This is a genomic window from Thalassoglobus neptunius, assembly GCF_007859735.1.
Taxonomy (GTDB): domain Bacteria; phylum Planctomycetota; class Planctomycetia; order Planctomycetales; family Planctomycetaceae; genus Thalassoglobus; species Thalassoglobus neptunius.
Map to the genome: position 1 here is coordinate 1 of NZ_SIHI01000015.1, position 57671 is coordinate 57671.

Sequence of the window (57671 nt, forward strand, 5' to 3'; positions counted from 1 at the left end):
GAATCATTTCGATCATCTCCCACTGAAGGTCAGTCAGGTCACTTGGGTACGCTTTTCGAATCGCCTCGGACACCGTGCACTCCTTTGCGTTGATGAACCGCAAAGTGTGAACAAAACCAGACTTTCAAAAAACCTCAGTTTCCGGATAGCCTCTTAGAAGCTGTTGGTGCCTCCGGGTTGGATGATTCTCCGAAAGCTGTCTGAGAATCGCTTCGCGATCAGCCGGACTTTCAGTCGAATGGTCGACTTTTTGTCTTAATTGCGATGCACGACATGGCTCACTTCGGTCAGTTGGCAGATGTTCGTCGTTCATTAGGACGAAAACCGTTCGCGTAATTATCTGTGTGTGGTCTAATAATTTGGAAATTAGCTAAAATAGAGGTTCGCTATGAATATTTTAGATGTTCGGTCATATTTATTCTTCGGCGGTCGTTGCGAAGAAGCACTGGAGTTTTATCAGTCGGCGATTGGGGCGAAGCCGGGGATGGTCCTTCGCTTCAATGAAAGCCCCGATCCGGTTCCTGAAGGAATGATTCCTCCGGGATTCGAAAACAAGATCATGCATGCAGAGATGCAGGTCGGGAACGTTTGGATCATGATGTCGGATGGATGCGATGTTGCTGAGAAATTTCAGGGTTTCCGATTGGCGTTGACCGTAACGAAACAAGAAGAAGCAGAGAAACTCTATAACGCACTCGCGGAGGAAGGCAACGAAGATATGCCGCTAACACCGACATTCTGGTCACCGTGTTACGGTCAGGTTACTGACAAATTCGGGTTGGGATGGATGGTCATGGTGCCGGGCGAAGAGTAAATCGCAACAGAGAATTCTGCTGGAGGATTGACTCTTCGAAGTGAGTGATTCAACAACGGGGATTAAAGATGAAATACATGTTGCTCATATACAGCGACGAGGCATGCTGGACCGAAGACGAACGTACCGCGTGCATGTTAAAGTCGATGGAAACCTGCGATGAGTTGTCGGCGGAGGGGAAGTTAATTGATTCTGCTCCGCTGTATTCGGTTAAAGCAGCGACGAGTGTCCGACTGCGAAGTGGCCAACGGCAAATCACAGACGGGCCATTTGCGGAAACAACGGAACAGCTTGGGGGATATTATCTCATCGATGTTGAGCACCTCGACGAAGCGATTGCGATCGCAAGTCGACTGCCGCCGGTCGAGAAAGGAACGGTTGAGATTCGACCGCTGTTCCCACTTCCCGAACGTCCAGTTGATTGACTTCGATTGGCTGATTGAGTGAATTCGAAGTCAGCTGTTTCGTTCCCCGAGAAATCACAGAAGGATGATTCCCGATGCAGTTTGAGCAAAAGATTACCCCATTTCTGTCGTTCGAAAGTGAAGCTGAAGATGCTGCGAATTTTTATGTTTCTGTCTTCCCGGATTCAGAGATTCTGCGGGTGCTTAAGAATCCCATGAACGGGGCTGTGATGACGGTCGAGTTTCGGCTGGCTGATCTCACATTCGTCGCTTTGAATGTTGGACAGAAGTGGGAATACACGAACTCAATCTCTTTGGCGATTCGTTGTGAGTCGCAAGATGAGATTGATCACTACTGGGAGAAATTCCTCGATGGAGGGAAGGAGATGGCTTGCGGGTGGCTTACCGATCGGTATGGCGTGGCTTGGCAGGTAGTGCCTGCTCCCATGGGTGAGTATCTCGGAGACCCGGACACGGAGCGGGCCACACGCGTGATGAACGCAATGATGACGATGATTAAGTTGGATTTTGCTGCTTTGAAGAACGCTTACGAAAACGAAGATGAGTGACTTAGCGATTCAATTCGTTGTCGGGCGGCAGTAACAAATAGAGGCAATTCTCTTTCGGAACATTTTAAGGAGTTTGTATAATGAAAGTCATGGTGATCGTGAAAGCGACTCAGAAGTCGGAAGCTGGCGTGATGCCATCCACCGATGAACTGGCAGAGATGGGCCGGTTCAATCAGGAGCTTCTGGATGCTGGTGTGATGTTATCTGGAGATGGTTTGCATCCGACTTCGAAGGGAGTTCGCATCTCTTTCAATGGACAGAATCAGACCGTTACAGACGGACCATTCGCTGAGACGAAAGAGCTCATTGCGGGTTTCTGGATGTGGGAAGTCGACTCGATGGAGTCAGCGATCGAGTGGGCGCGGAAGAGTCCGTTCCAGGAAGGGGAACTCGAACTGCGTCGCGTCTTCGAGGCCGATGACTTCGGTGAAGAGTTCACTCCGGAACTTCGCGAGCAGGAACAAAAATTGGCAGAGGAGCTTTCCAAGCGGCAAGAGTCGTCATCTTAGTGGGATGACGATCGTGTCCAGGAGATGTTGTTGAGATGTGTTGACGGACGTCTCGTACTTTAGTTGACCCAAACAGATTGCCCTCAGTAGCGAGAGAATTCATGTTTACGAAATCGTTTTCCGTGGTCTTGTTGATGTCGATCTGTGTCGGGGCGGCGGCCCAGGAGACTCCCGAGTTTCCGTCACCCGAGCCGGAACATCAGTGGCTTCAAAAATTCGTTGGCAACTGGTCACTCACTTCGAAAGCAAAGATGGGACCCGATCAGCCGGATGTGGAATGTTCCGGGAGAATGCAGTGTCAGATGCTGGGCGAGTTCTGGCTCATCAACAAGATGGACAGCGAGATGATGGACTCGACGATGAAAGGGGTGCAGTCAATTGGATATGACCCGGTGAAGGAAAAGTACATCGGGACGTGGGTTGATTCGATGACCAGCACGCTTTGGGTGTACGAGGGAACGGTCAATGAGGCCGGGACCAAGCTGACTCTCGAAGCGGATGGACCCAACTTTACGACTCCGGGGAAAACGGCGAAGTTTCGCGACGCCTACGAATTTCGATCACCCGATCATTTGGTTGTGACTTCGTCGATGCAGGGGGACGATGGGGAATGGATCACATTCATGAGCGGAGATGCCAAGCGGATTCGAGACAGGGAATAGTCCGCGGAGAGCTGGAAAGCTTCTGAAATGGAGACGGGGTGAACGTCTGGGGAGGAGCGAATTCTCAGAGCTGGCGGGGAATTCTTACAGCAATGCGACGCGGAACGAGGAGTTCGCGTCGCATTTTCTTCAATTGGGCTGAGATTGCTGCTGATTGTTTGTTGCTGCTTCGCTAACTTACGGACCGACGCTGGTGTCGCGTGGCAATTCGTCCATCGGGATTGCTTCCCATTGCACTTTTTGATCGAGTCCGAGTCCATTCATGTCTTTCCCACCCGTTTCCGAACAACTCAAAGTCATTCGACGTGGAGTCGAGAAGATCGTTCCCGAAGAGGAACTGGAATCGAAGCTTAAGAAAAGCCTTGAAACGCAAACTCCATTGCGGGTGAAGTACGGAATTGATCCGACGGCAGCGGATGTTCATCTCGGGCACACTGTTCCGCTTCGAAAGATGCGCCAATTTCAGGAACTGGGGCATCAGGCGGTCATCATCATCGGAAATGCAACAGCGATGGTGGGTGATCCGAGCGGACGTGATGAAGCTCGTTCGAAGCGGCTTTCTGAAGCCGACGTCGAAGCCAATGCTCAATACTATCTGGAACAAGTCGGAAAGGTGATCGATCTGGAGAAGGCGGAAGTTCACCGGAACGGCGACTGGTTCGGGAAGATGAGCCTGGTCGACATTCTCAACCTTTGCGGCAAGGTTACGGTCGCTCAACTTCTCAGCCGCGATGATTTTGCGAAGAGGATGAAGGCTGAAGTTCCGATTTTTCTGCACGAGTGTTTGTACCCAATCATGCAAGCCTGGGATTCGGTCATGATTCGGGCGGATATCGAACTTGGTGGAACCGAACAACTTTACAGCTTCATGCTTGCTCGCGATTTGCAGAAGGATCAGGAGCTTCAGCAGCAGATTGGCGTTATGTCTCCGATCCTCGTCGGGACCGACGGAACTCGCCGGATGGGGAAGAGTCTCGGAAATTACATCGGGATTTCCGAAGAGCCTTACGAGATGATGAAGAAGTTCATGCAGCTGCCTGATGATGTGATGAAGATGTACTTCGAGCTGCTTACAGACATCGATCTCGACGAGGTCAAAGACATTCTCGCGGGGCATCCCAAGGACGCCAAGATTCGACTGGCTCAGACAGTCATCGGTCAGTATTGGGACAATGATTCCGGAGTTCAGGCTGCGAGTCGTTGGCAGAAAGAAATCGGTGAGGGAGGTCTTCCAACGGACATTCCGGAAAAGGCAATTTCTCGCCAACAGTTGAATGAAGACGGTTGCATGCAGGCTGCTCAATTGCTGAAACAATTGGGGTTGGTCCCTTCGACAAGTCAGGCAAACCAGCGAATTCAGGGTGGAGCTGTGTTCACGCTTGTCGACGGTGAAAAAACTGCCGTCGCCGACCGCAGCGAGTGGATCGCCCTTGCTGATGGAATGATTGTTCGCGCTGGTAAGAAAGCTTGGGCGAAGGTTCGACTCGAAGAGTCATCGTAACGTTCATCGCTGGGCTCAGTCGGTTTCAGCGGATGTCCATCGGCCATCTCGATGAAAGAGTCGCGGTTGTTTTCGTGCCATTCAAAGATTGTGGCGTCGCGTATTTGATGCTGCATCAAACGGTTCATGGTCGTTGGTGTCTGCTTTCTTCGCGAATTTGGCTGTCGTGACGAATGGGGCGGTGCGGGCAATTCGTGGAGTCTTTCCGGATGTAACGAATGATTGCATGTGCTGACCTGTGACGTATTTGTGGGAATCGCGTCGCTGTTGCTGGGCGATTGTTGTAAACCGAGACGGGTGAGGAATCGAATTTCGCGAATGTTCTTTTCGAAGTGTATGAGATAGTATCCGTCTGTCGGTTCCGGCGCGTCGTCGACGTTTCATCCCATTCATTTTCTAAAGATGTTCCCGTCTTATGATTCGAGTCCAGGATCTCACGAAAGAGTTTTTTGATCTCAAAAGGGGGCCAGTCGCCGCACTGAACGAAGTCTCTTTCGAGGTGAAACCGGGGGAGATCTTTGGTCTTCTGGGTCCCAACGGGGCTGGGAAAACGACGTGTTTGAGAATACTGAGTACCGTTCTCAAACCGACTTCGGGGCTGGCACTGGTCGCTGGGTTCGATGTGGCCCGGTCACCGGAATCGGTTCGGGCGAATATTGGATTCATGTCGGGGAATACGGGAATTTACGACCGTATGACCGCTTGGGAAATGGTCGAGTATTATGGCCGGTTGTACGGAATCGAAGAAGAACAGCTGCAAAACCGTCTGCATGAGATTTTCGACCAGTTGCAGATGAACGAAATCCGTGATCTGCTGGGCTCAAAGATGTCTACGGGAATGAAACAGAAAGTTTCGATTGCCCGGACGATTGTTCACGACCCGCCAGTGCTCATCTTCGATGAACCGACCTCTGGGCTGGATGTTCTTGTGGCTCGAGCGGTTTTGGAAGCGGTCGATTCTTTGCGTGATGCTGGGAAATGCATCATTTTTTCGACGCACATCATGCGAGAAGTCGAAAAGCTGTGCGACAGAGTTGCGATTATCCATAAGGGAGAAATCCTCGATGTCGGCACAGTTGATGAACTCATTCAGAAGTACGTTCAACCCGACATCGAAGAAGTGTTCTTCCATCTGATCGGTTCACGGGATCCCCTGATGAACGCGATTTGATTGTCAAGGATGTTTGGCTGCGAAAGAGACTCACAGAGAGCACTATGAGTTGGAAAAATATCAAGCTGATCTTCCTCCGAGAGGTGCGCGACCAATTGCGTGATCGCCGGACCTTGTTCATGGTGGCGGTCTTACCGTTGTTGCTGTATCCCGCTCTCGGAATCGGCATGGTGCAGATGACCGTGACCTTCGAGGAACAGACTCGCAGCGTTGTTGTGCTCGGCGTTGATGAAATTCCTTCGCCCAATCTGATCGACGGGACGAAATTCCGATCGGACTTATTTAAGGATCCGGGCGGGGCGGACAAGCTTCGCGTGATCTCTGATGCCACTGGAAACCTCGAAGAGCACGAAATCGAAGAAGAACTCCGCCAGGAGTTCACACAGTTTCTGGAGTCACTCAGAGCGAACGAGAAAAAGCTTCAGCGGCTTGCAGTGCTCGAACGCGATTTTCGACGTGATGAAACGTACGAACAGTCCGATCCGGAACTTGCGGAACTGATCAAAGAGCAACAGGCCCTTCGCAAAGAAGCGATTGCACTTCTTGCTGATTCTCCGGCTGAAGTCGTGATCCTGTTTCCTGCCGGGTTCAAGCAGGCTTATGCCGACCTGACGAATTCCATCGCGGGCGGCACAGTGACCGAAGAGATGCTGGATCATCTGCCTCGTCCATTTATCATTCATAACAGTGCCAACGAACGTTCGGAGATTGCATTTAGTCGAGCCAGTAAAGCATTGGCCGCCTGGGAAGATGAAGTTCTCTCGGACCGATTGAGTCACGCGAATCTGCCAGTTGCGTTTACCGATGCGATTCCGATCACGGACATTGATCTGGCCGAAGCCGATGAAATCGCTGCGAATGTCTGGAGCAAGATCTTTCCCGCGCTGCTGGTCATCATGTCAGTGACGGGTGCGTTCTATCCGGCGATCGATTTAGGGGCTGGTGAAAAAGAACGTGGCACCATGGAAACCCTGCTGATTTCGCCAGCAACCCGCGCTGAGATTGTCTTCGGAAAGTTTCTGACAGTGATGTTGTTCAGCATCTCGACGGCTTTACTCAACCTGGCAAGTATGGGGTTCACCGGAAAACATATGCTGACTGCGGTCAGTCAGGGAGCTGCGACTCCGCTGGGTGATCTCTCGTTTCCTCCACTGCTTTCACTGCTCTGGGTGGTCCTTCTCGCGATTCCCCTGTCAGCCTTGTTCAGCGCGTTGAGCCTGTCGCTCGCGATGTTCGCGAAGAGCAGCAAGGAAGGGCAGTATTATCTGACACCTCTGTTGATGGTGACGATGGGGCTGACGATGTTCTGTCTCAATCCATCGATCGAATTAACCCCTTATTACAGCGTGTTGCCCGTTGTGGGGCCCGCGTTGTTGCTGAAGTCACTTCTCCTCGAAGGGGCCACGTCATCCTCGGTGGTGACGTACGTACTGCCGGTGCTGATCACCAGTATTACTTACAGCGGAATCGCTTTGTGGTGGGCAATCGATCAGTTTCAAAGTGAAGGAATTCTGTTCCGAGAGGCGGAGCGATTCGATCTCGGGCTGTGGTTTCGGCATTTGCTTCGGGACAAAGAAGAGACGCCCAGCTTCTCGGAAGCAACGGTTTGTTTTGTCTTGATCGCGATGCTTCAATTCCTGTTCCTGACATCCATGCAAAGCTCTCCAGAAGCGTTGAACGGACCGGTTCGAATGGTGCAGGTGCAGCTGATTTACCTGATCGCCACTGTTGGAGTTCCTCCAGTGCTGATGGGGCTGTTGCTGACGACGAATCTCTGGAAGACTTTAAAGCTACATCTTCCGAACTGGAAGTACCTGGTGGCCGCCTGTTTGTTGCCACTCAGTCTTCAGCCATTAACGCTGGAATTGATGTCCGCTCTCGATCCCTTCTTCCCGCCGCTTCCTCCCGGAGCGGAGCAGATGATGCAGGCGATGGCGACAGACACTGTCCCGCTCTGGTTAACGCTTGCGACGTTTGCCCTGGCACCAGCTGTTTGTGAAGAGCTTGCATTCCGTGGATTCATTCTGAGTGGATTGCAGCGATCAAAACGTGAATGGCTGCCGATTATCATTTCCGCGATGTTGTTCGGGGTGATTCATATGATTCCGAAACAGCAATTCAACGCTGCTTTGCTCGGTATGGTGTTGGGACTTCTCGCGGTTCGAAGTCAAAGCTTGTGGCCGGGAGTGGTGTTCCACTTCGTGTTTAACGGTGTTCAGGTTCTGGCCGCCCGATTGACTCCTGAGTCTCTGACGGAAGGTCCCGCACAGTACGTCTTTCGGGTCGGCGAGTCGGGGACGATTGAGTCGGTGAGTTTTCAACCAGCTTTTCTGGTGGCGTGTGCAGTCGTGTCCGCTGGGCTGCTTTATTGGTTGTTTAACTCTGGAAAAACATCAGAGCATTTGGATTCAAAATCAAATCTGAATGGCTCCTTCGCTGCTGAGTGAACGGTTCGATGGAATTGTGAAGTGATTGCGAGCCCGGTTCGACGAATTGCTCTTGTCAGTAGTGGGGCGGATGCCAATGATACGATGTTGGAGGCTCCCATTTACGAGAGGAGCAAAAGAACTCAGGAACCGCGAGAGTGTCTGTTGCGAGGACGTGTATTGCTGGTCTGCTGATTTCGCTGTTAGCTTGCGATAACTTATATTGCGCCCAGCAACCGGTCGAAGACTCGTCAGCTTCAGAGAGTACGGCGTCTCTCGTTCGGCAACTCGGAAGCCGTTCTTTTCAAGTTCGCTCTGACGCTGAACGGAAGCTTCTTGAGAGTGGGTTTGAGTCTTTGGGGGCGATCAATCAGGGGATCAATTCCGACGACCCTGAAGTTCGCACGCGGTCTCTTCGAGTCATGCAGTTGCTGGAGCGGTCGATTTTCGTCCGTTACCGCGACAAAATTCGTGACAATCCGTGGCTCTTTCCCCAACAACTGACACCGGGTTGGGAAACCTTCTTCGAACTTGTCGGGGAATCACCCGAAGCAAGAGCTCTATACGTTCAGCTTCTGCAGAGTGAAACCGCCATCATGCTCTCCCTGAATCGGCCGGGATGGCAAGCCCGATTCGAACAGCGATGCGGGGAGATTCTGTCGTTTCCACAAGGTCCCTTTCAGGCGAAAACTTCGCTCGCGACGATGACCGCACTTCTGTTTCTCGCTTGCCATCCGGAAAATACACCCAGTGGGCCAGCGACGACGGTGATCAACAGCTTCTTAAATGACTCCCAATTCCGAAGGGCGACCCGCGACCAGAAAACCGGACCTGTTTTGCGTTCGCTGGTGGGCCAGTGGATTCTCAGTTCCGCCAGTTCTTCCAGCAGTCAAAGATTGAGCCTCGCAGCTTCATTTGAAATGTCTGAAGGTCTGGATGCTGCGCGAGAGTTGATCAGCCAACGCCACAAAGTCAGTTTCTCGCCCACACATCTTGAGGATGCCATATCTTATCTCGGGCGTTACGGAGGCCCGGTTGTGATCGAGGAACTGGAACAACTTCTCGATGACGAAATGAAGCTTCGTGGGCGCTATCGAGGAGGGCCAGAAGTTCAGGTGCGCGACATCGCACTCGCTGCGCTTCTGCACCTGACGAATCAGAGTCCCGAGACTTATGGCTTGAACGACCTGCGGCCTCGCACGGGATTCTTGTATATCGGGAGTTCTGTCCGATTCGAGAGTGCAGATGACCGTCTCATGGCGATCGAAAAGTGGAGGACGTGGCGCGCCAGAAACCTCGGACTTGCCATTCCGGACTCGACAATCGCTGACGAAGGCGTCGTTCTTTAGGCCAAACTTCTCTCTGGTTTTTAGCGGGAATTCGAACTCCGCCCAGACTTTTTCTGAGTGGAATTGTTTGTCTGAGCGATCCGCAGCGACTCCACATGATAGTCAAACCAGATGTCGCTCATTGTTTCGATCATCTTTTTGCGACTGTGAGCGAGGCCTTCGAGTTCGATGTATGTGTGATCAATTCCCAGATCGACCAGATGCTGGTGAAAGTCCCGAATTGTGGGAAGGTGTCCACCGTCTTTCGTTCCGCAGGCGATTTGAATGCGAAGTTTTCCCCGGATCTGTTTGAGATTCTTCTCGGCGAGCAGGAATGCGTCGTTGTCGCGGTAGTTTTGGATATCTGGGCCGAGATAGTTGTTTGGGTAAGTGGCGGGTGTGTCAGGATTGAAGTTTTCGGACGTTCGAGGGACGTTCCCCGCCTGGCAGAAGAGTGAGCAAAACATGTCAGGATACTTCATCGCGATGCGTGTGGATCCCCGGCCCCCCATTGAAAAGCCTTCGATACAGCGTCCCTCCCGCGACGGAATCGTGCGATAGTGCTCGTCGATATGAGGAATCAGACCTTCGATAAACATCGATTCGATCGGGAATTCTCCGTCCCATGAGTCTTTGTAGAAGGTGCTTCGTCCGCCATTCGGAAAGACCATAATCAGCGGCGGCCATTTCCCTGATTCAATTCCCTCATTGAGCACGGTGACATCTTCGAAGCTGTGGAATTCGTTGCCTCCGTTCCCATGCAGGTTGTAGATGACCGGGAATCGTCGCGAAGGGTCTCGATGGTATTCGGAGGGGAGATAAATGCAGTATCCCACATCCTTGCCGTTTTTGGAGAAGTGGAAGGTGTGGTGCGTAACTCCTTCGGGAAGTCCGCTTTCCGGAATCGAATTGACCCACGTGATACTCGGTCCGGTCGGCTTTCCGTTTCTTTGGGCGAAAAGTGGAGTGACTCCTATGGCGAGGAGGACAAAGACAGCCAGACCAATCGAGCGGTGGGCGGAAAAGCGAACATTCCAGTTCAGTGGCATGGAAAAAACTCCGTGTGTCCCATTCAGGCGCGGGGAAAGGGGAGCGGTTTGAGCCGTCAAACAGGCAATCTCCCTGTGAAACATCACTCGGTTCGACTAGAGTTTCACATTGCGAAGAATAGTGAAAACCGCCATTGAGGTCGCTGTTCACGAACGGGATTCTGCAGGGAATCTAATTGTCGACCTTCGATTGACGCGGAATCGGATCATAAATTCAAACAATCCTTGTCACTGAAAAGTGAATCGGATTGCATATCTGTTTCAGGAGTAGCGTTCATCATGGATCCATATGCACCGTGTCCTTGCGGTAGTGGCAAAAAGGTGAAATTCTGCTGTCAGGCCATTCTCCCGGAGATGAGCAAGATTGAGCGGTTGCAAGAGAACAACCAACCGCACATGGCGCTGCAGTTGATTGATAAGTTGCTGAAGGATCATCCGGAGAATGGCTGGCTTGTCACGCAGCGGGCGATGGCGCTTTTCAACGACGATGAATTCGAAGTTGCGCGCGACAGCCTTCTGCCATTCCTTCGTAAAAACCCTGAGCATCCGCTCGCGAATGCGCTCCTCGCAATCGCCGTGTCTCAAATCGAGCCGGTTGAGCGAAGCAAGAAGGTGATTCACCGAGCCTTCTTGAAAAGCATGAATGCAGAACCGCAACTCGTGGCGATTCTCGCAGGGAAACTGGTCTCGTACTTCCTCGAATCCGGACAGGACATGGCCGCCCGCCAGCACATGGCAATCGTCCTGCGACTTGGCAACGACGAAGAACGTCAGCGAACGCTGATGGCGATGCTGGAACTCGATGCCGATACGAGCGTGCCTTATCCGCTCAGAGGTGGACATCCCCTCCCGACCTACGAGCCTCCGGAAGAGCTTAAATCACAGTTCAAAAAGGCACAGCGACTCTATGTGCATGGATGCTTTTCAGAAGCAGCCGATTTGTTGCAGACATTGACCGAGCAGGACCCGGATTCCGCCGAGTTGTGGCACACCATCGGATTGATGCGAGCATGGGACGGAGATGAATCGTCCGGCGCAACCGCTCTGCATCGCGCAGCAAGTCTGTACGACAACTACGATCGAGCCGTCGACCTGGAAACGGTTGCCCAGCTTCTCGATCGTCGTCAGAAAGAAAATGCTGTCGTCTCCCGGATGCGAAGTTACGAAACCGAATCGCTTTCGCAGCTGTTGACCCGACTCGATAACGAAGATCGACTCTGCCGTGTTCCCATGGTCGATCAGAACAATGGAATTGCTGCATCGTACGACATTCTCGATCGAGAACTTCCCACGAACGATGAACTCGAATCGATGACTGTGGAAACAGTTCCGCGTTCGATCGCTCGACTCGTTTTGGTCGACAAGCCGGATGCTTCCTCACCTGCGATGGTTCACCTCACTGCTGTCGAGGGAGAACGACTTGAGAATGCCCAGGAGACTTTGGAAAAAGCTGCTGGAGAATTGATTCAAGCTGTTGAAGCACAAAGCGAGGAAGGTGACGATTCAGATGTCGTCGCGTGGTATGCCAAAGATGAGCTCGCTCTGACCGAGTCCGCTTTCTTCCCTCCGAAAACGCCGTCCCGAATTCGGCAGCAGTTGCGAAAAGAGTTTACGGATCGCAGCATCCATGAAATCTGGATGAACTCCGCTCAAAGCGCACTTCAAGGCAAGTCTCCTGCGGAAGCAGCAGATGACGAGTCGCTGAAGGTCCCGCTCGCTGCCGCGATTTGTGTCTTCGATGCGTTCCTCGATCGCCGCGATATTATTCTCGATCAGGAACAACTTGCTGAGAAGTTGAACGTGCAGCGTGCTGCAAAGATTCCACCGCAAGACGATCTCGATCTGAACACTCTCACGGTCTCCCAGCTTCAAAGAGTTGACCTCGACGGAATGTCTGACGAACTCTTCGATCTGGTGATGCAGCGAGCACTTGTCATTAAGCACTGTGGCCACGGCTACAAGATCTTGACAGAGTTCTTAAACAGCCGGCCTCAACTTGTTGCTGAAAAAGATACGGAAGCACAGCAGGCTTATCGGACACTCGCTGAAGTCTGCAGCCGGTCTCTGCGAGAAGGAGAGGCATTGGAATGGATTCAGCGCGGTTTTGAACATTCCAAGAGTACAAACGCTCCTTTCGAATCGTTGCTGATGTGGAAGATGCAGGAGCTGCAATTCCGCGCTAAAGATCTCGATGATCCGAAGCTGAAAGAACTGCTCCTCGAGTTGTGGAACCATTACGGAGCCAAACTGCCGATCGTTCGCGAACGGCTCGGAGAATTCGTCCGCGCACTTGAGATCGAGGCACCTTGGGAAAACGCGATTGTCATGCCGGGCACATCTAATGAGGGCGGAACGGATTGGACAGCCCAAACTGAAGAAACGGTCAGCGGCGAGAAAAAACTCTGGCTGCCTGACTAAGGATTCTGCGAAGAGTTTTCGATCGTTCAACAACTCTTCGTCACAGCGATCGCTTCAAGTGATCGAATCGAGGTCGCGCGGACGATGAGTCGATGATGTCGTGACGATCGCCTCATTCCCTCCGCATCAGGAAGGGATTGTCTCACTCAGTCAGTACGTAAGAGTCGGAATGATGGACGGCACTGAAGATCTCGGTTCGTCGCAATCTCGCGAACGGTTTCGTTCGGATTCTGAAGCGATGACCCGTGCTCTTTCCCTCGCCCGGAAAGGTCTCGGAAGCGTTGAGCCGAATCCTCCTGTCGGGGCAGTCATTGTCGACTCTCAAGGAAAACTGATCGCAGAAGGCTATCATCAGCGATACGGTGGACCGCATGCGGAAGTGGTCGCACTCGAGAACGCAGCGTCGGAAGTTCGTGGAGGGACACTTTATGTGACTCTCGAACCCTGTTCTCATCACGGAAAAACTCCGCCATGTGCTGATGCTGTGATTGCAGCCGGTCTTTCGAAAGTTGTCATTGGGACGATGGATCCCGCGGAGCATGTCTGCGGGCAAGGCATCGAGCGACTTCGTGCGGCCGGAATTATGGTCGAAGTCGGTGTCTGCGAACCGGAGGCACTCCAGCTGATTGCGGCGTTCAAAAAACTCCAGTGCGAGAAGCTTCCTTATCTGCATGCCAAGTGGGCAATGACCCTCGACGGTCGAATCGCTTCGCGGACGAAGGCTTCGAAATGGATTTCAAATGAACGTTCACGCAGCATCGTGCATCAATTGCGGGGGCGAATGGATGGCATTCTCACTGGAATTGGGACCGTCCTGGCCGACGATCCACTGCTCACAGCTCGGCCCCAAGGACCACGAATCCCGACGCGAATCGTTCTTGATCGACAGCTGCGACTTCCGTTGGATTCGCAACTGATTCGAACCGCCGACGATGCTCCGGTTCTTGTCTTCTGTACTGATCAGGCTTTGGAACAGCGGATTCAGCAAGTCGAAGGGCTCGGAGTCGAAGTTGAAGTTGTGGAGATCGATTCGCAAACCAATCAAGTCGACCTCACGGCGGTCCTGACAGAACTCGGACGAAGGCAGATGACCAACGTCTTGATCGAATCAGGCGGAACACTGCTTGGTTCGCTCATTGACCAAGATTGCGTCGACGAAGTGCATTGCTTCATTGCTCCAAGAATTATCGGAGGTCAGGGTGCGATCTCGCCGATTCTTGGGAATGGTTTCGATACGATGGATCAGGCCCGGCAGCTGCGAAATTCCGTAGTGGAAGTCCTCGACGGTGATGTTTACATCCGGGGGGAACTCATTCGATCAGGAATGAATCAGTTGGGCAGTGAATGAGCAAATGAATGAATGAGTAAATGAAAAGTGGATGAAAACTGTTCTGATTGAAAGAACCGGTTTCGGCGAGTCAGCAGAACCCATCCGCATGCTCGGTCACTTCACAGGGACGATCCACTCTCCGCTCTGCATGACGCCGAGGCGTGCGTTCGGATTGTCGAATAAGTGACGCTCCGGATCAGACTGAGAGTTTTCTGTCAGCGGGACCACACACAGAGAAGCGATCGCCCCGGCCGCGAGTCGTCCGGAATTCTGCTGCCCGAGTGCTTGAGCTGCATTCACAGTGGCGAGTCGTAAGAGACGTGAAGCGGGGACATTCGGAGTGCTCGAATGTACGAACGCTAACTCTTTGAAAACGGAGAGATCCGGATTCGAGGCCCGACTGTCTGTCCCGAGCGCGACGTTGATTCCGTGTTCGAGCATCTGTTGCCACCTATGCTGTCCGGTCTGCATGGCAGCGTGAGTTCGCGGGCAATAAACGATTGAAAAATTCTCTCGCTTGGACAGAAACTCAAGCTCTTCTCCAGTTAGGTTGTTTCCGTGAATCACCAGCACGGGAGATGAGACATCGATCAGTTTCAGATAGTCGATCGGCCCCTGTCGCGACTCGAAGAGGGTCCCGGTATCGATATTCAGATCGCTGAGCATCTTCTTAAACGGGCCGGTTCCGTTTCGGAGTAGTTCGATCTCTTCCGGACTTTCTGCCAGATGAAACGCCAGTGGAACGTCGTGGGCTTGGGCCAATTGAGCCAATTGAGCGATCAACTCCGGGTGAGTGGAATAGGGAGCGTGTGGGCTGATCGCGGGCTGACAAGGCTGAGGAGACTCGGCAGACAGGAACTCTGCCGCGAGGTCGAGGCTCGCGGAGATCGATGACGGATCGAGACCGAGAAACTCCCGGAACATCACAACCTGCTGTGGGAAATCAACCTCTGACCAGTCACGTTCGGTTCTCCAGTCTCGCGTTGCAATTTCGCCGACGAGAGTCGATCCCGAATGTATGGATTCAGCGAGTCCCTGAGAAATGGCTGGATGATTCCGTTCCGGTTGGCTGATTTTCCAACGGATTACTTCGCGGATCCAATCGCAAAACGAACGGAGAGGTTCCAACGGTTTCTGTAGAGACGAGAACTCTAGGTGAGTGTGCGTGTTGATCAATCCGGGAATGACCGCGACGTTTCCCAAATCGATCGCTTCAGCATCCCCAGCTTCAATGGCCACGATCTGCTGGCCAGAAATCGTGAATGAAATGTCCGAGAGTGGAGGGCTGTCTCCTGGATAAAACCACCGACAACGATAGCGTTTCATTGAGTACGTTCTTGAGATGTTGCGACTTGTTTCGTCGGTTTGATTTTTAATCGTTCGTTGTACGTCCACAAATCAATGAGTCGTTTGGAGCGGTCGAAATGGATGTACGAGAACCCGCCGGAGTTCGAAAGACGTTCCCATTCGACAACGGTTTCTCCAGTACGTTTGTCGAGACCGACGAGCCGAAGTTTTCGGAATGAGCTGTCGAGTTTCGGTTCGGGTTGATCGCTCACGAATACGATAAGAGGAGAATTCTCCACCTCGCGAGTCACCAGATTCATCGTCCAGTTTCGATCTTTTCGATTCTTGCGATTCCTTCTCTGCGCCGGGGGATCTTCAGGTTCAGGTTCTGACTCTGCGTCCGGTTTTGGTGGGTTCAAACTTTCGGTCGTTCGCGACCAGAGGAACCCTCCACTTCGATCAAAGGCGAACAGTGTTCCCGGCGTGCGGAAGGAGGGAAGATTGACGTATCCGGAACTCGCGTCGCCGTGGGCAACTTTCACGAAAACTCGCAGGTCATCAACGAAACAGTAGATGCGTTTATTCTCTCTCATCAATTCCCCGGGAATCGATCCCAGCGGGCGCTGTTCGCCAGAGACAAGATCGATCAAGGAGAGTTCACCCGTCGAGGCCAACACGGCGACCGTCTGAGAATCGATTTCTGTCATCGACGAGGAATCATCAATTTCGATGCTCCAGACATCTTGCTCATCGTCCATTCGAGTTAACGCGAGAACCCAGGCGTCATTCTTTTTCTCGGATGGTTGTGAAAATGTCACAATGGAATTGGCGTTCACCTTCAGGCATTCTGATGCGAAGTCGGGATCGGTGATCTCTTCGACCAAACCACCATCGACTCCTCGGATTCGCTGCGTGTCACGCCGGTGGCTTGTTAACAGAAAATCGGAGCCAGAGGGCCTTCCGGTTTTTCTGGCATCGATTTCGGTTTCTGTCCACAGAAGTTCCCCTGTGAGGGGATCGAGAGCGTGTAGTTCTTCTTCGATGACAAGAACGGCCGAGCTGTTGGCAGCGAGAAGAAATCCCGTCAGTGTGCTTTGTGATGTGAGGTTGAGATGGTTCCGAAACACAACCGGATTGACCAGCGAATAGGAATCGTGACGGGATGGCCGTCGCAATCTCGAGGCCGCCGCACCGGAGATATCGGGAGAATAAGACCAGGGAACTTCGCGGTCGAGAACCTGAACAGCATGGAGAACTCCACGATGGACGAAGTAAGACATTGAGCCGGCATGCAAAATTCCGACCCCGGAGCTGCGCGACAGATACGGAATGCTTCGCACTGGAAATGTCCAGTACAGCTGACCGCTTTTCCCATCCTCAACGCGAATTCTCTGTTGTTGCGGATGGTAAAGATAGTTCTTTGACGCCACGACAGGAGACGACTCTCCTTGTTGCGGAATGGCCAGAACGTGGTCGTCACGTCCAAGCGTGCCAGCTCTTAAAGCCTCCCATGAGTCGCCCCAGCTTTCTTCAATCGCCGGAGTTTTCGCTTCCAGTTCATCGTGTTCAAGCAGAGCGTTCTTCGCAGCTGCGTGGCTGTCGATGCCTCCCCGGATGACAGTCGGAGCGGCCTTTAGAATTTCGTTCCAGATGCCGCGTTCGTCAGCCACAAGTTTGTTTTCACGGTAGATGCTGGCCATCTCGACCCAGGCCGGGACTTTTAAGTCTTCGTCGCTTGAGTCGAGCACTCGTTCGAATCGGAGCAGGGCATTTGAGAATCGATCTTCGGTTCGATCCTGAATCGCAAGTTCGAATTGAAGCTGAGTTCCTGTCGGCGTAGAGGAGAGTGCTCGAGCGAGTCTGTCAATGTTGAGATGGTCTCGAAGCTCGACCGCTTTCAATGAAATTGTTCGTTCAATTTCGAGTCGTTCACTCTCGGAACACTCCCTGAGAATCTGGTCGAGTTTGCCTGCGATCCATGAATCGATTCGAACGGTGCGATTCCCTTCTTCGAGGAAGACATCCAGCGATGACGTCTTGAGAAGCTCCATGCAAATGGCGACCGCAGTGACAACTTCTCCGGAATCAATGGCGGTGTTCACAAGGCGTTGTCGAATCTTGACGCGATCGGCACCTTCGTGAGCGAGGTCGCTTAATGCTTCCAGGTCGCCTTCGTGATTGAGAATAATCTTGTTGATGAGGTTCCAATAGAGTTCGTCCACCGGATCAATTGAGAACTCGATGTTCGGATCGTTTTTGAGTCTCTCCCGGACGGACCGGCAAAGTTCGAAGGCTTCCTGATCCATTCCTTCTGAGATGAGTTGATTGATGTTCCGGAGCGTTCTCACGAACTCTTCGGATTGTTCCAGTTGCGATCCAATGCTTCCATCCAGCGCGATGGCCAGGCTGTCGAAGCTGGACACGGAAACCAGATGATTTCCCGAGACCTGCATGTTTCCGAAACTGGCTCCTTCCACTGCCAGTTGAAACGTTTTCCAGTGCTCACCTGTTTCGAGATTGACGACGGCGATTCGGTGATCGGCGAGGGGAAGGAGGAGTTCATCGTTGAGAATGACTCCTCGACCACAGACCGAAAGTTCATCGGAGGTGAGCGGCTTCTTCCATGCAATTCGACCGCGTTCGTTCACATTTCGGGCCAACACAAAATTGCTTCCGACGTAAATCGCCAGATCTTTGTGAATCCCCGCCAGATACAGGCATTCATCTTTTTCCTGCTTCCAGACCAAGGCTCCGGTTTCTCGATCCAGACAGAATGAGAAGTTTGAGGAGTTCCCGAACTCGTTGGGCAACTCGATAGGCGTTGTGATGACGAAGTTTCCGTACGGGATTACCAAGGAACGGTCCCAGCGACGATTCAGATCATGAATTGCCTGAAACGCATTTCCTCCTCGAAAACGCCTTCCTCCCTGTTTTCGATCGCTGAATCGTGTCCCCCATGCCAGCTGCCGAGTTGTGCGATCGACAGCAACAAGCCAACCACACGTTGTTGGACAGAACACAAGAGGACCGGAAACAGTTGGAGTGCAGCTCCAGTAGCGGCGAATAATGTCGCTCGTGATCGGACTGGATGGGATTGCAACTGCCTGAGACCACAATAGTTCGCCGTTGTACCGATCGAGCACGAACAGCATGACCTGATCGTCTCGCTCTCCGATGATGTACAGTTCCGATCCGTCTACTGTTGGAGCGCCTAAGAAGAATGTCCCGGCGAGTGGAGGGGAGAAAGGAGCTTCAACGACCGGTCCGCCGATCTTCCAGACAGGTCGTCCGGTGTCGATGTCGTAGACCATGAGACGGTTCGAGCCCCATCCCGAATCCTGTTTGCCCTCGGAGGCGACGCGACGCTGCCAGAGATAGGAATTGCTTCTGCCTGATTCGGTCAACACCGAGTTGTTCTCGATCACGTACACGAATTCGCCATCAGTGCTCACGCTGCGAGACACTTGATCGCGGAGGAGAAGACTCGTCAGTGGACTGCCTTCCGTGGCTCTTCCGCTCATGTGCAGCGTTCTCAGTGAATCGCTCATCTTGTTGACGACGATCGATTCGAGATCGTCAACATTGCGGTCTTCCCACACAAGCTGGCCCGTGGATGCCTCTCGAACTTCCAGGCTGCGCAAGGTTCGAAGCACAACTTTTCCCGCTGCGACTGCAGAAGCCGGAACCGGAATCAGTGTTCTTCCGTTTTGCCGAAGATCAGCGAAGATGTGCGTGACCGCATCGCGGATCGCGAATCGTTCGATTGCGGGCTGATTCCACGCGGGGACCAGATTCTTCGGAGAGAATTCACGGTCTGTCAGAAGAGGAGTTGGGGAAGTTACAATTCGCTGCGAACCATCATGAGAAGGGAAGCTCGAGCGCAGCTCAGTTTGATCCAGTGGAATTCCGAATTCTTTCGTGAGTGATTCGACCAGCGATGTGTTCCCCGCTTCGGAGGCAATGAGGACCGCCTGCTTCGCAAGTCGGGCGGAGACCTGTCGATTCTTTTCTTGCCGCGCAATGCGCGCCAGAAGATCTGCTGCTGATTCCAGTTGGCCTTCGTCTCTCCATCGGTAGGCGAGATGTCTCAGAGATTCCTGTCCGGGCTCGGTCGCTCCAAATTTCAACCCGGTAGAATGCAGGATATCGATATCTTGCTGGCGAAGAGCAGACTCCAGCTGTCTTGCCGCTGCGGGATGAAATCGATTCTGATAGTTCCGAAGCGCCTCCGGAGGAACACTTTCCAGAATTCGTTGGACTTCTTGCTTGAGAGACCGGAGTTCACGACGGGAGTTGAAGAAGAAGGAATCGTCCGGCGAATCGATCAGGAATTGAAGAATCTCGATCGCGTCATGCCAGTTCCGTTTCTCGATGGCGATCCGGGCCTGATCCAGACGTCTGGCGAGATCCTGACTCTGCGGAGTCCGTGAATCGAGTTGATCACGCCCGAGCTTGTCTTGCTCGATCGCTTCCGCCCCCTCCCGGACCTCGCGGTCAAGGTTGCGGAACCACTCCCCGATCGGATTCTTTTCTTCTGTTGCGTCCTGACTTCTTCCGGTTGAGGGAAGCAAAATCGTCAGGCAGGTTGCGAGCAACCCGACAACCATCGTCCTCTTCTTCACCATTGCTGATATTAACCACAGACTGAAATTGAGAAGGAATCGAATCACCTTCTCATTGTCACCAATCTGAAGCCGCAGGAATAGGGCGCATTCAAGGATTCTTGCACAAGCGTGGGTGAATCCCCTGCGGTACGAGGAATCGGGATCGTCGAGGAAAAGCCGTTAGGCCGCCCGAAGTTCGCGAGAGTGACGGGCCAGAGCAATCCATTGGGTGACATCTTCCAGGCTGGGAAGCGGACCGACTTTGGGAGATCGCTGCCACGAAGGCGAGCTTGCATGTTCTCGAATCGAGTCGAGGAGTTGTTGCGGAGTCAATCTCAGAAGGGTTTCAACCTGAGTCACGCCACACGCCACCAGAATTTCTGCATGAGCTGCCCGCAGTTCGGGGATTCTGCACAGCAGTGTCGCGAGCTGTTGCCATCGTTCGACAACTTCCACGGTGTAGCGAGGGCGGCTGAGTCGTCGGCTGATTTCCCGGGCATCACGATGAAGGAGATCGAAGACGGTTGTGAGACCGATCCGGTGGAGTCGTTCTGCAGCACGTTGACCGATTCCGGGGGTTTCACTCACCAAGCTGTCTGGGCTCAACAGAAATCGGTAGTTTGCACGGGAACGTCCCGGTTGCGCGGTGACAAGCGAGTCGAGAGCGAATCGATCCGGCTCCCAGCTGATATTCCCCTTGGGCGGGGCAGGGAACTCGGAATCAGAATCTGCTGGCCGATGCGAAAAATGAGATGCGGGCAGGGGGTGAGAACGGTCCGTGCGAAGTTCGTTGTTGGATTCTCCACGCGCCTGTCGCATGGTGCGGGAACTTCGTGCGAACTGAATCCACGAGTGACACAGCTTCTGATTCGGCCGAATCAGTTCAGAGCTCAACCATTCCAGTGGTCCATATTCTCCCGAACCTGAATGAGCCCGTTCCATGCGGCGAACCAGATCTCCAGCATCCGCCTGGGACAGTTCACTCGGGCTGAGGACTCCAATTGCGACCAGAGTTTGAGCGTCGCGCCCGGTCAGATTCGGAACACAGCACAGAAGTCGTGCTTCGGCTTGCCAGTTGCGAAGCGTCGCTGCCGAAATCTGAAGGCTGTCGAGCGGCATTTCGGTAATCTCGGGGTCCAGTCCAATCAAGTCCCCAATCGTGCGGACTCCCAGTGCTCCCAGTCGACGCACCATCTGCTCTCCCAGCGACGGAAGAACCCCAATCGATTGATCCGGTGCCAGCCAGAATGGCTCGCGTGCCTGAAGCGAATGAATGATCTGAGAGTCCTCGTGAAGAGACGCGGCCGGAATGCGGCTTTCAGAGGGAAGAGGAATTGCTGCTTGTTGACGAATTCGGGCGACTTGAGGGGTTCGATTCGAACCGGGAAGTGTCCGTACAGAAGTTCCTCGTTGTTCGAAGAGTTCCGACAAACGATCCTGACACGTGAAGAAGAGGATCTGTCGATTCTCGGAGCATGAATCAATCAACGCATCGACGCAGGCGAGAACGCGATCGTCGTCGCTGTCCGAGAGACACTCATCAAAAACGAGCGGCAACTCGACGCCTCTTCGAGAGTATTCATTCCAGAGGGCGAGCCGGAAGCTCAGTGAGGCTTGTTCGTTTGTTCCGCGACTCAGTGCAGCGAGTGGCAGAAGGTCTCCTGATTCATTCGTGACGTTCAGCTGATTCGTCTTCTCGCAATATTGAAATCCGGTATGCCGTCCATCGGTCATTTTGTTGAGAAGCTCGGAAGCTTCAGCAATGACCGGGCAAGTCACTTCCTGATCGAGATACTCTTGTGTCCGTTGGAGAACTGACTGAAGAATGATCAGCGACTGACTTTGTTCGAGTGCATCGGAGCGCTTTTGCTCAAGCTCGTTGTATTCTTGCTTGAGAATCTGAATCCGCCGATCGTTGGCGTAATCGTGAGTCAGCGCCTGATGGTCCGCGAGTTCCTGTCGGCAGTGGCAAAGCTCTTCGACCAGACTCCACCAACTGGTTTGCAGTTTTCGCTTTCGTGCAATGAGCTGCGCTTCCAGCTTGAGAGTCTGCTGCCGCTGTTCGTGAGAATGATCGCGTGAGGTTGGTTGTGGGAGAGGTGCTTGCTCAACACGTACTGCTTTGGAGTTTTCGACGCCGTGATGGACGCACTCGCATCGACGGGCTTCATTTTCGGTCAACAGCTGTTTGTGTTCGCCATGTTGTTTCGTCAACTGGCTGACCAGGACTTCGCGTTCCTTCTGCAATCGTCGAATTTGTCGCACGAGTTGCCGCTCGCATCGATCGACTCCCTTCCGCTGCTTCAAGAGTGTCGATCGCTGCGTGAAATCTTGCTGTTGCCCGAGTCCTCTGCAGATGACGGCAAGTTGATCCTGAATAGTGGTCAAAGACCGTTGGAACTCTTCTGTGGAAGATCGTCGTTGACTTGCTGGGAGTTCTGTCGGCTGATTGATTGAATCAATCTGATCAATCATTTGGTGAACTTCTTGTTCGATTCGGGAGATCCCGATCCGCTGCTGTTCGAAGGTCGCGGTCATGGCCTCCTGGTCGGACGGTCCCCCCGACAAGTCCGCAACGAGAACACTCAGCTCGTAGCGTGAGCGGGCCAGATCTTTCAGGACTCGCTGGGCGTTTGCGATTTCGCGATCGATTGAGCCGATAGCTCTCGAATCGATGGTCTTCGACTTCGGCGGTTCTGACGATTGAGGAGTTTTGTGAGTCAGACGAGGTTTGGCGAGCTGTTTCTTTTGACTCCAGAGTCGAAGCTGCAATTCCGAAAGATCAATCTGACAGCGTTCGAGTTCTGTGAGTGTCCAGTTCGAACGGTCGCGCAGTGTTCGAATTCGCGTTTGGAGTCGATCGAGTTTTTGGGACCAGTCGCGGTCGCGTCCTTTTTGTGACTGAGACAATGAATCAATCTGCTCCCGCAATTTCTTCTTGCGTCGAGTCAGCTGTTCGAGTTCGGCTTGACCGGGAACTGGGTCTGCTGCGGCGTTGCGGAACAGATCAACGGTTTCGATTCGTTCAGCGAGCCAGGCGGGTGTGGTCGAACGATGCACGAGCGAAATGCCATCTCGTTTCGCGATTCGCAGCATCTCAGGAATCGAATGAGCTTCGTGTCCGCTGACAAAGAAGATTGTTCGAATCAGATCTTCATCGAGCTTCGCAATCTGTGAGCGGACGCGGCTCGGGATCGACTCATCGTTCGATTGGGTCGTGATCGCCAGAGTGTCGCGATGTCCGGGGCGCGATCGACGAGTGATCGAAAAATTGAATTCGGGTTGCGTGCACTGAATGCCTCCCCCGGCCGAATGTCCCCCCGTTGTCGGAAGGAAGTGCTGTTTGCGTGAGCGATCGAAGCCGCACATGACTCCTCGCAAGAATTCCAGAACGGTCGATTTTCCGGACCCATTGGAGCCATGCAAGACGTTCAACCCGTCTGAGAGTTGTTCGATTTGGAAGTTGTCGAAAGCACCAAAATGGTCAATCGAAATCCGTCGAAAATTCATCAGTCTACTCCAGGAAAGCTGTTTGAAATCTGAAGAGAGAAAAGCATTCAGACCAAAAAATTGTCGAGCGACGGAACTGTGGATGATTCAAGAACAGCGGGAAGACAGTGAGCGACTCGCTGTTTGATTCGATTGAATTGGTTTTCACAGACTGCCTGAGGCCCGCTCGTGAGTGAGCCATTCACGTCTGTCAGTTCAATTCTTGAGAGTTCTCGTTTCGCGATCTCGAGTGCGTCAGAAGCAGCTTCTGAAAGTGTCGAGGAGTTCCAGTCGACAACGAGACGGGAGACCGCGATGGCAGGAACCCGGGCGTTCAGTTGCTGTTGAATGTCATTCAACAGCCTGGTCCGGGAAACTGCGGAAAGTGATCGTGGAAGTGAATCGAGTTCGATATCGACAACGGTTGGAATCGTTGCGGTCGAATCACTTGTTGTCTGTCGAATGATCTCGGAAGCAATCGAGTCCACACTACCGAGCTGCGAGAGTGAATCAGGGGCAGAAATCTGGAGTGAGCGAAAACGGACCGATTCGACGGAGATTGAATCAACGACGTGTGCGCTTGAGTGATCCAGATGGATCAGTTTGACCTCGAAAGGACCCTGATCTACGAAGGTGCTCGCTTGAATTTCGCAGGTTGGGACGACCAGCGATTGTTCTTGTCCCCGCCTTCGATATTTGATCGAAGCGGGTCCGTGACCGGAATGAATGAGTTTGATTCGAAGCGTGGGATCGTGATCCGCAAGGCGACTCATCGACGAGCTGAGATCAATTCCGTTTTGTGCGAAGAGGGCTGTCCAGCACTCATCGACGGGAACAGTGTTGAGCAGCGCGACTCGGATATTGTGTTCGCGGAGTCGATTGATCTGTTCAATCAGGAACCAGCCGATTCTCGGATTGACGTTCGTTGACCCGAGTTCCCCACTCAGAATCAGTAAATCGACGTCTCGATCGATCGCTGTGCGAAAGACTTTCTCAGCGGCGGCAAATCTGGCATCGATGATGGTTGATTTGTGTCCGTCTGAAACTCTGGAAAAGTCGCCGTGAAGACTCTCGTCCAGTCGAAAGTGGCTCGCTTGAAGAATGCGTCGCACTTCCCCAACCATTTTGCCTCCCTGCCGCGTCACTCTAAGTTTCCCGTCTCTTCGGGATCATGAATCCGCAGGCATTGATGCCGGGATTCGAATATTTCCGGTTCCGACGAGTCTCCTCATGGACTCGATCGAAATCATGGATTGGAAACTATCAGAGAACTCAGAAGCCAACAAGACGAGATCTTCCGGGCACGTCGCTCCGGCCTGTGCACTCATTTCGACTGTTTCGTATGGTTTTCGTCCCGTCTGCTCGCACGACGACTCTCGCAATTCTAAACTTGTGGTTCGAGATCAAATTCTGCGACAGAGACCCACCGACAGGAACCTGAGATTCATGGCCAGTCCACGAGTTTGTGTGCTCCGTGCCCCGGGCACGAATTGCGACCACGAAACAGCCCACGCTTTTGAATTGGCGGGAGGGGTGGCCGAACGTGTGCACCTGTTTCGCGTCCTTGAAAATCCGGACGTCCTCAAACAGTTCCAGATTCTCTGCATTCCCGGAGGGTTCAGCTATGGCGACGATGTCGGAGCTGGCGTGGTGTTCGGGACACAGCTCAAAACACGGCTGGCCGATACCATTCAGGAGTTCCTTCAAGCAGATACTCTGACGTTGGGAATCTGCAACGGATTTCAGGTTCTGATGAAGTCGGGAATTCTCCCCGGGGGCGCCGGTGAGCAATCGAGTGAATCAAGTTCCGATCCGGAAGCGACGCTCACATGGAACGAAAGCGGCCGATACACCGACTTGTGGGTCAATCTGAAGTCGTGCTCCGACCGAAACGTGTTCCTGAAAGGGATCGAACAGCTTGAGTCACCCATCGCACACGCTGAAGGAAGACTGCGTGTTTCCGACGAGTCCGTGCTCAAGGCATGGGAAGAGAACGGGCAAGTCGCGTTGCGGTATACAACTTGTTCGGAAGCTGATGCGTCGGAGAGTGACGAGAACACAGTGCTTCCCTATCCAGAAAACCCGAACGGATCGTTTTCGAATATCGCCGGGCTTGGCGATCCATCAGGCCGAGTCCTAGGACTGATGCCGCATCCCGAAAGATTCCTGTTCGCGACGCAACATCCACAGTGGACTCGCAAGAATCTGCGAGGGGATGGAGCAGGGCTTCAGATTTTCAGAAACGCCGTCGACTACTTTTAGACCCCGTCTGAGAGCTGTTTGCACGCAGTATTCTTATCCCGCACGTTTCCCGACATGTTCGGAGAGCGCACTGAAACTGTTCCATCAACGGCGTCACTCGGCTTGTGCTGTTGGTTTCTGAATGTCTTCTTTCTTTTCAGAACTGCGATCGTAGCTGGGGGTACGGTTCGTTGTGTGCTTCCCGGATTTTTTGCCGCAGTTCCGCAATCGGAAAAGGTCCCCTATCTTCCCGGACCGTCAGGTCCCGATCATTCGCGACAGTCGTCTCGCAGTTTGCGATTCCTCGACAGACCTTCGGCAAGTTTGCAGTGGTTATCGGACGATCAACAGAAGGTGTATTCCCTCAACCGCCCGGCCGAATGCGCTCATGGTTTGTGATTCGTCTCGGGGTGATCTTGGAGGACTGTGGTGCGTCACGTCCGAATCGACTCCGCAAAAGAACCAAAAGGTTTCTTTCAAAAGCGTGACCCATGGGGGCACGGGCTGGCACTGTGGATTCTGGCGCTCATTCTCTTCGTTGCACCGCTCTCTGTGTCGTCGTTGCGTCACGTCCGTCTCGACAATGACGTCGAAAGCTGGCTCCCGGAGAAAGACCCGAGCGCTGCCGACTATCTCTGGTGCCGAGAGCATTTCCCCGAGGATGAAACGGTCATCCTCACGTGGGAAGGAAGCGTTGTGAATGATCCGCGTCTTCCCATTCTCGTCGGGAAACTGACCGGCAAAGAGGATGCGGATGGCGAAATGCGAGGAGGTCTTCCGTATGTGAAGTCCGTTCTCCATGCGGGTGATCTCGTTGAGCGAATGGTCGAGTTTGGAATCGATCAGAAGACCGCCATTGACCGACTTCAGGGAACGTTGGTGGGTCTCGGACGATTAAAGGTTCGCCTGACCGAAGCGGGTCGTGAAGATCTCAGTCGCTCGCAAGAAGTCATTGTCAGCGGTGCGAAATCGATCTTCAATATTGATCTGGAAGTTCAGGAACCGATCGGGCATTGGGAACCGAACGAAAACGATGAGGCGGAGTTCCATCGGCTCTCGGACATTTACGCAATGCATGCGGAGTCCGATCTCGAGTCAACAGACCTCGGAGGCCATGACTTCCAGATTACCTGGAAAGGAATGGCAAGCCACCACGAATTGCGCGATGCCGTCTCGGATTGGATTCAGTCAGTCACGTCTCCGTCGGGAGAGCCGCTCGTCGAAGAATGTTATCGAGCAGTCGGTTCCCCGATTGCCGTGGTCGTCGCTCTGTCGGATGCAGGGAGAGCCGAAAAGAACGCAGCAATCGCAGCCATTCGGCAAGCTGCTCTCGGCTCATTCGTCCCGGAGACAGATCTGATTGTCAGCGGCCGCGTCGTGGCGGGAACTGAGTTAAACAACGGCGTGATTCAAGCTGCATGGAACCCCGCAGCGACAAACCCGCTCAAGAAGTCCGTCATTCTCCTTTCCGGATTCGTCGGAATTGTGTTCGCTCTGATTTCCTTGAAGAGTCTTCGCCTCGGTGCTCTGGTCATCTTCGTTGCGTATTACGCTGCACTGTTGGGAATGTCGATGGTTCCACTGACTGGTGGATCGATGAACATGGTCCTGATTGTCATGCCGACGCTTTTGATGGTGCTCGCACTCTCGGGTGCCATTCATGTTGCCAATTACTGGAAGCATGCTGTCTGGGAGAACCCAAAGACGGCAGTTGCGGAAGCAACTCGCATGGCGTCTCAACCTTGCCTAATGGCAGCCTTCACAACATCGCTGGGACTGGTATCGCTCATGAACAGCGATCTTGTTCCGGTCCGAAACTTCGGTCTGTACGCCTCCATCGGTTGCATGATTTCCGTATGTATGGTGCTCTACGGGCTCCCCGCGCTCTTGCAAATGGTTCCCCTGAAACGGGTCGAGCCAAGCGAAGTGAATCCCGCCCGATGGATCTGGTTTGGGAATCTGATCTGCCGACAATGGCTGCCGATCGGAACTGTGACACTTGTCGTCGCGGTAGCATGCACGATTGGTCTCAGATATTTTGATGTCGAAACCAAGGTCATCAAATACTTCCCCGAGAGTTCGCAAGTGGTCCAGGATTACCAGTTGATCGAGGACACTCTCGCCGGGATCAGTCCGATTGAAGTTCTCGTTCGGTTCAATGCTCAGGGACAGGAAGACTTTGGTTTTCTGGAGCGGCTCGAAATCGTTCGCAAAGTCGAATCCTCTCTGCACGAGCATCCTGAAGTGAGTGGAACCTTGTCGCTGGCAAGTTTTCAGCCTGTAAGGAAAAAGCCGGGCGACGATGCCAGCGTTCGAGAGAAGATCTTCTTCAATAGGCGCTCCAATCAAACCGAACGCCGCGTCAAGTCTGGCGACATGCAGCAGGCTGCCAACTTCCTGACGATGAACCGCCTCCCCCAGGAGAACGGGGACGAGCTCTGGAGAATCAATGCTCAGGCCGCTGTTCTGACAGACGCGGACTACACTGCACTGACGCAGGAATTGAGCGACCGAGTCGAGGAAGTGATTCATGCGGAACCGAACATTGATCACGTTGTGACCGGAACAGTTCCGTTGTTCCTGCGGACTCAGAACGCCGTTCTCGAAAGCCTGATCTGGAGCTCACTTCTGGCATTCGGCATGATCGCGGCAGTCATGGTTTGGGTGCTGCGAGATCCGTTTGCGGGCCTGATCTCGATGATTCCGAATCTTCTTCCGGTGGTCGCTGTGTTCGGGCTCGTCTCCTGGTTCGGACAACGAATCGATATTGGAACGATGGTCACAGCGTCCGTCGCTATGGGGATTGCTGTTGATGGGACGCTGCACCTGCTCACCTGGTTCAAAGATGGATTGCAGCGAGGGAAGACCCGACAGGAATCTGTGATCAACGCGCTGTCGCACTGCGGACCCGCCATGTGGCAAACGAGCGCTGCGGTCGGAGTTGGCCTGCTGGTGCTATTTCCTGCGGAATTGTTGTTGATCAGCCGATTTGGATGGTTAATGGCCACTCTCATCGGGGCGGCCTTCATCGGAGACATGGTGCTCTTGCCCTGCATGCTTGTCGGGCCGTTGGGAATCCTCCTCGAACGACGTCTTCGAAAAGATCCTCCGTCCGCAGACTGCGACTCTCAGGACGAGCACGAGCCCGAAGCGATTCCTTCGCATCACCTTCCGCTGTCTCCACAACACGCGCACGACTCGCGATACGTCGGATAAAGAATCCCGTTTCTTCGAGTGTGACGCACTCTCTGATGAGCGAAGACGACGCGGTCCGCGAGGCAGATTGCTCGACGATTTTCGCGTGTTTGTCAGGAATTTCGGAGACGCGCAAGGATGAACTGCTGCGAGAATCGAGACATTCTGTCTCCTGTGTCCCTCACGAAAACAGCATTCGGACGTTATAATCAAGTGTTTGCGTTCGTCCTGTGATTCAATTGCAAGATCGTTTCGAGAGGTGTTTCTCGGACAGTCTCTCAGCTCGCGCAGTTACCTTCTTCTGATGACCTCGGTCTTTCCGCCATGTCTCAACCCGCAGATGACAATCCAGTTGTGCCCGGAATGCGACTTCAAAGATACCTCGCTCAATGCGGCTTGGGATCTCGTCGCGAATGCGAAGAATTGATTTCCGCAGGTCGAGTGGAAATTGATGGCAAAACCGTGACCAAATTGGGAGCGAACGTCCGTCCATCAATGCAAACTGTGACTCTTGATGGCGAGAAGCTGAAGCTTGAACGCAAGAAGTACTATCTCCTCAACAAGCCACCGGGGTTCTTGTGTACGGCGAGTGATCCCCAGGGACGGCCGACAGTTTTCGAACTCTTCCCACCGGATGGTCCAAGGCTGTTCAGTGTCGGGCGTTTGGACGAGAACACCACCGGTTTGTTAATCGTGACGAATGACGGAGACCTCGCTCAAAAGCTGGCCCACCCGCGCTATCACATTCACCGAATCTACCGGGCTCAGGTTGCTGGTCATCCTAAGCGAGAAGTTTTCGAACAACTCAAGGAGGGGCTGTTTTTCACCGAAGGAAAGTTCAAGGTTCACAACATCAAGCCGATCAAGAAACAGGGACGCAGTTCCTGGGTCGAGATCACCATGACCGAAGGACAGAACCGCGAAGTTCGACGGCTGCTTGCCCGAACCGGTCACAAGGTGATGAAATTGGAACGGATCGGCTTTGGCCCGATTCGTCTCGGTCGCGTTCCGCTTGGGCTCTTTCGTGAATTGCGAAAAGATGAACTTGGGAAGTTGATTGAACTCATCACGCGAGCACAAACGCAAAGCCCGCGGCAAACAAAGAAACGTCCCGGCAAAAAAACAGCTTCAGGGCGATCGGGAGCGAGTGGAAAAGCGAAGTCTCGCGGACGTGCGAGCGCATCGAGTGAGTTCGGGACGAGCGAAAACTCGCGGACGAAGAAAGCTCCCGCGAAGAAGCGACCACGCTCCGGAGGCCCATCTCGGGGCAAAGGCCGAGGATCGCGCGGACCGAAGAGACCATAATCTCGGATTGATGGTCAGCGGGCACTGTTCTTATCGAACGCGAATTGACGTTATCGAAACTGATGCCCCTTCGGGACAACGGTGATTCCGCAGTCAGTCGTTGTCAGACCATTCCGGCGGTCCTGCTCGGGGTCGATTCCGATCGTCATGTCGTTCGGAATGCTGACATTCTTGTCGATGATGGCGTTCGAGATTTGTGCAGACCGTCCGACTTGAACGCCTTCAAAGAGAATGGAGTTCACGACCGTCGCATAGCTGTTGATTCGCACAGACTGTGAAATCACGGAGTGTGTGACTTCGCCTCCAGAGATAATACTGCCGGGACCGACGAGGCTGTCCATCGCGTGACCGACTCGCTTCGGCTCTGCATCATGGTCGGCAAAGACAAACTTGGGAGGGGGTACGGGCGGATGATATCCTCGGATCGGCCACGTCGAGTCATAGAGATTCAGCTGCGGTTCGACCGAGACCAGATCCATACTCGCTTGATAGTATGACTCCAGAGTGCCGACATCTCTCCAGTACATGGGGCCGTCCCCATCTTCGTTCCTGACGGGATAAGCCCGCACCTGACTGCTTTGAATCATGTGTGGAATGAGATCCTTCCCGAAGTCGTGCGAACTCTTGGGGATGGCAGCATCACGACAAAGTTCATCGAAGAGAAATGATGACTTGAACGCATAGATTCCCATCGAAGCCAGGCAACGATCGGGATCTCCGGGAATCGGAAATGGGGCGTCTGGTTTTTCTTCGAATCGACGAACCCAGCGGTTCTCGTCGATTCCCATGACACCGAAAGCACGACCTTCTTCAAGTCCGACCGGGAGGCATGCGATGGAGCAATCTGCGTCCGCTTCGATGAGATCCTGCAGGAAACTGGAGTAGTCCATCCGGTAAATATGGTCTCCTGAGAGAATCAGAATGTACTGAGGAGCGGATTGCTCAATCGTATAAATATTCTGATAGACAGCGTCTGCGGTGCCACGATACCAGTGTTCACCCACGCGCTGTTGAGGAGGCAGAACATCAATGAATTCATTCAATTCACGACAGAGAAAATGCCAGCCCAGATTGATGTGCCGGTCGAGACTGGCGCCTTTGTACTGCGTCAACACGAGGATTCTTCGAAGTCCACTGTTGATACAGTTCGAGAGAACGAAGTCGATGATTCGATAGATCCCACCGAACGGGACCGACGGTTTCGAGCGATCCAGTGTCAATGGTTCCAGCCGGGATCCTTTTCCTCCTGCAAGAACCAGAGTGAGAACATTTTGCATCGGCTTGTCTTCCATCAAGCTGTCAAAGTAGCAACGCGCCTCAGCTTCATTTGTAACAAGATTCGACAAGCGATCCCATCACAGGAGAAATTCGGTCACTGGTTCGTCATCGTTTTTCACGATTGGGAAGAGCGATTCCAGTGTGTCCACGTACAATTGAGAAGATGACGCACCCCCTGCGCTCACCTTTTATTAGAAGAATGATTCGCCTGCGTTCTTCGAAATGAGATCGGGTTGCTATTGATCAGTGGTACTGGAAGATTCGGGCGAGTCGTCGTTCTTGGTCTCCGTCCCAGTTTCCGTGTTTGTGTCAGTGACCGAGTCGGTGTCTAAGTCAGTTGTTGTTGCAAGCTCTGATGGATCAGATTCCGGGGCGGCGGAATCATTCGCACTGATGTCATAGCATGCCACCTCGGTCGCGTTGCGAACAAACACTTTTCCCCGGGCCATCGCGAGCGGATTCCAGGTTTTGATGTTTTCGGAAAGAACCTGCAGTTCGCCAAGGACAGTCAGCTCTTCAGGATTGGGGTCGACCAGAACGAGCTGTCCTTTTTCCGTGAGGATCACGAGCTTTCCGTTCGAGAGCAAAAGCTGGCCGTGGCCGTACTTTCCTCGAAGTCCGGTCCGGCCGCCTTTCCACTGTCGATCTCCGTTCTCCGGATCGATACAAGCCATGATTCCTTCGTCCAGCCCGTAGATGAAGCCATCGGTGAAGATCGGGCTGCTGAACTTGCAACGCATTCTCAGCGACGGTTTGTCCCAGACTTCTGAGAGGTTCCACTCGTCTCCGTTCTTCTCAATGTGAAGCATGACCGACCCTTTTCCGTAGCCGGCCGAAATCATGACGTGATCATTTTCGAAGACGAGCGGTTGCGCCACGTTGATATGATCGCCAGCCACGAACGGGTAAGACCAGTACTGTTCGCCGTTCTCAGGATTGTGGCCACGAAAAGCGGTTCCATCAAAGTTGAGGATCACCGTTTCGCCAGCCAGATCGGCAAGCATCGGTGAAGAGTAACCCGGGTGCGAGGTCCCATCGATTCCTTCGATCGCAGCAGCTCCGGTTCCGAATTCCTCGATTTCAGTATTGGGATCAGGCAGCGCCTTCCCATACCACGCGATCTCTCCGGTTTCGATGTCGTAGGCGACCAGTCCTCCTCCTTCGGGCATCACGCCGTCAGCATTCGTCACTCCACCAATGTTGGCGATGACTGTGTTTCCAAACACGAGCGGAGAAGACGTCATCGCCCAGATTGTGTTGGGGATCTGAAATTGTTGAAGAGTATGCACGTGCCAGATAGGGGCTCCGGTTTTCAGATCAAGCTTGAACAGATCTCCAAAACCGCCGAAGGCGTAAACAGCACCCTCATGAATTGTCGGAGTTGAGCGCGGTCCCGGCCCACCCATTGCTTCGACAAAACTCGCGGGATACTGATGGACCCAGAACTCTCGACCGGTTTCCGTGTCGTAACAGACGACAGCTTCGTCCAGCCCACGCTGTTCCATTGTGATGAGTTGACGCCCGAGAATTGAGAAGGAGGAGTATCCGCCTCCGCAGGGATGTCTCCAAAGTTCTTCGGGAGGATTCGTTGACCAGTCGGTACGAAGTTCCGGACCGATGACAACGCCGTCTCGATGAACTCCTCGGTACTCAGGCATGTCTGTTTCGCTCACCTCGGGAATCGTCAGTTCTGAGGCGTCAGCGGACTCTGCATTCGTGAGATGACTTGTCAGCCGTTCTTCTGCTGATTCGTCCCAGACATGACTGAAACGCGGTTTCATGTCGCCGTCGAAATCGATGGAACGGATGGAGGCTACCCAGCCTGCGATGAGCGCCACGACAGGAACGCCGATGATCAACATCGACTTTCGGGAGACGGGAGCGAACAGAAACCACCACCCGACAATGCAGATCGTTGACAGCACAATCTGCGCGAAGGTGATGAGATTCTTAATCGCGTCGCCGAACGAGGGTTCCCAGAACGTCCACATCCCGATTTGCATGACGCCAAAGACGGCCAGCATTCCGATCAGCAAGCGGTCCGCCCAGCGAGCCAGCATCGATCGTGTCGGAGCCGGAGAATTGCTCGCGTCTGAAACTTCCGGAGTGTCAGTCTGCTCATTCATGAGTCAGCTCAATTTCAGGTTTGAAGTAATGAATTCCGCGATGGGAAGAAACAAGATCGACGTTTGGATTCGATCGCCTCTTCCCATCCTTCGACGTCAACACGTTCGATCAGAATCGTTTCGTTTCGAATCACGCAGGTTGGTCGTAGACCGTATGTTCAAGCGATGACAACACATCTCAGGAACATCACGCGACTCGGCACTTGATCACAGAAACGTCGAGATCAGCATCAAAGCATCGATGTGAGAAGCATCGCGCGGGACTCTCTTTTCGTCAAGCAGCAAAGTCCGTCAACCGGTCGTCCTCTCAAGAAAACTTCCCGGCAAGCGACGAACGAGGCGTTTCATTTCGAGGACGGTAATTGTCGATAAAACTCGTGCAGTGGGCATTTGGGATTGGGCGAGCACCTGATCGATCGGAGTCGCGACCGTGTCGACAAGATTTAAGATCGCCCGTTCCTGTTCGTTAAGATTTAACTCACGAGGTGTGTGGATTTCCTGGTCGTGATCGGTTTTCAGAGGAGAACTGAGTGGAGCAAGCGATTCCAGAACGTCATCGAAATTGCGAACGAGTGTTGCACCGTCGCGGATGAGATTGTGGCATCCCAGACTCGCGGGCGTATCGATTCGTCCCGGAACAGCAAAGACTTCGCGGTTCTGCTCCATCGCATGCCGTGCGGTGTGAAGTGAACCGCTCTTCTCGCTCGCTTCGATGATAATAACGCCGAGGGACATTCCCGCGATGATTCGGTTCCGTTGCGGAAACAGTCCACGTTGGGGTCCGCGATCCAATGGAGACTCAGAGACGAGCGCGCCTTGATCAACAATTCTGCTGGCAAGATCGACATGCTCGGGCGGATAAGTTTTCAGGAGGCCCGTCGCACACACGGCAATCGTGCGTCCACCCGCTTCGAGGGCACCAGTGTGGGCAGCTGCATCGATCCCTCGAGCCAATCCGCTGACCACAACGATTCCAGCACGCGCCAGTGCTCCGGCGAATCGATGTGCTTGGGTTCGTCCGTAATGGCTGCAACTTCGAGAACCAACAATCGCCACAGCGAGACGATCTTCAGGGAGCAAATTGCGACGGATCGAAAGGACGGGTGGCGGATCACTCGTTTCTTTGAGCGAAGCAGGGTACTCCGATGAGGAACGCGGAACGATGCGAATTCCGTGCTGATGGGCTTTTTCGATTTCTTTACGTGCCTGTTCGAGACCGCTGTGTTTCGTAATCTCTGCGGAGACTTTTGGCCCAATTCCAGCGACATTTAACAGCTCTGATCCGGGAGCATTGAAGATAGCCTCTGCCGATCCGAATCGTTGAAAGAGAAGTGACTGGAGTCGCGGGCCAAGCCCGGAAATCAGATTCAACTGAACGGCGGCGAGCGTCTCTCGGTCGTCTTCGGGTTGCATTGCCGATCCAGTTGAAGGCGGGGTTATCGGAGTTGGGTCAATTCACGGAAAACATCATCTTCGGGCGGAGCAACTCTTCGCGAACTTCAGCAATTCCGACGAGTTCCTCTTCTGCGTTGACCACAGCAATCGGAGCAGATTCTGAAATTCCATGCAAAGCAGATGCATCGATTTCCAAATCGGTGACACGAATTTTCTGCCCGAAGATTAACCGCTGAAGTGTCTGTTGGTCGACGACCAATCGCGGCAAATGGGGGAGTGCAGCAAGTGGAGGGATGACGGCTGCTTCGAAATCTTCACGAGACAGGTGTTCCACGTCGACGGCCTGATCAACATGAAAAGGTCCCACGCTGGTCCGTTCCAGGCTACTCATGACAGCTTCGGTTCCCAGCTTCTTCGCGATGTCCCGACCGAGTGATCGGACATATGTCCCCGTTCTGCATTCGAGCGTCAGTTCGAAAGACTTGTCGTCCAAGTCGGTCAATTCCAGTTTTTCAATCGTGACTGCCCGGGCTGGGATTTCGATATCCTCGCCGCGCCGGGCTGCTTTGTAAGCACGTTCTCCGTTCACTTTGATAGCGGAGTACACAGGCGGAATTTGTTCGATCGTCCCGGTGAACTCGGGAAGAATGGCTTCAATTTCTTCCCGGTTGGGAAGCCGGCTTCCGTCGAGATATTCGAGTTCTCCCTCAATGTCATCCGTGTTGCTTCGCACGCCCAACAGAAACCGTCCGCGGTACGATTTGTGATGTTGGTGAATGAGCGGCATCAGCCGGGTTGCAGGTCCGAGACAAACGACCAGAACACCCGTTGCCAAAGGATCTAATGTGCCAGCATGTCCGCATTTCACGCGGCGTCCGGCGAGACGGCTGACTCGATTCACAACATCCCGCGACGTCCAGTCGCTTGGTTTGTTGAGGTTCAAAACTCCGAACATAACTTCCCTGAAAGGTCTTTTCTTCAACGCAGAATTCAAATGAACCTCGAATGGCTCATTTTCGATGAGGGTCTTCGATTGGAGGCCTCGCGGATTCGCCGACGGCTCTCTGACTGATGGCTTCTATGGCTTCATTTGGGATGGTGAAACATTCAGCTCGTGGGGAAGACCGAAAAGATAGAAGGCTCGAGGCGTCGCGAGATCGATCAGCGACGAAACCGGATCGAATTCAACCTTCGGAAGTGAAGTTGTCGCGCCGAGTAGCGTTTCTGAGAGAGACAGGGGATGGCTGTAATTGACCACCTGATACGAGTCCAACCCAAGTTCCTTGGCGAGCAACTCTGTTGTATCGCTCTCGAACGAGATTTCGTCCACCAATCCGTTTTCGACAGCCTGATCGGCCGTGTAAACCTGACCGGTCGCGAGTTCGCGGATCTCTTCCATGTCCAGATTGCTGCGGTTCTCATCAATCACTGTCAAAAAGCGATCGAATGAGTCCTCGATGATCGCATCCCAGACGGCGCGTTCCTGTTCATCAAGATTCTTGAATGGGTTGAGCGAGTCTTTGAATGGGCCGGTAACGAGCGATTCTGATTTGACGCCCACCTTCTCAGCAAGCTCTGTCGCGTTGTAACGAGGAATGATGACCCCAATCGAGCCGGTCCAGGTTGTCGGTTCCGCATAGATCGGAGCTTCGGGACCGCCACTCATCGCGATGTAATAGCCTCCGGAAGCAGCGATTCCTTTCATCTGAACGTAGATCGGCTTCTTTTCAGAGAGCAATTTGAGCTTGTGATAAATCTCGTGGCTGCCGGAGACGAGTCCGCCGGGGCTGTCGATGACGAGCAGCACGCCTTTCACGCTGTCATCTTCACGCACATGATCGATCGTCTTTTTGATGCGTTCGGTGTACGGAGGCATGATCGTGAAACCGACCTGAATCCGAGCAATTTTGCTCTCGGCCAGACGGGTTCCTGCGTGAAACTTCTCCGTCGGTTGATCCGCGTCGACCGCGAATTCGGCAAATGATGCCATGAACCCCAGATTCATCAGCACGGAAAAACCGAGAGCGAGAAGAAGGATGATCACCAGCCATCTTCGTCCGCGTTGCTGAATGATAATCGTGGGCATATTGGGGTCGCCATTGGTGAGAATTCGTTCGGACATGTCACTCTGCGGGGTTTTGGGAAAGTTTATGTGTCGTGAGGTGTGTAGGACTTCAAGTCATTGTTCGCGTCGAATCGTCTGGAATTGTCGTAACGTCGATGAAATCCCACTCGACAGGAAGTCGATAGTTTTTTCGACGACCGGTTGTAGCGAATGTGATCATTCTGCATGTCGGGCGTCAAATGACCTTGCTCGTTCTAGTAGCGATTATCGGGAACGAGCAGGCGAACGGCAATCTCCAGATCGCCGTCATTCTTGCATCGACAGCACGAGTCTGAATCCGAGGACATTATGAGTCGCTATCGCAAACTTGCTCTCGAGACCCGAGCACTTCTTCTTGCTTCTGCGACAGGAGCGGCATTGCTGGCCCCATCGTTGAGGACCTTTGCAGTGGATTCAGCAACTCCGGGACGGCTCAACACATACCAGTCCAGTACTGAAACTTCCGCTCCGAGTTCGTCGTTAGTACGCGAACGTCTGCAGAGTCTGTATGGACCGCAACAACAAATCCAGCAGACAGCTGGAGAGAACCGAGTGCAGCCAATTCCTGTGCAGGCTCCGAGACCGTTGGTGGCTCACAACGCTCAGCCGATTGCGCAAACTGCCGGAACTCGGGAGACGCCGAAGAAACGCAGCTTCTTTGATCGACTTGTGAGTCGTTTCAAAGGGGGCGGTCGCGTTCCGTCAGGTCCACCGCAGGACCCAGGCATGCGGTATCCGAAAGTCTCGGACAGTTCTTCGCAGTACCGATCGACTCAGCCGCAGTCGCTCTCGCAACCTGCGACGACTCCTCCGCCAAGCATGGCCCCCATCGCCGAAACGACTCCTGGCACAACGCGACAACCTTTGAGTTTTCCGCGGCAATCCTCACCAAAGACTCCCGTCAAACCTTCCGGTTCGCCGACTGCGAATGTTCCGCGTCCATCAGGATTCATCCCACCGTTGCCGGGTGAAGAGTTCTCCAATGAGCTTACGATTACCAAACGCTCTTCCCAAACGACTGAGAAAAAGACAGCGGAAGTAAAAGTCGCTCAGAAGCCAGTCGATTCAAGAAGCCGCGCTTTCGAGGAGGTCATCGAGCAAGCTCCGGAAGTCTCCGAGTTCGAACAGCCAATCGTTCGTGACGATTCGTCACTCCCGGTCCTGGATTTGGAAGCATTGCTTGCTGACGAGCAAAAAGTTGAAGCTCAGATGACCGTTCAGGTTCAGCCAGCGGCACCGGAAATCGACTTGCCAGCCCCGGATCAGGAACCGGCCGCCACATTCCCGATGGATGAGGAGCCCGTGGCTGCAACGCGTTCTCAATCGGAAGCTGTTGCGGACGTTCCAATGCCCGAGCTGAACGCCGATCTCTTCTTCCCCGGTGATGTCGAAGAGTCGACCGTCGAACAGGAACAAGAAGTTCTCGTTCCGGAACCGGAGCAGGCGGAATTCCCTGAGCCAGAGATGAACCTGGGCACAACGGAAGTCGCAGGAGACTCCTTGGGATTCTTCTTCGAAGATGAAGTTCCTTCTCCATCGCCACAACTTGAACAATCACCGCAACAGCCTTCAGGCGAAGCTGCGGAATCGAACGAGTTCGACTGGGCTCAAAGCGATTCGGAAATCACGGAGGCCGAAGTCACTGAAGAGACAATGGAGGAACCGTACACAGGTTTGTCTTTGGAAGACGGGCTGTTTGTCGACCTTCCGCTCCCCGCACCGGCGGACGAAGAGGACTCCACAGAGTTGAAGGAAGAGCCGGGATTTGTCCGGTTGGATGAAGTTGAGGAACCGGAGGCCGAAGTTCCACCGCAACTCGAATTGCCACCTCTGTTTACAGCGGATGCGAAGCCAGAACAGCCGATTCTCAAGGAAGAACCGACTCGTGAGGAACAACAAGTTGTTGCACAATTGGAAGTCTCGGCTCCGCCGCTAACACCTTCCGCTCCAACATTGACACCTTCCGTCAAACCGACAATCACTCCAAAGCTTCAGCCGACTCCAAGATCGGAAGCACGAGACTCAAAGAAGCAGAAAGCGGACCTGATCAAGGAACGTGAACATCTCGCCGGACTGAAAGGGTTCTGTCCCGTCGCACTCCGCGACTCGCGAGAACTTCTCGATACCGACGATCGATACTCTGCGATCTTCAACAACCGTGAGTACTCGTTCTCAACCCCGCATGCTTTGGAGAGTTTTCTGGCGAGCCCAGCCAAATATGCTCCAGCTTTAAGGGGAGCCGATGTGATTCACTACGCATTGACCGGTGAAGAAGAGGAAGGCAGCCTCGATCATGCTGTCTGGTACAAAGGTCGGCTTTATCTCTTCAACAGCGTGGAGACGATGGAAACCTTTGTCGCTGCACCAAGCAGCCATGCGACGAATTTGTAATCTCATCGACGAGCAATTCGGTCGATAAAGTGCTTATCCTGTGGTGCGTCCAGCAATTGTGCTGAATGACGCGAGACGCCAAAACCCCCGATCCACGCTTCGTGGTCGGGGGTTTTCTCAATTCTACAGTGTTTATTTCCGCAGTGTTTGTTTCGGCTGTTCTTAATTGAACAGCATTCACTGTAGCGGCGTTCATTACGGCAGGGTGTTCAATGTCGTTGAGTGTTCAGCTCTTCAGGCAACCTCGGGGGCAATCAACAATTAGCGATGCGCGATATTCGGCGACGCGCGATTCAGGCTGAGCAACAAGCGGCCGAACCGCGATTCATTTCAATCAGTCCGAATGTGTTCACGAGGTATTTTCAGAAGATTCCCAAAGTTTCGCGTGTCATCCGTGATAATTTCGGTCGGAATGACGGTTTTGCCTATACTGAGGCTCACAACTGGAGTAGTGTCTTTCTATTCCTTTTCGAAAACAGGGGCGCGTTGCGCGCCCATTATGACGGAAATCTTGAGGAGATTACTGAATGTCGACGACCCAGACCCTTCCGTACAAAGTCAAAAGTATGGACCTTGCGGCCCTTGGGCGAAAAGAAATCGAAATCGCCGAAGTCGAAATGCCAGGTTTGATGGCGCTTCGTAAGAAGTACGGCGAAAGCAAGCCGCTGAAGGGAGCCCGCATCGCCGGATGTCTCCACATGACCATCCAGACAGCTGTCCTTATGGAGACGCTGATCGAGTTGGGGGCGGAAGTTCGCTGGTCCAGCTGTAACATTTTCTCAACGCAAGATCACGCTGCTGCAGCGATGGCAGCTGCCGGAATTCCAACGTTCGCCTGGAAAGGTGAAACCGAAGAAGAATTCTGGTGGTGCATTGAGCAAACACTTTACTGGCCAGATGGTCAGCCACTGAACATGATTCTGGATGATGGTGGCGATCTCACCGCTCTGGTCCACAACAAATACCCGGAACTTCTCGACGGCATCAACGGTCTGACAGAAGAAACAACGACCGGAATTAAAGAACTTCGCAAGCTGATCAAAGAAGGTCGCCTCGGCGTGCCTGCGATCAACGTGAATGATTCTGTGACGAAGAGCAAGTTCGACAACCTCTACGGATGTCGAGAATCTCTCGCCGACGGAATCAAGCGAGCGACAGACGTCATGGTCGCTGGTAAGGCTGTCGTTGTCTGTGGTTATGGTGACGTCGGAAAAGGCTGTGCCGATGCCATGGACGGGCTGGGAGCTCGCGTCATCGTCACAGAAATCGATCCGATTTGTGCTCTTCAGGCAGCGATGGAAGGGTACCAGGTCACCACAATGGAAGAAGCAGCCAAGTTTGGCGATATCTTCGTGACCACCACCGGATGTAAAGATGTCATCCGCAGTGAGCACCTGGACGCGATGAAGCACAACGCCATCGTTTGCAACATCGGCCACTTCGATTCGGAAATTCAGATCGCTTACTTGAACGACAGTTCATCGATCGAAAAGATCACGATCAAAGAAGATTCGGACGTCGGTGGTCCTGTTCACAAATACGTCTATCCGGATGGCAAAGCATTGCTCGTTCTGGCAGAAGGACGACTTGTGAACCTCGGATGTGCGACCGGCCACCCATCATTCGTGATGTCCAACAGCTTCACGAATCAGGTGCTGGGACAGATCGAACTTTGGACCAAAGCAGATCAGTACGAAAAGCAATTGTACGTGCTGCCGAAAGAACTCGACGAAGAAGTCGCTCGATTGCACCTTGAGCAAATCGGCGTGAAGCTGACCACGCTCACCCAGGATCAGGCGGACTACCTCGGCGTTCCCGTCGAAGGACCATTCAAGCCAGAGCATTATCGATACTAAGGTATTTTTTGAATTGGTTGGCACTCACTCGCACGAGCAAACTCAGCCTTTGGCCTGATGAAAAATTCAAGCGAGTGCTCGAGATCAATCAACGACTAGGAAGCGGCCTCTCATCAGGGAGGTCGCTTCTTTTTTTGTGTATTGCGCGCTGTGATCGAGTTTCGCGCGGTGATGCGTTCAACAGCGAGGAAGGAATGCTATAGCGCGAAACGAAGTGCGCGAGAGAAGTTATGTCCCAGCTGGGGACGAGGGTTGGTTGAGTCCACCAAATCGACGGTCGCGTGAGGCAAAGCCTTTCAACGCGGAGAACAATTCTTCCGACCGAAAGTCAGGCCACAGGGTTTCCGTCACCCACAATTCGGCATAGCTGATCTGCCAGAGAAGAAAGTTACTGACACGCATTTCTCCGGCTGTCCGAATCAACAGGTCGGGGTCTCCCATATCTGCTGTGTAGAGGTGCTTGGCGACTGTTTCTTCGGTGATGTCCTCCGGGCGAAGTTCCCCCTTGAGGGCTCGGTCGCAAATACTTCGGACGGCCATGACCAGTTCATCTCTTGCGCCATAGTCGAGGGCCAGGCAGAGCCTCATTCCCGGATTCTGGGCGCTCATTTCAATCGTCTGATTGACTTCTGAAAGAATTCGGGAACTGATGCGATCCGTTCGCCCGATGGTTGAGAAACGGATGTCCTGTCGCATGATCTCTTCTCTCTCCGCAACGACATAACGCTGGAGGAGATTCATGAGAAGTTCGAGTTCCAGGCGTGGTCTTTTCCAGTTTTCACTACTGAAGCAGTAGAGCGTCAACTGGTCGATATTGAGGCGAGCACACTCCTCAACGACTGTGCGCACGCTTTGGACACCCCGCCGGTGTCCTTCGATTCGAGGGAGTCCGCGTTGCTGCGCCCAACGGCCATTTCCATCCATGATGATCGCGATATGCCGTGGAATTCTTTCGCGGCTCAAGCCGAAGGCGTTCAGGTCGTTATCTGTGTAGGGAGATTCAACAGCCACGTTTTTGGGACCAGTGTGTCGAAGTTAGAAATGAGAGCATCGTGTCCATGACTATTGTGTCGCATGGACACAACAAGAGCAATGGGCCAATCAACTGTTCAGAACAAGTCAAGATCCTCATGACTCAGCTGCTTTGGCTTGAAGTCGATCTCCTATCATATGGTGCAGGGCCAGGGTGATTCCACCGGTGATCATGCAACCAATCACGACAAGTGCTTCCCATCCGTCTGAGGCCCCGGCGAGGGCAAAGAAGCTGATGACGACCATGTTCGACGCGATCATGATGAATGCAGCCATGGAAATTGCAACAGGCCACACTCCCCACTTGGCGACGATCGAGCAAAATGTCGATAAGTGCAGTCCAAGCAGATACTGAAGGAGAAGGTAGGTGATAACGAGGAGGGCTTCGAATTCTTGCATAAGGCTGCCGAGTCCTTCCCAAAAATCTTCACCAAGCAAAATGATTCCCAAAAACATGCAGGCAAACAGGGGGAGTGTTGTGGTCAGTCCTCCCAGCACTTTTGCGTAAGCGATTTCTCGGATCGATCGGGGAAGCATGACAAGAGTCGACCAGGTCTTCTCTTGAAGCTCGTAGCGGAACACCCGTGCAGAGACGATGGCCAATTCGATGAACAGGAAGAAGATCGAATATCCGAAGAGCACTCCGCCCAACATCTCGGCGATATCTCGATTCGTTCTCAGAGAGAAAAAAGTGATCGCGACAGCCAGACCGAAATAAATTCCGAATTTCAACAGAATGAAGATTCTTCCTCCGCCGATGAACTGGAAGTCTTTCCAGATAATGGGATAGCTGCCGATACGGCGGCGTCGAGTCATATTTCGCCGGCGACGAAGACGATCGAACAACCCGATGGAACCGGGTTCTTTCTCGTTCCGGGTGAAAACATCGAAGAACAGCCATGAAGTGATCAGGAAGACTGTCCCTACGATGAGATTGCTGATGATCTGGAAATTCCACATGGCGGGATTGGCACCGGTCGCCAGAATTTCTGAGATCTGTGATTGTGCTGACCCGGACTGAATCGCATTCGCAAGACCACTTGCCGCCTGGGAAATGAACCCGGATGTCTCCATGGCGAGCACGCTGAGAAGCATCGGCAGGATGAACAACGCGATCAGGATTCCGAAGGCCAGTCCACATGCGCTGGCGGTTGATGACATCAGCACCGAAGCCAGCAATCCGAGATTTCCGACCAGATACAAGTGGGCGAATAATGTCAGATAGCAGGCAACGACCTGTTGCCACAACACTCCACCCAGGGTGACCGAAAGGAAGTTGAACGGAATCTGAACGCTGAGCAGAAGCGCAGCACAGATGAGTCGAGGAATCCATTTCCCGAGAATGAGCGACGTGCTGCCGACTCCTGCCATGCGCAGCAGGCCTAAGGTTCGTTCCTCTTTCTCTTCCGTAATGGCGGAAGAGAAGAATGCGGTCCCGGCGATCGTGATTGCGAGATAGTTGCAGACCATCACCGACCGGAAGAGGTCGAGTCCGGGAGCCGTCGAAAGTCCCGCCGTGGCCTGATAGACGAAGAGCATCCACAGGATGAAGGCGCCCAGAAGAAAACGAATGACGTGCCCGCGCAGCTGACGTGCATCCGTTTGCAAAGCACGTTTCACCAGGGCGAGAATCCGGTTCATAGTGTTTTTGGCTCACTCGGGAAGTGAAAAATGGACGTTCGCCTTGGAGTCGCTTGGGTTCTGGTTTGCAGAGAAACCTTGAGAGCGGTTTAGCTGCGGACGCCGCGCTCGGTCAAATCCATGAAGGCTTCGTTCAAGTGTCTTTGGTCTCGACCGAAATGCATGACGATCATTCCGCTCGCAATGATCGCACTCAGCAACTGATTTCCATCGGTGATTGTCGGGTCGATTTTAACTCGGACATCAGAGCGTCCTTCGATTCCTTCCACCGAGAGGACTCCCGGGAGGGCGGAAAGTTGTGTCTCTGTTTCCTCTGCGGAGAGGTCGACGCGAATTCGATAGGTGGGTGTTTCGGTTTGCTGATCCAGAAGTGCTTCCATTGGACCGCTGTATTTTGTTTTACCGCGATCAATGATCGTGACGCTGTCACACAATTCCGCGAGTTCGCTCAGAATGTGACTCGAGATGAAAATCGTTTTTCCCATGCGTCGCAACTCACGGAGAATTTCCATTAGCTCGATTCTCGCTCGTGGGTCGAGACCGGAAGCGGGTTCATCGAGCAAGAGAAGATCGGGGTCGTTGACAAGCACGCGGGCGAGGCTGACTCGCTGCTGCATCCCGCGAGAGAGTCCTTGAATGAAGTCATCCTTGCGGACGTCCATGTCGGTGAGAGCGAGAACATCTGCGACGATTCGGTTTCGTTCTTTGAGTGTGAACCCGTAAGCAGCTGCGAAGAAATCGAGATACTCAAAGACGGTCATCTGACGATACATGCTGAAGTGATCCGGCATGTAACCGATTCGTCGACGAATGGCTTTGACGTTGTTCCGGACGTCGTGACCGAAGACTCGAATCTTTCCGACTTGCGGCTTCAGCAGAGTGCAGATCAGCTTGAGAGTGGTCGTTTTCCCTGCGCCGTTCGGTCCCACGAAACCATGAAGAGACTCAGGGGAGACCTGAAAAGAGATGCCATCGAGTGCTCGATGCTGCTTGAAAAGATGGCTGACATTTTCGATTTCAATAACAGGATCCATTTGACTCTCTTTTTTCTTGGTCTCAGTTGAGGGGTGGATCATGACGCAAGTTCGTCTGATAAACCTGAAGTCGCCGAAGTGAACGAAAATTTCCTGCGCGGTCGACAAGATTAAATTGAGTTTTCAGATGAGTTGAATGTTCTGGGCCCTCAATGTGTTCCTTGCTCTACTGAGATCGTGGAGGAATTGGTAGCTGATGGCTGTAAATCACGAATCCGTTTTGCTGCGGGGAAATCTCTTCCCCCGCAAAGAAGTCGGTTGAAAGTGAAGTCTTCAGATAAACATGAACTTTGTCTTCGGCGAAGATCGTCCCGTTGACAAGCTGGTCGAAATTCTCAATCCCGAGGTCATCGGCGATCAACGTCCATTCGTTCATGTCGAGAAGCTTCGAAGGAGGATTTTCGTCTCGATTGCGGTACTGATAGGCGTTGTACGCACTGACCGAAGCATCGTTGATATAGCTTTGCAGAGGGCTTCTTCGTGCAACGTTGCCATCAGATCCGGTTGGAACAAGGACTCCGTCGGACACGGAGAGTTGGACGAGGTTGTTCTGAAAAATCGCGTACCCAGTCAGATTCTCTGGCCATGCCTGTCCACTTCCCGGGAGTAAACGGATTTCTTTGACCTCCCCGTTTTCGACCCGCAATTGCTCGACCTGGATGGGCAGTCCGACGGTTTGTGCGACTCCGCCGTCGATGATTGTTCGATTCGAGAACGCCGGAACTTCCGTCATCAACAATCCGTTCGGCGGATTGAGAGCCTGCCCGGGAATTCGTTCATTCGATTGGCCGGAGGAGTAAGCGACATTCAATTGCGGATGCACAATGAGATACTGAGAACCGGTGGTCACAAAGAGATTGGTCCATTGTTTCACAACCCATCGCCCCGGAGGACCTGCTTTCGCGAGGACGACCGAATGGATCGACGTTTCCTCTCCGTAGCCGCGTTTTCCAACACTATGAAACCCGAAGCTGAAGAGGGCCACCGTTGCGAGGATGACTCCATAGGTCAATCGATAGTCCCCCTGCTTACGACCGAGAAACCAGCAACCGGGAAACAACAGCAGCAGGTAAATCGTCGCCATCGTGTAGATCAATGGCCAGTTGTGTTCCGGAGTCGTGATCGCGCGAAGTCTCGAAAAGATCGTCCGGTTGGGGTCGAGATTGAGATAGTTTTGGAATTGCTCTTTTGCAGGCCGTTTGACTGGCGAGGGTTGGAACGTCGAGCTGAGTCGTTCGACGAGACCGGCCCCGACGCTGATTCGGTCGGACGGCTCATTCAACTCGCTGAGAGAAGCGGGGAATTCAGGATACTCACCGAGATTGTCCGCAATCAGCGAAACCGTTCCGCCAGCGAAGAGCCAGTCGCGAAAGGCTTGAATCTGTGGCTCCTGCCATCTCGGGGTATGGTCCAGATAAACACGCGACAGCTTGTTGAGCACAATCGGATTTGTCGGGAAGAGGTCCTCGGAGAATGCGGGAACGGATTGTAAGGTCGAACGTCCTTCGGGGCGGATCAATTCCACAGCGACAGGCCCGGGAGAATCGTCCGGTTCGTCAACGGTGTAAGTGTCTTCGGCGCGGATTCGGCCTCTGATCAGTGGCCCCCATTCCAATCGCGTATCAGACGCTGATTCCAGATAGGTGATGAACTGCAAATCGCGCGTTCCGTAGGGCTCAATGTAGAGATCCGGTTGAAGGACTGGAACATCGACGGGTTGAAAGCCCAGAATGGGAGTCAGCGAAACCGCTCCTTGCCAGGGATCGTCGGAGTTGTTGAAGACGCGGACCGTTAAGAGATTGAAGTGGTGCGGTGTCACCCGCCCGTCCAGGCCCCATTTCGGCTTTCCCTCAATTTGCAGCTCAGCGTGAAGCGGAGTGGCTGTCACCTGTACAAATGTTGCGAAAAGCAATGTCCAGAAGGCACGTGCAGCGAATTGTTTCCACATGTGATTCAGTGACCCTGATCAACTGTGACGGATGGGAAATCGTTGAAATTCTCGAAAACTGAATCCGGAAGGCTCCGAACGTTCTTAATTTTTCATTCTCGTTACCGTAATACGATACGGAGACTCACCGAATCTGTACACTTGACCGGTCACGACGCCCTATTCCAGGAGCGTTGATGCCCTATACTACGCAAATTTGCCGCAGTTCGTTGGTAAACGCTGCGATGGCTTCTTTCGATCAATCAATTTACATGACAATCTCTCAGTTCTTCCAAAACAATCTCCAATTCGTCACACGGAAATCTGTCAGTCAGACGGGGTTCCCGACGTTGACGTTTTGGGGTTGTTTCGGCCTGTTGGTATTTTTCTTTGCGAACGGGGCGAAAGCGGATGTCGAAATTCTGAATGCTACGGGGGGAGTCGATGGCTGGTTCAAGATCGGTCGATGGGCTCCAGTGCGATTCGATATTCAGGTTTCCAATGAATCGGGTTCCGCTCAGGACGAGGCTTCTTCCAATGGAGAATTGACACCCCGGATTCGGACGGTCGACCCGGATGGACACGCCGTCTACACATCATTGACGCCTCTCTCGGGGAATTCGGAGTCCCTCAATCATGTGGAAGCCGTGTTTCGAAATGGGCGAACCGACGCTTCCGTTCTGATCGAAATTCTGTCGGCAGGGAAAGTGGTCGCTTCGAAGCTTCTCCGTGCTGACGAACCGGGAAGTTTGGTATCGCTTGAGCAGAATGCCCAGCTTTGGTTGGTTGCTGGAGAACAGCCAGGATTCGAAGCAGCCTACCGACGTGCGGCAGCTGTGAATCCGAAAGCGATTCAACTTGTCAGATTAGAAGACTTCGGCAACTGGCAAGGGACCGGACGATCGCTCGACTCGGTCGATGTCATCGTGCTCAATGCTGATACAGCTGTTTCGGAAGAAGCGTCAGCAGCGATTCAGAAATGGGTCGAGCGGGGTGGTCGCCTCGTCGTGGCGGTCGGAGCAGATACAGAATTGCTTCTTGCGAGCCCTCTCGCAGGCTGGCTTCCCAATCAACCTCGCGGCACAGTGGAGATTCGAAATCTCGGGCCGTTGAACGCAATCATTCCGGGAAGCGGTCGTCTGCGAATGATCGGAAGTTTGACCGGTGCGGACCTGCTTGCAGAGAACGGATTCGTGATCGCATCGGGATTGAATCAACCGATGATCATTCGATCCGGAGTTGGGCTGGGGCTTGTGACAATCTTCGCTTTGCGGATGGACCAGGAACCTCTTTCCGAATGGGGATCGCGTGCGGAGCTGGCGATGATTCTCGCCGGTCAGGTTCCTCTCTGGAATGATCCGGAATTTCTTCAACAGCGCGAAGACAGCGGTTTGAGCCCGACCGGAGTGGCGGATTTTCAGACGCAAATTTTTCAGGCCATCGACTCGACCGACGAGATTCCCAGACATTCCTATTGGGTTTCGATGGGATGGATGGCACTGCTCGCGGTGCTTGTGGGACCGCTGGATTACTACCTCGTTCATCACGTGATTCGACGGCCGAATCTGACCTGGATCACGTTTCCCGTTTGGCTCGGACTCATTGTGTACACAACAATGAGTTCCGCTAACGCGACAAACTCTCATCCCATGTCTGCCCGGCAAATCGAAGTCGTGGATGTCGACGCAACAATCGGAGCAGTTCGCGGGAGAAGCTGGTTTAATCTCTACAGCCCGACGTCAAGTCGTCACGACACTCAAGCAATGGTGGACTTCGGAGATTCACTCTCAGCTGACAACGTTGACTTCACGCTCACCAGTTGGGTCGAACGTCCAGAATCCGGATATCGAGGCATGTACCGGTCTGGCGGACTGGATAGCCAGAAGCCAGCTTATCATGTGTCGGATTTAGGAGATGAGGTCTTCGACTTGCCGATTCGAGTCTGGTCGACTGGCTCTGTCGCAAGTGAATGGGAAGCAGGCGTTGACACGGAAGAACTTGTGACTTCTAACCTGTACGATCGAGGGACTGGACGCCTCCAGGGACAGATCACTCATGAGCTGCCGGGGGAAATTCAGGACTGGTTTCTTGCCTACGACAACTTCGCCTACTCTCCCAGGACAACTTCCGGTGAGGGGCCTCCTTCATTGAAACCTGGGGAAACATTTCAGCTGGACCTTGCCCGAACCAATATTCTGCGTGGTGTCTTGCTGAGGATTCGGACATCGACCCGACAGGGAGCAGTCTCGACGAAGGTGGATGGCCAGGTCGATCGGGAACGATACGATCCCTTCTCCAGAGATGCCTACGACATTCTCAGAATCCTGACGTTTCACACCGTCACGGGAGGTCGCGAGTATTCGACTCTTTCGAACCAGACGTTGGGAGAACTGGATTTGTCTCAGCAAATCGAACTCGGGAAGGCGGTCCTCTTTGGTCGCATGGAGCGAGGGGCCACGAATTACACCATCAATGGCGAGACTCCGGAATACGAGGATCGAGACACAATTGTCCGAATCATCCTCCCTGTTCAAGTTGACGAAGCAGCTTTGAACGCACCCCCGGATCCAAACTTGCTGAAAGCTCCCTAGCGATCAGTCACGAATGAATACAAACACGAATGAATAAAAAGTTGACCGCTATGTCGTTGTCAGCCTTACTCAATATGTCCTGGAAACAATGTTGTGATTGAAACCATTAAACTCACGAAGCGGTATGGGGATCTTGTCGCTGCGAACGAGATCACGATCTCACTTAAGGAAGGTGATGTCTTCGGATTCATCGGTCCGAATGGATCGGGGAAGACAACGACGATGCGGATGATCGCGACGCTGCTCAATCCCGATTACGGTGAGTGCTATGTCTGCGGGAAGTCGATCTACACCAACCCGGATGAAATCCGCCGTCTTGTCGGGTACATGCCCGACTTCTTTGGTGTGTATGACGACATGACCGTCATCGAATACCTGGAGTTTTTCGCGTCGACGTATCGCATCAATGGACCCGGACGGCGAAAAGTCTGCGAAGAGAAACTCGAACTGGTCGACATGTCGTTTAAGCGAGATGCCATGGTCAGCCAGTTGTCGAGAGGGCAGACCCAGCGGATCGGGTTGGCGCGAACGCTGCTTCATGATCCTCAGGTTCTCTTGCTCGATGAACCTGCAAGTGGATTGGACCCGCGGGCGCGGATCGAGATTCGAAAGCTCTTGCGTCGACTCGGGGAGATGAAGAAGACGGTGATTGTTTCCAGTCACATCCTTCCCGAACTGGCCGATGTCTGTACTCGAGTCGGGATCATTGAAAAGGGAAATATGCTCGTCGACGACTATGTTGCCGACGTTATGAAAAAGGCGCGCGAGGCGACGTTGCTCGAAATTCGCGTGGTGGGTGACCCGGAACAGGCTGCGAAATTGCTGGAACAGCATGACCTTGTCAAAGGAGTCTCGATTACGGATGAGACGATCTACGTGACACTCAACGCAGGCAGCGAAGATTACAGCGATCTGCCTTCGGAACTGATTCAGGCAGGTTTCAAGCTTCGACAGTTCCGGGAAGAAGAGGTCAATCTTGAGACAGCCTTCATGGAATTGACCAAAGGAATGCAGCAATAACGCGTTTCAACAGTCATTCTGCCAGTGGGTGAGTCGGATCAGATCGACAGCGGTTTCTCCCGTTGCGAGTTCGAGAAAACAGTTTCAAAACGGCAAAACTGCAGCGAACTGCTCAGGTAAATCAGGAAACTCTGAGTTCCGACCGTTGCCAGAAACTGTAGGACACGGGAGAATAGAACTTGTCCCAATCGCGTCTTTGACTTGATTCGGGTCGCGGAAGAGAGTCCGATGTTGGGTTTTCGGACCGCTTCTGAAGAATTTGTCGGCGATATCAGGCACAATCGAGAGTGGAGGGAGTTTCTCAGGTGGAATTCGATGATCTCAAGGGGACCAGCGGTGAGTGGTTGCGCGGCACCGGTCCGGAATCGGACATTGTGATTTCCAGCCGAATCCGACTGGCGCGGAACGTCGCGGACTTCACCTTCCCCCCGCGCGCTGACGAATCAACCCGTCGTGAAACGGAAGCCTTGCTGAAAGAGAACATCCAGGAACTCTCAACCGCTTCAGATCTGAAGGTGATCGATGTCAATCAGATCGATGACCTCGACCGAAAATTTCTCGTCGAACGGCAACTCATCAGCCGCGAACATGCTGAAAGTTCAGGGGCTCGCAGTGCATGCATCGGAGCACTGGAAACGGTGAGTTTGATGATCAATGAAGAAGATCATCTGAGGATGCAGGTCTTTCGAAGTGGCTATGCGCTGGAATCCGCGTGGACGCAGATCAACCGGATTGATGATGAACTGGAAGAGAGAGTCTCTTTCGCGTTCAGCGATGAATTCGGGTATCTCACATCCTGCCCGACAAATGTCGGCACAGGGATGCGTGTCAGCGTCATGTTACACCTGCCAGCTCTGGTGTTGACCAAGGAAATTCAAAAAGTCTTCCAGGCAATGCACAAAATGAATCTCGCAGTCCGCGGACTCTACGGCGAGGGGAGTCAGGCGATGGGAGATTTCTATCAGATTTCGAATCAGGTCACTCTGGGGCGAACAGAAGAACAAATTATTCAAAACGTCAAACGCGTGATTCCGGATATTCTGGACTATGAGCGCAGAGCCCGTCAGGCCCTCATCAAGGAAGATCGTCAACGACTGCACGATCAGGTGTCTCGGGCTTTGGGTGTTTTAAGCAGCGCCCGACAGATTTCCTCCGAAGAAACCATGGAGAAACTTTCCAGTGTTCGCATGGGAATCAATCTCGGTTTAGTTGACGACATCGAAATTTCGACGGTCAACGAGCTGTTTATGCACATTCAACCAGCACACCTGCAGAAAATTCGCGGCGAAGAACTCGAATCGACACAGCGCAATGTTGTTCGCGCAGCTTATCTGCGAGATCGACTGACACGACCTCCGCAAAACTAGCGCACATTCCGAATAGTGTTCGTGAGTGCTTGATCAACAGGTCAGCTCTGACACTTCGATCTTCACTCAGTGAAGATCGTTCAGTGAACATCGCTCAATCGCGACTTACGTCAACTTAAGGCAAAGCATTCCAATGACAACTCCCGAGAGCACCAGCCGACGCAATCTGGATCTCATTCTGCAACGTCTGCAAGAAGGGAAAATGGTCATTGTTCTCGATGCAAAAGATCGTGAGAACGAAGGCGACCTGCTTTGCGCAGCCCAGTTCATGACGCCTGAAAAAGTCGATTTCATGATGCGTCGGGCTGCGGGCGTGCTTTGTGCTCCGTTGACGCAGGATGTTGCAGAGAGACTTCAGCTCAATCCGATTGTCGATGCCGAATCGAACACGTCATCACATCAGACGCCGTTTCTGATGCTCGTCGATCACAAAGACTCCGGCACAGGAGTCAGCGCAGAGAGCCGTTCGCTCACGCTCAATGCACTGGCCGATCCGGATTCGCAGAAGAACGATTTCGTGAAGCCGGGCCACGTCAATCCGCTGCTTGCACGTGAAGGGGGAGTCCTGCGACGGGCTGGTCACACGGAAGCTTCAATCGATCTCTTGAAAATGGCTGGTTTGCACCCCGTCGGCTGTATTATCGAAATTTGCAGCCAACGAGGTTTCGGAATGGCTGGAATCGAAGAGCTCGAAGAGTTTTCGAAAGAACATGACATTCCAATTATCTCGATCGCTGAGATTATCCAGCACCGACGAATTCGCGAGAACCTGATTCATCGCGAAGCGGAGGTTGAGATTCCGACTGAAGACTACGGAACGCCGAAGTTCATCGCTTACAAAGTGGACCACGAAGATCAGGAACCGATTGCCATTGTCTGGGGAGATTTGACGTCGGTTGAGGCTCCTCTGGTGCGGATGCACTCCTCCTGTTTCACAGGAGACATTCTGGGCTCACTCCGATGCGATTGCGGAGACCAACTGCATATTGCGATGCAGATGATTGTCGAGGAGGGATGCGGGGCTGTCGTTTATCTTCCGCAGGAAGGACGAGGCATCGGGTTGACCGCAAAATTGAAGGCGTATCAGCTCCAGGATCAGGGTTTCGACACCGTTGAAGCGAACCATCGACTGGGATTCAAAGCCGACTTGCGAGACTACATGGTCGGTCTTCAGATTCTCAAAGATCTTGGGCTGAAGCAGGTGCGGATTCTGACCAACAATCCCAAGAAGACTGAAGCGTTCGAGAACTGGGTCGATCTGCGAGTTGTCGAACAGGTCCCGCTGGTTGCCCCGCCTCATGCTCATCGAGAGCGATACATGCAGGCAAAGAGAGAAAAAATGGGACACATCCTCCCGCCGAGCAATCAGTAGTGCTCAGCGAGAGGTGAAACTGCCGACCAGCGAGCCTATTTCAGTTGTTCCAGAAACGCGAGAAGGTGAGCGAGCTCTTCGGGGGTAAGGTTATTGACGATCCCTTGTGGCATCATCGATTCCGTTCTTTGGACCTGTTCTTCGATTTCGTTCTGAAGAATCGTTTGTGAAAGTCCATTCGCCTGCCGCAGCTTCACTTCTTCTGCACTGCGTCCCACAATGAATCCCGAGTAGATCTTTCCTTCTGTCGTGATGAAGGAATAGGTATCGAATCCCTGTGCGATCTTGGCACTCGGTTTCAGAATCGATTCAACGAGTTGCTCGCGAGTGTACCGCTTTCCAATGTCAGCCAGGTGCGGCCCCTTGGGATCCTGCCCCTCTGTATAAGTGTGACAGGCGATGCAGGATTGTTGAAGGAAAATGCGTCGTCCCCGTTTGACGTTCCCTTCCGCGTTGAGAGCGCGTTCTCGCACCTCTTCAAACGTCATGTTGGCGATTTGGTTGGGATTGTCAGGATCGACAGTGGGAATTGCGATCGGCTGGTTTGATTCGGTTTGCTTGTGATCTTCGAAGAGTGATTTCGGAAGCTGGCTGGGGTGAACGCGGTGCCGGATCATTTCCCCAAGGAGACGTTCTTTTCCGATCTCATCAGCGGACTGATAGTGCGAAACGATGGCGTCTTCGATCCGTGACGTCTCTTCCCAGGGTTGGCGATCGTAATACGGGCCGGTTCGATCAGGACGAGTCCCCCACCAACCTTCTTTGTAATCTCCTTCACGATGATAGAGACGAACAAGAATCGAAAGGAGTTCGTTCGCTTCCTGTTGGTCAGAAGCCTGTTCAAGGCGCTTGATGAGTTCTTTCACAACCAATGGATTGTGCATCCATCGCAAAGCCTGAATTGCTCCCTCCCGGTAAGGAGTATCGAGCGCCTGAATGCACGCTTCGCCCGCCTGCAGATTCACCAACGATCGGATGGCCAGGTGCGGAATGACAGCATCAGCATCGGCGACGTTGTGAGCAGTGGCACGAGGCGTGTCAGATTGTCGAACGGTCAAGGGAATCAAATTCTCTGCAATCGATGCATCACCGAGACGACCGAGGCTGATGATGGCCTGTGCAACAACGCGAGGAGATGGATCACTCAGGTAAGGAATGATGTCTGCACTCGTCACGCCATCCAACTCAGTACGGCGATCCGTGAGAGCACGAAGAGCGTGTTCGCGAAGAAGTGGATCGGCCAACGCTTCGAGTAGTTCGGGATGACTTTCGACTCCATGAAATTGTTTGAGCGTATAGAGTGCAGCAACACGTGCGTAGTCCTGCCCTTCTGGATCGTTCATGAGATCCGAGAGCAGCGTGGCGAGTTTTGTATTTTCTGTTCGGCGGAGAATCTCTCTTTGTGCATACAAACGCTGTTTCATGTTTTCTGCACGAAGTTGAGCAACAAGCTTCTCATCACCAAGAGTTTTCAAGTCCGGAAGTGTGACCGGTTGGAGTCCATCAGGGGTGATCTGAGCGACAAACCCGACATCGGGGCCGTCATAGGCAAAGTTTCCATTCTTCCAGCTGCTGACATACATCCGGCCAGCGGCATCAATGTCGATGTCCGTCGGGCGGGGGATTCGCAAGAATGACTGCTGGTGCGGAAGGTATGTGGGGCCACTTTCTGGGAGATTGTGCAGAAAGACTTCGCTGCGTCCCCAGTCGCATGTGTAGAGAGTGTTGTTGTAATTCTCAGGCCATTGAGCATCGTGGAGGAAAAACGTTCCACAGCCAGAGCCTCCGCCGTAGTCCGCGAGAGGCGGCATAATTTCGTCGGTGTAGTTCATGAAGAGTGAGGGATAACCGAACTCCGCAGACTGCAGGATGTGTGAAAGCCGAACGTTCCACTCGCCGCCGTCGTTGGTGTTGTCGCGAGTGAAGATGTTCATGAAGGGATCGATTGAGACATCGAGGATGTTTCTCAATCCCCAGCAATAGATTTCCATCTCGGAACCATCCGGGCGGACTCGAACAATTCCTCCTCCGCGACGCGAGAGTTCTGTTCCATCGGCTCCAATCGCTTGAGTGAACCCAAAGTCGCCAACAGCGATATAGAGCCAGCCGTCGATTCCCATGCGGATTCCGTTGGTCGTATGATCCGCTCCGCGCTTGTTGACGAAATCGGTGCTGATCCCTTCGATCAGCGTTTGCTGTTCGTCAGCTGTTCCGTCTCCGTTGCGGTCATGAAACACGGTCAGAAACGGGGGATGCAGAACCCACAGCGAACCGTCGTCATAGAAGAGACCGCGCGGGTGATCCATCTTGGCAAACATCTGAACTTCGTCGGCTGTTCCGTCTCCGTTTGTGTCTCGTCCGCGAAGAACTCTTCCGCGTCCGGCTTCTTTCCCGAGTGATCCCTGTTCGTCAACGCCGATGAAAACGTCTCCGGAATAGTCGGCCGACAGGCACACAGGATAATTGATTTCCGGAGGAACGCCGAAGAGACGGACGTTGAATCCTTCAGGAGCAGTCACATCGGCAAGAGTGACGTTGGTCGTTGACTCAACAAGTTCGAACTCCGCCGGTGGGGTTCCGGAGTAAGCTGCGAATTCGCGGATGCTTCCCCATCCTCCGGAATTCGATCCGAGGAAGGTGACACGAATTCGATTCGCTTCGACCGGCTCGAACTGATGGGTTGCGAGTCCCGTTTCCGTGGTGTTTTCTGAGCGATCGACAAGTGTTGTCCAGTCGTTCCCGTTTTGGGAGGACTCAACGCGATATCGATAAGCGGTGGTCTTCTGCTCCCAGAGGATGCGGACTGCGTCGATGGTCTCGGTTTCCGCAAGCTCAACTTCCCACCACTCGTTCTTTTGAGATCCGTTCGCGCACCATCGTGACTGAAGATTGCCATCGACGGCGTGTCCGGGGTCGTGCGAAGGTTGTGTCGACTTGGCCTTCGCTGGTTGTCCGAGTACCAGATTTTCAGCCGCTGCAACGGAAGGTGAGGGAGTCGCAGAGAGTGTCCATACACTGATCAGAGTGAGGATGTACGAACCTAATCCATTGGAATTCGTCAACGACGACAGCTTGTGGAATTCAAACATAAGAGGTTATCTGAGTCGGTGTGAGACCAACGTGGCGAAGTTGGTATTGGGATGGGAGAGGGTTTGCGAGCGCGGTGTGTCACAGATCTTGGGAGTTCACGAAGCCTGAATCGAAGATTGATTTAGTTCCAGTCCGGGTGGTCACACTGAGTGGAGTGAAGCCGATTCGAGTGGAATGTTTTGGCAATCAACTGATCCCAAACGGAATAGGGATCTTCAGTGTAAACGAAGTTCGAGTCCGCATCGATTGTCAACCAGTCGCCGCGTTCGAGTTCACCTTCGAGTTGGCCGGGACCCCAGCCGGAGCATCCTCCATAAACTCGATAAACGAGTTCATGTTCAGGTTCCATGCTTACCGTCAGGATCCGTTCGAAAACTTCTGCACTGCTGCCCATGAAGACATCAGGGATCACCGGAGACTCGGTGGGATCCAAAGCGGGCGAGTTATGAACGACGAACAAAGCGGCCGGTTCAACAGGTCCTCCGACGTAAACGAGATCCTGTGTTTCCGGAAGATCAAGATGTTCCTGAAGAGCGTGAGCGACAGTGACCGATGACGGGTGATTGATCACGAGGCCCATCGCTCCTTCTTCCCCATGCTCCACGATCAGCACGACGGATTTGAAGAAATTCTCGTCGCGCAGTCGAGGCCCGGAGACCAGGAATTTTCCTCGCAGTGATTCTGTCATTCGTCAAAATTCGATTGAAGTGCACTCAATATGAGATCGGTCGGATTATACCCGGAGTCCGGGAAGGCGAATAGACCCCTTCCACAGATCGAGGTTTCTGAAGCGGGGAGTTCTCCGACTCTGCAAAGTCCGTCAGGATGATGACTCTTCGTCCGCCGATTCGCTCTTGGCTGCTTTCTTCTTCGTTCCCTTCTTCTTAACAGTCTTCTTTTTCGCGGCTTTCTTCTTTGTTGCTTTCTTTTTCTTGGCAGCTTTCTTTTTGGTGGCCTTCTTCTTCCCGACCTTCTTGCCAGTCTTGGCAGCCTTTTCGTTGATCAGTTCAACAGCTTCAGCCAGCGTGATCGATTGTGGATCTTTGTCCTTGGGGATCGTCGCGTTGATCTTCCCAAGTTTCACATAAGGACCGTAGCGGCCTTCGAAGATCGCGACGGCTTCTTCACTTTCGGGATGTGTGCCG

At 53.2% G+C, this 57671-nt stretch carries 38 protein-coding genes (1 of these 38 running past the window's edge); 20 read left to right on the plus strand and 18 right to left on the minus strand.

Annotation, left to right across the window (positions count from 1 at the left end):
- The first annotated feature begins 388 nt into the window (after positions 1–388).
- The 6 genes from KOR42_RS17330 (at position 389) to tyrS (ending at position 4459) form a co-directional block, all read left to right on the plus strand.
- Complete coding sequence (locus tag KOR42_RS17330) at positions 389–814, plus strand: VOC family protein (protein WP_146511109.1); 426 nt, start codon at positions 389–391, stop codon at positions 812–814.
- Between the two features lie 68 nt (positions 815–882).
- Positions 883–1239 (plus strand): YciI family protein, encoded by a 357-nt coding sequence (locus KOR42_RS17335; protein WP_146511110.1) that lies wholly within the window; start codon positions 883–885, stop codon positions 1237–1239.
- 74 nt (positions 1240–1313) lie between these two features.
- Complete coding sequence (locus KOR42_RS17340; RefSeq protein WP_146511111.1) at positions 1314–1787, plus strand: VOC family protein; 474 nt, start codon at positions 1314–1316, stop codon at positions 1785–1787.
- 80 nt (positions 1788–1867) lie between these two features.
- On the plus strand, positions 1868–2296 hold the full coding sequence (locus KOR42_RS17345; protein ID WP_146511112.1) for a YciI family protein: 429 nt from the start codon (positions 1868–1870) through the stop codon (positions 2294–2296).
- Positions 2297–2397: 101 nt separating this feature from the next.
- The gene (locus tag KOR42_RS17350) at positions 2398–2958 is read left to right on the plus strand and encodes a DUF1579 domain-containing protein (RefSeq protein WP_146511113.1); all 561 of its coding nucleotides are present in this window, start codon (positions 2398–2400) and stop codon (positions 2956–2958) included.
- 262 nt (positions 2959–3220) lie between these two features.
- A complete protein-coding gene (tyrS, locus tag KOR42_RS17355) occupies positions 3221–4459 on the plus strand; it encodes a tyrosine--tRNA ligase (RefSeq protein WP_146511114.1) in 1239 nt (412 codons plus the stop codon).
- An 81-nt stretch (positions 4460–4540) separates the two neighbouring features.
- Here the strand turns inward: tyrS and KOR42_RS17360 are convergent, their stop codons facing one another.
- Positions 4541–4843 (minus strand): hypothetical protein, encoded by a 303-nt coding sequence (locus tag KOR42_RS17360; RefSeq protein ID WP_146511115.1) that lies wholly within the window; start codon positions 4841–4843, stop codon positions 4541–4543.
- A gap of 31 nt (positions 4844–4874) precedes the next feature.
- Between KOR42_RS17360 and KOR42_RS17365 the strand changes: the two genes are divergently transcribed.
- From KOR42_RS17365 to KOR42_RS17375, 3 genes are all read left to right on the plus strand, one after another.
- The gene (locus KOR42_RS17365; RefSeq protein ID WP_146511116.1) at positions 4875–5630 is read left to right on the plus strand and encodes an ATP-binding cassette domain-containing protein; all 756 of its coding nucleotides are present in this window, start codon (positions 4875–4877) and stop codon (positions 5628–5630) included.
- A gap of 44 nt (positions 5631–5674) precedes the next feature.
- Positions 5675–8077, plus strand: a complete 2403-nt coding sequence (locus KOR42_RS17370; RefSeq protein WP_146511117.1) for an ABC transporter permease subunit/CPBP intramembrane protease — start codon at positions 5675–5677, stop codon at positions 8075–8077.
- 137 nt (positions 8078–8214) lie between these two features.
- A complete protein-coding gene (locus tag KOR42_RS17375; protein ID WP_146511118.1) occupies positions 8215–9405 on the plus strand; it encodes a hypothetical protein in 1191 nt (396 codons plus the stop codon).
- Positions 9406–9425: 20 nt separating this feature from the next.
- Here KOR42_RS17375 and KOR42_RS17380 read toward each other — a convergent pair whose 3' ends face one another.
- Positions 9426–10433: an alpha/beta hydrolase gene (locus tag KOR42_RS17380; protein ID WP_197441298.1), complete on the minus strand. Its 1008-nt coding sequence runs from the start codon at positions 10431–10433 to the stop codon at positions 9426–9428.
- Positions 10434–10712: 279 nt separating this feature from the next.
- On the opposite strand from KOR42_RS17380, the gene KOR42_RS17385 reads away from it, so the two are divergent.
- Together KOR42_RS17385 and ribD are read left to right on the plus strand one after the other, a co-directional pair.
- The gene (locus KOR42_RS17385) at positions 10713–12851 is read left to right on the plus strand and encodes a hypothetical protein (protein WP_146511120.1); all 2139 of its coding nucleotides are present in this window, start codon (positions 10713–10715) and stop codon (positions 12849–12851) included.
- A gap of 100 nt (positions 12852–12951) precedes the next feature.
- Positions 12952–14199, plus strand: a complete 1248-nt coding sequence (gene ribD, locus KOR42_RS17390; RefSeq protein ID WP_231740979.1) for a bifunctional diaminohydroxyphosphoribosylaminopyrimidine deaminase/5-amino-6-(5-phosphoribosylamino)uracil reductase RibD — start codon at positions 12952–12954, stop codon at positions 14197–14199.
- Between the two features lie 96 nt (positions 14200–14295).
- On the opposite strand, the gene KOR42_RS17395 is transcribed toward ribD, so the two are convergent.
- From KOR42_RS17395 to KOR42_RS17410, 4 genes are all read right to left on the minus strand, one after another.
- Positions 14296–15507 carry an amidohydrolase family protein gene (locus KOR42_RS17395; RefSeq protein WP_146511121.1) on the minus strand — a complete coding sequence of 404 codons (1212 nt, stop codon included), beginning with the start codon at positions 15505–15507 and terminating at the stop codon, positions 14296–14298.
- Positions 15504–20075, minus strand: a complete 4572-nt coding sequence (locus KOR42_RS17400; RefSeq protein WP_197441299.1) for an outer membrane protein assembly factor BamB family protein — start codon at positions 20073–20075, stop codon at positions 15504–15506. The genes KOR42_RS17395 and KOR42_RS17400 overlap by 4 nt, the downstream gene beginning before the upstream one ends.
- 177 nt (positions 20076–20252) lie before the next feature.
- Positions 20253–23582, minus strand: coding sequence for a DUF4332 domain-containing protein (locus tag KOR42_RS17405; protein ID WP_146511123.1), 3330 nt, complete (start codon positions 23580–23582; stop codon positions 20253–20255).
- A gap of 47 nt (positions 23583–23629) precedes the next feature.
- A complete protein-coding gene (locus tag KOR42_RS17410) occupies positions 23630–24706 on the minus strand; it encodes a metallophosphoesterase family protein (protein WP_146511124.1) in 1077 nt (358 codons plus the stop codon).
- Positions 24707–25007: 301 nt separating this feature from the next.
- Between KOR42_RS17410 and KOR42_RS17415 the strand changes: the two genes are divergently transcribed.
- The 3 genes from KOR42_RS17415 (at position 25008) to KOR42_RS17425 (ending at position 30302) form a co-directional block, all read left to right on the plus strand.
- Positions 25008–25823, plus strand: a complete 816-nt coding sequence (locus tag KOR42_RS17415) for a phosphoribosylformylglycinamidine synthase subunit PurQ (protein WP_146511125.1) — start codon at positions 25008–25010, stop codon at positions 25821–25823.
- A gap of 408 nt (positions 25824–26231) precedes the next feature.
- Positions 26232–29018, plus strand: coding sequence for an efflux RND transporter permease subunit (locus KOR42_RS17420; protein WP_146511126.1), 2787 nt, complete (start codon positions 26232–26234; stop codon positions 29016–29018).
- Between the two features lie 303 nt (positions 29019–29321).
- Positions 29322–30302, plus strand: coding sequence for a pseudouridine synthase (locus KOR42_RS17425; RefSeq protein ID WP_146511127.1), 981 nt, complete (start codon positions 29322–29324; stop codon positions 30300–30302).
- Positions 30303–30352: 50 nt separating this feature from the next.
- Here KOR42_RS17425 and glgC read toward each other — a convergent pair whose 3' ends face one another.
- From glgC to sppA, 5 genes are all read right to left on the minus strand, one after another.
- Positions 30353–31579 carry a glucose-1-phosphate adenylyltransferase gene (gene glgC, locus KOR42_RS17430; RefSeq protein ID WP_146511128.1) on the minus strand — a complete coding sequence of 409 codons (1227 nt, stop codon included), beginning with the start codon at positions 31577–31579 and terminating at the stop codon, positions 30353–30355.
- Between the two features lie 237 nt (positions 31580–31816).
- Positions 31817–33706 (minus strand): outer membrane protein assembly factor BamB family protein, encoded by a 1890-nt coding sequence (locus KOR42_RS17435; RefSeq protein ID WP_146511129.1) that lies wholly within the window; start codon positions 33704–33706, stop codon positions 31817–31819.
- A 291-nt stretch (positions 33707–33997) separates the two neighbouring features.
- A complete protein-coding gene (gene dprA, locus KOR42_RS17440; RefSeq protein ID WP_146511130.1) occupies positions 33998–35119 on the minus strand; it encodes a DNA-processing protein DprA in 1122 nt (373 codons plus the stop codon).
- 37 nt (positions 35120–35156) lie between these two features.
- The gene (gene truB, locus KOR42_RS17445; RefSeq protein ID WP_146511131.1) at positions 35157–36056 is read right to left on the minus strand and encodes a tRNA pseudouridine(55) synthase TruB; all 900 of its coding nucleotides are present in this window, start codon (positions 36054–36056) and stop codon (positions 35157–35159) included.
- A 123-nt stretch (positions 36057–36179) separates the two neighbouring features.
- Positions 36180–37223 (minus strand): signal peptide peptidase SppA, encoded by a 1044-nt coding sequence (gene sppA / locus KOR42_RS17450; protein ID WP_146511132.1) that lies wholly within the window; start codon positions 37221–37223, stop codon positions 36180–36182.
- A 291-nt stretch (positions 37224–37514) separates the two neighbouring features.
- On the opposite strand from sppA, the gene KOR42_RS17455 reads away from it, so the two are divergent.
- Positions 37515–39596, plus strand: coding sequence for a hypothetical protein (locus tag KOR42_RS17455; protein ID WP_146511133.1), 2082 nt, complete (start codon positions 37515–37517; stop codon positions 39594–39596).
- Positions 39597–40123: 527 nt separating this feature from the next.
- Positions 40124–41452, plus strand: a complete 1329-nt coding sequence (gene ahcY, locus KOR42_RS17460) for an adenosylhomocysteinase (protein WP_146511134.1) — start codon at positions 40124–40126, stop codon at positions 41450–41452.
- A 228-nt stretch (positions 41453–41680) separates the two neighbouring features.
- On the opposite strand, the gene KOR42_RS17465 is transcribed toward ahcY, so the two are convergent.
- The 4 genes from KOR42_RS17465 to KOR42_RS17480 all read right to left on the minus strand — a co-directional run bounded on the left by KOR42_RS17465 (position 41681) and on the right by KOR42_RS17480 (position 47107).
- A complete protein-coding gene (locus tag KOR42_RS17465; RefSeq protein WP_146511135.1) occupies positions 41681–42463 on the minus strand; it encodes an isoprenyl transferase in 783 nt (260 codons plus the stop codon).
- 117 nt (positions 42464–42580) lie between these two features.
- Positions 42581–44125: an ABC transporter permease gene (locus KOR42_RS17470; protein WP_146511136.1), complete on the minus strand. Its 1545-nt coding sequence runs from the start codon at positions 44123–44125 to the stop codon at positions 42581–42583.
- Between the two features lie 89 nt (positions 44126–44214).
- Positions 44215–45159 carry an ABC transporter ATP-binding protein gene (locus tag KOR42_RS17475; RefSeq protein WP_197441300.1) on the minus strand — a complete coding sequence of 315 codons (945 nt, stop codon included), beginning with the start codon at positions 45157–45159 and terminating at the stop codon, positions 44215–44217.
- Between the two features lie 166 nt (positions 45160–45325).
- Positions 45326–47107: a hypothetical protein gene (locus KOR42_RS17480; protein WP_146511138.1), complete on the minus strand. Its 1782-nt coding sequence runs from the start codon at positions 47105–47107 to the stop codon at positions 45326–45328.
- 176 nt (positions 47108–47283) lie between these two features.
- Between KOR42_RS17480 and KOR42_RS17485 the strand changes: the two genes are divergently transcribed.
- From KOR42_RS17485 to ribA, 4 genes are all read left to right on the plus strand, one after another.
- Positions 47284–49677: a hypothetical protein gene (locus KOR42_RS17485; RefSeq protein ID WP_197441301.1), complete on the plus strand. Its 2394-nt coding sequence runs from the start codon at positions 47284–47286 to the stop codon at positions 49675–49677.
- 93 nt (positions 49678–49770) lie between these two features.
- Complete coding sequence (locus KOR42_RS17490) at positions 49771–50697, plus strand: ABC transporter ATP-binding protein (RefSeq protein ID WP_146511140.1); 927 nt, start codon at positions 49771–49773, stop codon at positions 50695–50697.
- A gap of 305 nt (positions 50698–51002) precedes the next feature.
- On the plus strand, positions 51003–52064 hold the full coding sequence (locus KOR42_RS17495; protein ID WP_146511141.1) for a protein arginine kinase: 1062 nt from the start codon (positions 51003–51005) through the stop codon (positions 52062–52064).
- Between the two features lie 133 nt (positions 52065–52197).
- Positions 52198–53436 (plus strand): GTP cyclohydrolase II, encoded by a 1239-nt coding sequence (ribA, locus tag KOR42_RS17500; protein ID WP_146511142.1) that lies wholly within the window; start codon positions 52198–52200, stop codon positions 53434–53436.
- Between the two features lie 35 nt (positions 53437–53471).
- Here the strand turns inward: ribA and KOR42_RS17505 are convergent, their stop codons facing one another.
- The 3 genes from KOR42_RS17505 to topA all read right to left on the minus strand — a co-directional run.
- Positions 53472–56525, minus strand: coding sequence for a DUF7133 domain-containing protein (locus KOR42_RS17505; RefSeq protein WP_146511143.1), 3054 nt, complete (start codon positions 56523–56525; stop codon positions 53472–53474).
- A gap of 122 nt (positions 56526–56647) precedes the next feature.
- Positions 56648–57214: a YqgE/AlgH family protein gene (locus KOR42_RS17510; protein ID WP_146511144.1), complete on the minus strand. Its 567-nt coding sequence runs from the start codon at positions 57212–57214 to the stop codon at positions 56648–56650.
- 132 nt (positions 57215–57346) lie between these two features.
- Positions 57347–57671: the 3' end of a type I DNA topoisomerase gene (gene topA / locus KOR42_RS17515; RefSeq protein ID WP_146511145.1), read on the minus strand. 2381 nt of this gene lie beyond the right edge of the window; the window shows 325 of its 2706 coding nt (coding positions 2382–2706); its start codon lies beyond the right edge, outside the window; its stop codon occupies positions 57347–57349.

Excerpts from the sequence above, each read along its gene's own strand:
- KOR42_RS17330 (WP_146511109.1), top strand. The coding sequence starts at position 389 with ATGAATATTTTAGATGTTCGGTCATATTTATTCTTCGGCGGTCGTTGC.
- KOR42_RS17335 (WP_146511110.1), top strand. The coding sequence starts at position 883 with ATGAAATACATGTTGCTCATATACAGCGACGAGGCATGCTGGACCGAA.
- KOR42_RS17340 (WP_146511111.1), top strand. The coding sequence starts at position 1,314 with ATGCAGTTTGAGCAAAAGATTACCCCATTTCTGTCGTTCGAAAGTGAA.
- KOR42_RS17345 (WP_146511112.1), top strand. The coding sequence starts at position 1,868 with ATGAAAGTCATGGTGATCGTGAAAGCGACTCAGAAGTCGGAAGCTGGC.
- KOR42_RS17350 (WP_146511113.1), top strand. The coding sequence starts at position 2,398 with ATGTTTACGAAATCGTTTTCCGTGGTCTTGTTGATGTCGATCTGTGTC.
- tyrS (WP_146511114.1), top strand. The coding sequence starts at position 3,221 with ATGTCTTTCCCACCCGTTTCCGAACAACTCAAAGTCATTCGACGTGGA.
- KOR42_RS17360 (WP_146511115.1), bottom strand. The coding sequence starts at position 4,843 with ATGAAACGTCGACGACGCGCCGGAACCGACAGACGGATACTATCTCAT.
- KOR42_RS17365 (WP_146511116.1), top strand. The coding sequence starts at position 4,875 with ATGATTCGAGTCCAGGATCTCACGAAAGAGTTTTTTGATCTCAAAAGG.
- KOR42_RS17370 (WP_146511117.1), top strand. The coding sequence starts at position 5,675 with ATGAGTTGGAAAAATATCAAGCTGATCTTCCTCCGAGAGGTGCGCGAC.
- KOR42_RS17380 (WP_197441298.1), bottom strand. The coding sequence starts at position 10,433 with ATGCCACTGAACTGGAATGTTCGCTTTTCCGCCCACCGCTCGATTGGT.
- KOR42_RS17385 (WP_146511120.1), top strand. The coding sequence starts at position 10,713 with ATGGATCCATATGCACCGTGTCCTTGCGGTAGTGGCAAAAAGGTGAAA.
- KOR42_RS17395 (WP_146511121.1), bottom strand. The coding sequence starts at position 15,507 with ATGAAACGCTATCGTTGTCGGTGGTTTTATCCAGGAGACAGCCCTCCA.
- KOR42_RS17400 (WP_197441299.1), bottom strand. The coding sequence starts at position 20,075 with ATGGTTGTCGGGTTGCTCGCAACCTGCCTGACGATTTTGCTTCCCTCA.
- KOR42_RS17405 (WP_146511123.1), bottom strand. The coding sequence starts at position 23,582 with ATGAATTTTCGACGGATTTCGATTGACCATTTTGGTGCTTTCGACAAC.
- KOR42_RS17415 (WP_146511125.1), top strand. The coding sequence starts at position 25,008 with ATGGCCAGTCCACGAGTTTGTGTGCTCCGTGCCCCGGGCACGAATTGC.
- KOR42_RS17425 (WP_146511127.1), top strand. The coding sequence starts at position 29,322 with ATGTCTCAACCCGCAGATGACAATCCAGTTGTGCCCGGAATGCGACTT.
- glgC (WP_146511128.1), bottom strand. The coding sequence starts at position 31,579 with ATGCAAAATGTTCTCACTCTGGTTCTTGCAGGAGGAAAAGGATCCCGG.
- KOR42_RS17435 (WP_146511129.1), bottom strand. The coding sequence starts at position 33,706 with ATGAATGAGCAGACTGACACTCCGGAAGTTTCAGACGCGAGCAATTCT.
- dprA (WP_146511130.1), bottom strand. The coding sequence starts at position 35,119 with ATGCAACCCGAAGACGACCGAGAGACGCTCGCCGCCGTTCAGTTGAAT.
- truB (WP_146511131.1), bottom strand. The coding sequence starts at position 36,056 with ATGTTCGGAGTTTTGAACCTCAACAAACCAAGCGACTGGACGTCGCGG.
- sppA (WP_146511132.1), bottom strand. The coding sequence starts at position 37,223 with ATGTCCGAACGAATTCTCACCAATGGCGACCCCAATATGCCCACGATT.
- KOR42_RS17455 (WP_146511133.1), top strand. The coding sequence starts at position 37,515 with ATGAGTCGCTATCGCAAACTTGCTCTCGAGACCCGAGCACTTCTTCTT.
- ahcY (WP_146511134.1), top strand. The coding sequence starts at position 40,124 with ATGTCGACGACCCAGACCCTTCCGTACAAAGTCAAAAGTATGGACCTT.
- KOR42_RS17470 (WP_146511136.1), bottom strand. The coding sequence starts at position 44,125 with ATGAACCGGATTCTCGCCCTGGTGAAACGTGCTTTGCAAACGGATGCA.
- KOR42_RS17475 (WP_197441300.1), bottom strand. The coding sequence starts at position 45,159 with ATGGATCCTGTTATTGAAATCGAAAATGTCAGCCATCTTTTCAAGCAG.
- KOR42_RS17480 (WP_146511138.1), bottom strand. The coding sequence starts at position 47,107 with ATGTGGAAACAATTCGCTGCACGTGCCTTCTGGACATTGCTTTTCGCA.
- KOR42_RS17485 (WP_197441301.1), top strand. The coding sequence starts at position 47,284 with ATGCCCTATACTACGCAAATTTGCCGCAGTTCGTTGGTAAACGCTGCG.
- ribA (WP_146511142.1), top strand. The coding sequence starts at position 52,198 with ATGACAACTCCCGAGAGCACCAGCCGACGCAATCTGGATCTCATTCTG.
- KOR42_RS17505 (WP_146511143.1), bottom strand. The coding sequence starts at position 56,525 with ATGTTTGAATTCCACAAGCTGTCGTCGTTGACGAATTCCAATGGATTA.
- KOR42_RS17510 (WP_146511144.1), bottom strand. The coding sequence starts at position 57,214 with ATGACAGAATCACTGCGAGGAAAATTCCTGGTCTCCGGGCCTCGACTG.